Origin of the sequence: Pseudomonas piscis, assembly GCF_009380155.1 — a bacterium.
Classification (GTDB): domain Bacteria; phylum Pseudomonadota; class Gammaproteobacteria; order Pseudomonadales; family Pseudomonadaceae; genus Aquipseudomonas; species Aquipseudomonas piscis.
Window position 1 is genome coordinate 1572201 of record NZ_WHUV01000001.1, and the last position, 55152, is coordinate 1627352.

57 protein-coding genes and 1 tRNA gene (1 of these 58 cut by a window edge) are annotated in these 55152 nt (G+C 64.0%); 36 read left to right on the forward strand and 22 right to left on the reverse strand.

The features are described from left to right. From GDH07_RS07515 to GDH07_RS07535, 5 genes are all read left to right on the forward strand, one after another. Positions 1-395, forward strand: partial view of a DUF1285 domain-containing protein gene (locus GDH07_RS07515; protein WP_152897056.1) — the 3' portion only. Its footprint begins 169 nt before the window's first position; 395 of the gene's 564 nt are visible here — the last part of the coding sequence; its start codon lies off the left edge, out of view; its stop codon occupies positions 393-395. 150 nt (positions 396-545) lie between these two features. Next, positions 546-1259, forward strand: a complete 714-nt coding sequence (locus GDH07_RS07520) for a GntR family transcriptional regulator (protein ID WP_152897057.1) — start codon at positions 546-548, stop codon at positions 1257-1259. Continuing rightward, on the forward strand, positions 1256-2254 hold the full coding sequence (locus GDH07_RS07525) for an ADP-ribosylglycohydrolase family protein (protein WP_343038192.1): 999 nt from the start codon (positions 1256-1258) through the stop codon (positions 2252-2254). Before GDH07_RS07520 ends, GDH07_RS07525 begins: the two co-directional genes overlap by 4 nt. A gap of 160 nt (positions 2255-2414) precedes the next feature. Next, positions 2415-3881: a purine-cytosine permease family protein gene (locus GDH07_RS07530; RefSeq protein WP_152897058.1), complete on the forward strand. Its 1467-nt coding sequence runs from the start codon at positions 2415-2417 to the stop codon at positions 3879-3881. Next, positions 3874-4794, forward strand: coding sequence for a PfkB family carbohydrate kinase (locus GDH07_RS07535; RefSeq protein WP_152897059.1), 921 nt, complete (start codon positions 3874-3876; stop codon positions 4792-4794). Before GDH07_RS07530 ends, GDH07_RS07535 begins: the two co-directional genes overlap by 8 nt. Positions 4795-4799: 5 nt before the next feature. Here the strand turns inward: GDH07_RS07535 and GDH07_RS07540 are convergent, their stop codons facing one another. The 4 genes from GDH07_RS07540 to GDH07_RS07555 form a co-directional block, all read right to left on the reverse strand. Further along, complete coding sequence (locus GDH07_RS07540) at positions 4800-5180, reverse strand: Rho termination factor N-terminal domain-containing protein (RefSeq protein ID WP_022643187.1); 381 nt, start codon at positions 5178-5180, stop codon at positions 4800-4802. Between the two features lie 61 nt (positions 5181-5241). Then, positions 5242-5568: a hypothetical protein gene (locus GDH07_RS07545; protein ID WP_053135826.1), complete on the reverse strand. Its 327-nt coding sequence runs from the start codon at positions 5566-5568 to the stop codon at positions 5242-5244. A gap of 84 nt (positions 5569-5652) precedes the next feature. After that, positions 5653-6867 (reverse strand): MFS transporter, encoded by a 1215-nt coding sequence (locus GDH07_RS07550; RefSeq protein ID WP_152897060.1) that lies wholly within the window; start codon positions 6865-6867, stop codon positions 5653-5655. Positions 6868-6981: 114 nt separating this feature from the next. Beyond that, complete coding sequence (locus tag GDH07_RS07555; RefSeq protein WP_152897061.1) at positions 6982-7623, reverse strand: HD domain-containing protein; 642 nt, start codon at positions 7621-7623, stop codon at positions 6982-6984. Positions 7624-7802: 179 nt separating this feature from the next. Here GDH07_RS07555 and GDH07_RS07560 point away from each other — a divergent pair, with 179 nt between their 5' ends. Continuing rightward, entirely contained in the window at positions 7803-8282 is a 480-nt protein-coding gene (locus GDH07_RS07560) for a GNAT family N-acetyltransferase (protein WP_022643191.1), read from the forward strand. Positions 8283-8331: 49 nt separating this feature from the next. On the opposite strand, the gene GDH07_RS07565 is transcribed toward GDH07_RS07560, so the two are convergent. Continuing rightward, on the reverse strand, positions 8332-9384 hold the full coding sequence (locus GDH07_RS07565; RefSeq protein WP_085597173.1) for an NAD(P)-dependent alcohol dehydrogenase: 1053 nt from the start codon (positions 9382-9384) through the stop codon (positions 8332-8334). A 182-nt stretch (positions 9385-9566) separates the two neighbouring features. On the opposite strand from GDH07_RS07565, the gene GDH07_RS07570 reads away from it, so the two are divergent. Further along, the gene (locus GDH07_RS07570; protein WP_053135834.1) at positions 9567-10457 is read left to right on the forward strand and encodes an AraC family transcriptional regulator; all 891 of its coding nucleotides are present in this window, start codon (positions 9567-9569) and stop codon (positions 10455-10457) included. 52 nt (positions 10458-10509) lie between these two features. Here GDH07_RS07570 and GDH07_RS07575 read toward each other — a convergent pair whose 3' ends face one another. Then, a complete protein-coding gene (locus tag GDH07_RS07575; protein WP_068577920.1) occupies positions 10510-12174 on the reverse strand; it encodes an electron transfer flavoprotein-ubiquinone oxidoreductase in 1665 nt (554 codons plus the stop codon). Between the two features lie 546 nt (positions 12175-12720). Here GDH07_RS07575 and GDH07_RS07585 point away from each other — a divergent pair. The 11 genes from GDH07_RS07585 (at position 12721) to GDH07_RS07635 (ending at position 20728) form a co-directional block, all read left to right on the forward strand. Then, a complete protein-coding gene (locus tag GDH07_RS07585) occupies positions 12721-13470 on the forward strand; it encodes an electron transfer flavoprotein subunit beta/FixA family protein (RefSeq protein WP_031321267.1) in 750 nt (249 codons plus the stop codon). Positions 13471-13472: 2 nt separating this feature from the next. Beyond that, entirely contained in the window at positions 13473-14402 is a 930-nt protein-coding gene (locus tag GDH07_RS07590) for an electron transfer flavoprotein subunit alpha/FixB family protein (protein WP_022643196.1), read from the forward strand. A gap of 78 nt (positions 14403-14480) precedes the next feature. Continuing rightward, positions 14481-15305 (forward strand): substrate-binding periplasmic protein, encoded by an 825-nt coding sequence (locus GDH07_RS07595; RefSeq protein ID WP_022643197.1) that lies wholly within the window; start codon positions 14481-14483, stop codon positions 15303-15305. 9 nt (positions 15306-15314) lie between these two features. Then, positions 15315-15671, forward strand: a complete 357-nt coding sequence (locus GDH07_RS07600) for a DUF4398 domain-containing protein (protein ID WP_031321268.1) — start codon at positions 15315-15317, stop codon at positions 15669-15671. Continuing rightward, entirely contained in the window at positions 15668-16480 is an 813-nt protein-coding gene (locus GDH07_RS07605) for an OmpA family protein (protein ID WP_022643199.1), read from the forward strand. Before GDH07_RS07600 ends, GDH07_RS07605 begins: the two co-directional genes overlap by 4 nt. 203 nt (positions 16481-16683) lie before the next feature. Next, positions 16684-18123 carry an aminotransferase-like domain-containing protein gene (locus GDH07_RS07610; protein ID WP_022643200.1) on the forward strand — a complete coding sequence of 480 codons (1440 nt, stop codon included), beginning with the start codon at positions 16684-16686 and terminating at the stop codon, positions 18121-18123. A gap of 78 nt (positions 18124-18201) precedes the next feature. Continuing rightward, the gene (locus GDH07_RS07615) at positions 18202-18720 is read left to right on the forward strand and encodes a translation initiation factor 2 (RefSeq protein ID WP_281356282.1); all 519 of its coding nucleotides are present in this window, start codon (positions 18202-18204) and stop codon (positions 18718-18720) included. Between the two features lie 169 nt (positions 18721-18889). Next, positions 18890-19144 carry a YkgJ family cysteine cluster protein gene (locus GDH07_RS07620; protein WP_053135844.1) on the forward strand — a complete coding sequence of 85 codons (255 nt, stop codon included), beginning with the start codon at positions 18890-18892 and terminating at the stop codon, positions 19142-19144. A 43-nt stretch (positions 19145-19187) separates the two neighbouring features. Beyond that, positions 19188-19796, forward strand: coding sequence for an START domain-containing protein (locus GDH07_RS07625; protein WP_152897064.1), 609 nt, complete (start codon positions 19188-19190; stop codon positions 19794-19796). Between the two features lie 142 nt (positions 19797-19938). After that, positions 19939-20175 (forward strand): hypothetical protein, encoded by a 237-nt coding sequence (locus GDH07_RS07630; protein WP_031321271.1) that lies wholly within the window; start codon positions 19939-19941, stop codon positions 20173-20175. Between the two features lie 211 nt (positions 20176-20386). Further along, positions 20387-20728, forward strand: coding sequence for a ribonuclease E inhibitor RraB (locus GDH07_RS07635; protein WP_022643205.1), 342 nt, complete (start codon positions 20387-20389; stop codon positions 20726-20728). A gap of 305 nt (positions 20729-21033) precedes the next feature. Here the strand turns inward: GDH07_RS07635 and GDH07_RS07640 are convergent, their stop codons facing one another. Next, positions 21034-21798 (reverse strand): c-type cytochrome, encoded by a 765-nt coding sequence (locus GDH07_RS07640; protein WP_152897359.1) that lies wholly within the window; start codon positions 21796-21798, stop codon positions 21034-21036. Positions 21799-21833: 35 nt separating this feature from the next. Then, a complete protein-coding gene (locus GDH07_RS07645) occupies positions 21834-22283 on the reverse strand; it encodes a rhodanese-like domain-containing protein (RefSeq protein ID WP_031321273.1) in 450 nt (149 codons plus the stop codon). Between the two features lie 601 nt (positions 22284-22884). Between GDH07_RS07645 and GDH07_RS07650 the strand changes: the two genes are divergently transcribed. The 3 genes from GDH07_RS07650 (at position 22885) to GDH07_RS07660 (ending at position 27087) form a co-directional block, all read left to right on the forward strand. Beyond that, positions 22885-24090, forward strand: a complete 1206-nt coding sequence (locus GDH07_RS07650) for an acetyl-CoA C-acetyltransferase (RefSeq protein WP_053135849.1) — start codon at positions 22885-22887, stop codon at positions 24088-24090. A gap of 24 nt (positions 24091-24114) precedes the next feature. Then, a complete protein-coding gene (locus GDH07_RS07655) occupies positions 24115-26259 on the forward strand; it encodes a 3-hydroxyacyl-CoA dehydrogenase NAD-binding domain-containing protein (protein WP_152897065.1) in 2145 nt (714 codons plus the stop codon). 105 nt (positions 26260-26364) lie between these two features. Further along, positions 26365-27087, forward strand: coding sequence for an amidotransferase (locus tag GDH07_RS07660; RefSeq protein ID WP_152897066.1), 723 nt, complete (start codon positions 26365-26367; stop codon positions 27085-27087). 29 nt (positions 27088-27116) lie between these two features. Here the strand turns inward: GDH07_RS07660 and GDH07_RS07665 are convergent, their stop codons facing one another. From GDH07_RS07665 to GDH07_RS07675, 3 genes are all read right to left on the reverse strand, one after another. Beyond that, positions 27117-28088, reverse strand: coding sequence for a magnesium and cobalt transport protein CorA (locus tag GDH07_RS07665; protein WP_022643211.1), 972 nt, complete (start codon positions 28086-28088; stop codon positions 27117-27119). A 141-nt stretch (positions 28089-28229) separates the two neighbouring features. Next, the gene (locus tag GDH07_RS07670; RefSeq protein WP_031321274.1) at positions 28230-28952 is read right to left on the reverse strand and encodes a lysophospholipid acyltransferase family protein; all 723 of its coding nucleotides are present in this window, start codon (positions 28950-28952) and stop codon (positions 28230-28232) included. 198 nt (positions 28953-29150) lie between these two features. Then, positions 29151-29840 carry a crotonase/enoyl-CoA hydratase family protein gene (locus GDH07_RS07675; protein WP_022643213.1) on the reverse strand — a complete coding sequence of 230 codons (690 nt, stop codon included), beginning with the start codon at positions 29838-29840 and terminating at the stop codon, positions 29151-29153. A 319-nt stretch (positions 29841-30159) separates the two neighbouring features. On the opposite strand from GDH07_RS07675, the gene GDH07_RS07680 reads away from it, so the two are divergent. After that, positions 30160-30249, forward strand: a tRNA-Ser gene (locus tag GDH07_RS07680). 108 nt (positions 30250-30357) lie between these two features. On the opposite strand, the gene GDH07_RS07685 is transcribed toward GDH07_RS07680, so the two are convergent. Beyond that, entirely contained in the window at positions 30358-30771 is a 414-nt protein-coding gene (locus GDH07_RS07685) for a hypothetical protein (protein WP_152897067.1), read from the reverse strand. Next, the gene (locus GDH07_RS07690) at positions 30768-31076 is read right to left on the reverse strand and encodes an Imm32 family immunity protein (protein WP_053135857.1); all 309 of its coding nucleotides are present in this window, start codon (positions 31074-31076) and stop codon (positions 30768-30770) included. Before GDH07_RS07690 ends, GDH07_RS07685 begins: the two co-directional genes overlap by 4 nt. 143 nt (positions 31077-31219) lie before the next feature. Between GDH07_RS07690 and GDH07_RS07695 the strand changes: the two genes are divergently transcribed. Together GDH07_RS07695 and GDH07_RS07700 are read left to right on the forward strand one after the other, a co-directional pair. Then, entirely contained in the window at positions 31220-32035 is an 816-nt protein-coding gene (locus tag GDH07_RS07695; RefSeq protein WP_218584728.1) for a hypothetical protein, read from the forward strand. A gap of 87 nt (positions 32036-32122) precedes the next feature. Then, positions 32123-32560, forward strand: coding sequence for a hypothetical protein (locus GDH07_RS07700; RefSeq protein WP_053135859.1), 438 nt, complete (start codon positions 32123-32125; stop codon positions 32558-32560). Between the two features lie 4 nt (positions 32561-32564). Here GDH07_RS07700 and GDH07_RS07705 read toward each other — a convergent pair whose 3' ends face one another. Further along, entirely contained in the window at positions 32565-33575 is a 1011-nt protein-coding gene (locus GDH07_RS07705) for an alpha/beta hydrolase (protein WP_152897068.1), read from the reverse strand. Positions 33576-33666: 91 nt separating this feature from the next. Here GDH07_RS07705 and GDH07_RS07710 point away from each other — a divergent pair, with 91 nt between their 5' ends. The 5 genes from GDH07_RS07710 (at position 33667) to GDH07_RS07730 (ending at position 36946) form a co-directional block, all read left to right on the forward strand. Beyond that, a complete protein-coding gene (locus GDH07_RS07710; RefSeq protein ID WP_178124013.1) occupies positions 33667-34305 on the forward strand; it encodes a TetR/AcrR family transcriptional regulator in 639 nt (212 codons plus the stop codon). A gap of 66 nt (positions 34306-34371) precedes the next feature. Then, on the forward strand, positions 34372-34704 hold the full coding sequence (locus GDH07_RS07715; RefSeq protein WP_152897070.1) for a DUF2388 domain-containing protein: 333 nt from the start codon (positions 34372-34374) through the stop codon (positions 34702-34704). A gap of 760 nt (positions 34705-35464) precedes the next feature. Further along, entirely contained in the window at positions 35465-35830 is a 366-nt protein-coding gene (locus GDH07_RS07725; protein WP_031321282.1) for a glycine zipper domain-containing protein, read from the forward strand. Between the two features lie 108 nt (positions 35831-35938). Continuing rightward, complete coding sequence (locus GDH07_RS32255; RefSeq protein WP_178088067.1) at positions 35939-36100, forward strand: hypothetical protein; 162 nt, start codon at positions 35939-35941, stop codon at positions 36098-36100. A gap of 150 nt (positions 36101-36250) precedes the next feature. After that, positions 36251-36946: an HAD-IA family hydrolase gene (locus GDH07_RS07730; RefSeq protein WP_022643225.1), complete on the forward strand. Its 696-nt coding sequence runs from the start codon at positions 36251-36253 to the stop codon at positions 36944-36946. A gap of 78 nt (positions 36947-37024) precedes the next feature. Here the strand turns inward: GDH07_RS07730 and GDH07_RS07735 are convergent, their stop codons facing one another. Then, the gene (locus GDH07_RS07735; RefSeq protein WP_085597158.1) at positions 37025-37771 is read right to left on the reverse strand and encodes a 3-oxoacyl-ACP reductase family protein; all 747 of its coding nucleotides are present in this window, start codon (positions 37769-37771) and stop codon (positions 37025-37027) included. A 122-nt stretch (positions 37772-37893) separates the two neighbouring features. Here GDH07_RS07735 and GDH07_RS07740 point away from each other — a divergent pair, with 122 nt between their 5' ends. Continuing rightward, complete coding sequence (locus GDH07_RS07740; RefSeq protein WP_152897071.1) at positions 37894-38817, forward strand: LysR family transcriptional regulator; 924 nt, start codon at positions 37894-37896, stop codon at positions 38815-38817. 12 nt (positions 38818-38829) lie between these two features. Here the strand turns inward: GDH07_RS07740 and GDH07_RS07745 are convergent, their stop codons facing one another. The 3 genes from GDH07_RS07745 to GDH07_RS07755 form a co-directional block, all read right to left on the reverse strand. Further along, entirely contained in the window at positions 38830-39558 is a 729-nt protein-coding gene (locus GDH07_RS07745) for an aspartate/glutamate racemase family protein (RefSeq protein WP_152897072.1), read from the reverse strand. 59 nt (positions 39559-39617) lie between these two features. Then, positions 39618-41165 carry an NCS1 family nucleobase:cation symporter-1 gene (locus GDH07_RS07750; protein ID WP_152897073.1) on the reverse strand — a complete coding sequence of 516 codons (1548 nt, stop codon included), beginning with the start codon at positions 41163-41165 and terminating at the stop codon, positions 39618-39620. Positions 41166-41613: 448 nt separating this feature from the next. Beyond that, the gene (locus GDH07_RS07755) at positions 41614-42348 is read right to left on the reverse strand and encodes a phosphoadenylyl-sulfate reductase (protein ID WP_022643229.1); all 735 of its coding nucleotides are present in this window, start codon (positions 42346-42348) and stop codon (positions 41614-41616) included. A gap of 441 nt (positions 42349-42789) precedes the next feature. Here GDH07_RS07755 and thrH point away from each other — a divergent pair, with 441 nt between their 5' ends. Continuing rightward, positions 42790-43407: a bifunctional phosphoserine phosphatase/homoserine phosphotransferase ThrH gene (gene thrH / locus GDH07_RS07765; RefSeq protein WP_022643230.1), complete on the forward strand. Its 618-nt coding sequence runs from the start codon at positions 42790-42792 to the stop codon at positions 43405-43407. 194 nt (positions 43408-43601) lie between these two features. Here thrH and pabB read toward each other — a convergent pair whose 3' ends face one another. The 4 genes from pabB to rloA all read right to left on the reverse strand — a co-directional run bounded on the left by pabB (position 43602) and on the right by rloA (position 48161). After that, positions 43602-44945, reverse strand: a complete 1344-nt coding sequence (gene pabB, locus GDH07_RS07770; protein WP_152897075.1) for an aminodeoxychorismate synthase component I — start codon at positions 44943-44945, stop codon at positions 43602-43604. A 155-nt stretch (positions 44946-45100) separates the two neighbouring features. Next, entirely contained in the window at positions 45101-46087 is a 987-nt protein-coding gene (locus tag GDH07_RS07775) for an alpha-L-glutamate ligase-like protein (protein WP_022643231.1), read from the reverse strand. Further along, positions 46087-47619, reverse strand: a complete 1533-nt coding sequence (gene rloB / locus GDH07_RS07780; RefSeq protein ID WP_031321286.1) for an osmotic stress tolerance membrane protein RloB — start codon at positions 47617-47619, stop codon at positions 46087-46089. Before rloB ends, GDH07_RS07775 begins: the two co-directional genes overlap by 1 nt. 5 nt (positions 47620-47624) lie before the next feature. Beyond that, positions 47625-48161 (reverse strand): retropepsin-like aspartic peptidase RloA, encoded by a 537-nt coding sequence (rloA, locus tag GDH07_RS07785; RefSeq protein WP_022643233.1) that lies wholly within the window; start codon positions 48159-48161, stop codon positions 47625-47627. A 267-nt stretch (positions 48162-48428) separates the two neighbouring features. On the opposite strand from rloA, the gene GDH07_RS07790 reads away from it, so the two are divergent. The 5 genes from GDH07_RS07790 to prpF all read left to right on the forward strand — a co-directional run bounded on the left by GDH07_RS07790 (position 48429) and on the right by prpF (position 55139). After that, on the forward strand, positions 48429-49151 hold the full coding sequence (locus tag GDH07_RS07790) for a GntR family transcriptional regulator (RefSeq protein ID WP_022643234.1): 723 nt from the start codon (positions 48429-48431) through the stop codon (positions 49149-49151). Then, positions 49148-50032, forward strand: coding sequence for a methylisocitrate lyase (prpB, locus tag GDH07_RS07795; RefSeq protein WP_152897076.1), 885 nt, complete (start codon positions 49148-49150; stop codon positions 50030-50032). The genes GDH07_RS07790 and prpB overlap by 4 nt, the downstream gene beginning before the upstream one ends. Before the next feature lie 82 nt (positions 50033-50114). Further along, positions 50115-51272: a bifunctional 2-methylcitrate synthase/citrate synthase gene (prpC, locus tag GDH07_RS07800; protein ID WP_022643236.1), complete on the forward strand. Its 1158-nt coding sequence runs from the start codon at positions 50115-50117 to the stop codon at positions 51270-51272. A gap of 2 nt (positions 51273-51274) precedes the next feature. Further along, positions 51275-53887: a Fe/S-dependent 2-methylisocitrate dehydratase AcnD gene (gene acnD / locus GDH07_RS07805; protein ID WP_068577294.1), complete on the forward strand. Its 2613-nt coding sequence runs from the start codon at positions 51275-51277 to the stop codon at positions 53885-53887. Positions 53888-53948: 61 nt separating this feature from the next. Next, positions 53949-55139, forward strand: coding sequence for a 2-methylaconitate cis-trans isomerase PrpF (gene prpF / locus GDH07_RS07810; RefSeq protein WP_152897077.1), 1191 nt, complete (start codon positions 53949-53951; stop codon positions 55137-55139). The last annotated feature ends 13 nt before the right edge of the window (positions 55140-55152 follow it).

The following is a 55152-nucleotide window of genomic DNA, read 5'->3' on the forward strand; positions in this document are numbered from 1 at the left end:
TGGTCAAGTTGTTCTCCACCATCATCCGCCGCGATGGCGACGACTATTTCCTCGTCACTCCGGTGGAGAAGGTGGGGATCAAGGTCGACGATGCGCCCTTCGTCGCCGTGACCCTCGAGGTGCAAGGGCAGGGTGAAGACCAGGTGCTGCGCTTTGCCACCAATGTCGATGATCAGGTGTGGGCCGGCAACCAGCACCCGCTGCGGGTGGCCATCGATCCCCGGACCCAGGAGCCGGCGCCATATATCCTGGTTCGACACAATCTGGAGGCGCTGATCCACCGCAACGTCTTCTATCAGTTGGTGGACCTGGCGCAGACCCGCATCCTCGATGGCCAGAGCTGGCTCGGGGTGTGGAGCGACGGAGTGTTCTTCCCCATCGGCCAGGAGCCCTAGCCCTCCGGGATCCGTTTCAGGTTGCCAGCCGTTGCAGGCTCGCCGGGAAATGAGCGGGCGCAAGCCGCCCGGCCGCCTCGGGGACGTTTCGAACTGTTGTAAGAAGATATTTCTTGCTCTTCCTCGGACGTTTCATGTATCAAGCCGGACATGATCAAACATGTCCGATTCGATAAGAAAAAAAGGGTGGTCGACGAACTGATCCGGCGTATTGAAAGCGGTCTGATGGAAGACGGCTCTCAACTGCCGGGCGAGCATCGCCTGGCCGAGGAATTCGGTGTCAGTCGCGGCACCTTGCGCGAGGCCCTGGCCGAGCTCAAGCGTCGCAACTACATCGCCACGCAAAGCGGGGTCGGTTCCATCGTCACCTTCGACGGTGTCGCCCTGGACCAGAACCACGGTTGGGCCCAGGCGCTGGCCGACAGCGGGGCACTGATCAATACCGAGGTGCTGCGCCTGGAGGCGATCTGCCGCCCGGATCTCAGGCATCGCCTGGGTACCGATCAGTTCATCGCCCTGGATCGGCGCCGGCGCAGCACCGACGGCCGGGTATTGTCCCTGGAGCGCTCGCTGATCCCCGCATCCGGTGGGTTGGAAGGCCTGCCCCGGGTCGGCCTGATCGATGATTCCCTGACCATAACCCTGGCTGCCTACGGCTATATCGGCGAGCGTGGCGACCAGTGGATCGGCGCCGAGCCGCTGAGCGTCGAAGATGCCGAACTGCTGGGGCGCGCCACAGGAGAGGTGTTCCTCAAGGCCCTGCGCACGACTTACGACCGCCAGGGGCGTTTCATGGAGCAGGTCGAGAGCCTGCTGGATCCGCAGCATTTCCGCATGCACCTGCAATTTGGAGAGTCCCAGTGAGCCCGCTGCAGCGGGCACTTGGCGCTTTTTATGGACTGGCCCTGGGCGACGCCCTGGGCATGCCCACCCAATCCCTGAGTCGTGAGCAGATCCTGCAGCGCTTCGGGACCATCCATACTCTGGAGGACGCCGGCCCGGACCAGCCGATAGCCGCCAATATGCCCAGGGGCTCGATCACCGACGACACCGAGCAAGCCATCCTGGTGGGCCAGTTGCTGGTCCGCGGCCACGGGCGGATCGCGCCTCAGGAGCTGGCCCAGAGCCTGATCGACTGGGAAGCGGCGATGCAGGCCAGGGGCTCCCAGGACCTGCTCGGCCCTTCCACCAAGCACGCTATCGAAATGATCCTCGCCGGCCATTCGGTGGAGGAGGCGGGGCGCTACGGCACCACCAATGGCGCGGCCATGCGGATCACCCCGGTGGGCATCGCCAGCGACGTGGCGGCGCCCGAGGCATTCATCCTAGCGGTGGTCCAGGCCTGCCAGGTGACCCACAACACCAGCCTGGGCATCGCCAGTGCCGCCGCTGTCGCGGCAGTGGTCTCCGCTGGTATCAATGGTGCGTCCCTGGGTGACGCTCTGGCCCTGGGGCGGCAGATCGCCAACCAGGCCGAGGTGCAGGGGCACTGGGTGGCCGGCGCGAGCATGGCGGCCCGGCTGCAATGGGCCGCGACCCTGGGTGTGGCTGGCGACAAGGCCGGATTCGCCCAGACCCTGTATGAACTGGTCGGTACGTCGGTGGCTTCCCAGGAGTCGGTGGTGGCCAGCTTCGCCCTGGCCGGGCAAGTGGCGCAGGGCCGGTTGGAGCCGTTCGAGGCCCTGTGCATGGCGGCCAGCCTGGGCGGCGATACCGATACCATCGCGGCGATCCTGGGCGCCATGCTCGGTGCCTGCCAGGGCTTACAGTGCTGGCCTGGCGAGTTGATCGCCCTGTTGCGGCAAGTCAATGGGCTGGACCTGCAGCCTCTGGTAGAACAACTGCTGGCCCTGCGCTGAGTCGCCGGGCTTGTTGCTGCATCGTCGGCAAGCTGCCGATCGTCAGGGAAAGCCCGGTGCCTGCCAGACCACGCAGGCGCCGGATATGGCCGGGAATGCCGGGACGTTCAACGACTTCCGAAATTGCCTGACACCACAATAATGGCAAGGAGCGTCAAACATGAGTTCATCGACAGGCGGGCAGGGTGCCGGGCAACTGGAGACCCGGGGTATCGAGCCGGTTCCCGAGGCGGAGTGCAACGGTCATCCGCTGCAACTGTTCTGGGTCTGGTTTGCGGCCAACATCAGCATCCTGGGCTTGCCCCTCGGGGCGACGCTGGTGGCTTTTCGTGGGTTGTCGATCTGGCAGGTGCTGTTGGTGGCGATCCTCGGGTCGGTGGGGTCGTTCGCGGTGGTCGGCCTGATCTCCGTGGCTGGCCGACGGGGACGGGCGCCAAGCCTGACCCTGTCCCGGGCCATCTTCGGTGTGCGTGGCAACATCGGCCCGACCCTGGTGTCGATGCTGTCCCGGGTGGGCTGGGAAACGGTCAATACCACCACTGCGGCCTTCGTCCTGCTGTCCCTGAGCTCGATCCTCTTCCAGACCCCGGCCTCGGCCAAGGACGCACCGCTGCTGACCTTGCTGTTCATCGCCATCTTCGTCCTGCTGACCCTGAGCGTGTCCGGCCTGGGCCATGCCACCTTGCTGCTGATCCAGAAGTGGGCGACCTACGGCTTCGGTGCGTTGAACGTGCTGGTGGGCGGTTTTCTCTGTGCCACCATCGACTGGACGGCGGTGTTCAACGCCTCGCCGGCGCCCATGAGCGCGATGATCATCGGCATTGGCACCATGGCCGCCGGCACCGGGATCGGCTGGGCCAGCTCCGGCGCGGACATGTCGCGCTACCAGCAGCGCTCGGTCACTGCCGGCCGCCTGGTGGCCTCGGCGGCCTTTGGTGCCGGCATCCCGTTGGTGCTGCTGATCACCCTGGGCGGGCTGCTATCGGTGGGCAATGACCACCTGGCGTCGGCGGTGGATCCGATCATCGCCATCCGTGACATGCTGCCGACCTGGATGGCGGTGCCATACCTGGTCGCCGCCTTTGGCGGGTTGCTGCTATCGAACAACCTGTCGGTGTATTCCGCCGGGCTCACCGCCCTGACCCTGGGCCTCAAGGTCAAGCGCGTCTATGCGGTGCTGGTGGACATCGTGGCGATCTTCATCGGCTCGATCTACTTCATGCTGATCGCCGAGAGCTTCTATGGCCCCTTCATCAGTTTCATTTCCCTGTTGGCGGTACCCATCACCGCCTGGGTGGGGGTCTTCGTGATGGATCTGGTCCACCGTCACCACTACAGCGCCGCCGACTTGCTGGATGTCAGTCCCACCAGTGCCTACTGGTACCAGGGCGGTATCGAGTGGCGGGCGTTTGGCGCCTGGGTGCTGGCCATCGTCCTGGGGTTCTGCTTCACCAGCATCGGCACCACCGCCGAGGGTGTCTGGTTCACCGGGCCGCTGGCTGATTCCTGGCTGGGCCAGAACGGCCTGGGCTGGGTCATCACCTTCCTGGTCGCCGGTGGCGGTTATGGGCTCCTGGGCGGGGCTCGCGATCGACGCGCCGCTTTCATCGAGCAGGCCAATGCCTAGGTTGCTGCACAGCGGCCAGGTCATCGTCGACCTGGTCATGGACGTGCCCGGCCTGCCGTCACCAGGCGGCGATGTGCTGGCCCGGTCGGCGAGCTTCGAGGCCGGTGGCGGTTTCAATGTCATGGCGGCGGCGGCGCGCAGCGGTATGCCGGTGGTCTATCTCGGCCGTCATGGCCAGGGTCGCTTCGGCGACCTGGTACGCGCGGCGATGCAGGCCGAAGGCATTCGCCTGAGCCTGGCTTGCAGCCCCGGTGCCGACACTGGTGTGTGCGTGGCGCTGACCGATGACAGTGCCGAGCGCACCTTCATCTCCCATATCGGCGCCGAGGGCGAGTTGTCGGCCGAGGACCTGGCCCAGGTAACGGTGACAGCCACAGACTACTTGTACGTCAGTGGCTACAGCCTGTTGCAGGCGCACAAGGCCCAGGCCCTGCTCGACTGGTTGCTGGAGCTACCGGCCACGCTGCCGCTGATGTTCGACCCGGGGCCGCTACTGGCTTTGGTGGAACCGGCGCTGCTGGCGGCCTTGCTGCCCCGGGTGGATATCTGGAGCAGCAATCGCGCCGAGGCCCTGCAGTTCACCGCTAGCCAGGACATCGCCGAGGCCATGCTGCGGCTGGCCCCGCAACTGGCCCGCGAGGCATTGATGGTGCTGCGCGACGGTGCCCAGGGCTGCTGGCTCAACCAGCAGGGCGAGGCGGTGCGGGTACCTGGATTCACAGTCGAGGCGGTGGACAGCAACGGTGCCGGGGATGCCCACGCCGGGGTGTTCATCGCCGCGCTGGCCGCTGGCCTCGCACCCCTGGCCGCCGCGCGCCGGGCCAATGCGGCGGCGGCCCTGGCGGTGACGCGCCGGGGGCCGGCCACCGCTCCTCGCAGCGCCGAGGTGGATGTGCTGCTACGGGCCGGTTGAAGGCTTCAGCCGGCTTTGCGCAGGGCCTCGATCAACTCCTGCTTGCGCATCCGCGAGCGTCCCGCAATGTTCTTCACCCGCGCCTCCTGGAGCAGGCTGTCCTTGCTCTGGGTGGCCAGCGACGCCTTGCTGTTACGCGGATGGCCCTCGCGGCTCGCGGCTGCGCGCCGGGCTGAGTCGCTGCGGGCCCGGGCCTTGTCCGCCGGGTGCTTGTCCCTGCCGGAGCCTCCGGCCCGCTCGCCACCGCCGGACTGCTTGTTGACCGTGGCCCAGGCCCTGGCTTCGGCCTCTTCCGGGGGCAGGCCGCGTTCTTCATAGCTGGCCTCGATGGCCGCCGCCTTGCGGCGCTGGGCCAGGGTGTACTTGGCTTTGCTTCCTCGAGTCATGGCATCTTTCCTCTTGGATCCTGGCAAGCAGGACTGGCTGGATGACAGCGCGAATGGCCCGTTACTGGCTGCTGCCTTCGGAGCCCGAGCCGCCGGTGGTGGTCTTGGAGCCGGTACCGCTCTTGCCGTTGTCCGGCGTCCCGGAGTCCAGGGTGCCGGCGCCGCCCTGGCGGCCGTTGTCGTTGCCCTGGATCCGTGGATCGGTGCCGGTGGCTGGTGGCAACGAGCCCTCGTCCATGGTCGGCGGGTTGATGTTGATCTTCGGTGAGCCTTGGGTGGCCGGGGACTTGGGGCCTTCCACGGGGTTGGTGGGGCCGGTGGAGCCGGCCACGGCCGCGCTGGACAACAGCCCGGCCAGGACCAGGGCAGAGAGTTGGACCTTGATCATGATGTCGCCTCCATTCGTTAGAGTCGCTACCTGATATTGGTCCGCCCGGACGGGGCCTTGGTGCCGGGGACGCGACGAACGGTGTCAGGCTTCCCGGGCCAGGAGTCGCTGGCGCTGCCGCCAGCCCAGGCGTCCGAGGCTGATCAGCCAGTTCAGCACGGCGATCGCCAAGACGGTGGACAGCAGGGCCTGGATGCCGGAGCCGACGATGAGCCTGCCGGCCAGCCAGGGGAAGCCGAACACGCCGATGAAATAGGCCAGGCTGAACAGCAGCAATGCCTGGGAGGTACAGCCTGGCGGTGCCTCGTTGGCGGCCTGGGCATTGATCACCGAGTAGGTCAAGCCATAGCCGACCCCGAGCACCATGGCAGCCAGCAAGTAGCTGGTGCTGCTGTCCACAACGAACAGCAACAGCAGGACCGCCACCACCATCAGCCCCGACAGCAGGCAGGCGGCGCGGTACGGATCACGCTTGACCACCAGGCCGGCCAGCAGCATCCGGCTGGCGATGGCCGCGCTCATGAAACCGATGAAGAACAGCGAGTAATCCACGCCCCTGGAGGGGCCGTAGCTGGTCTGGAAACTCGACAAGCCGCCGAAGACGCAACCGCCCAGGCCCACCATCAGGATCGGCAGCGACGCCCCGGACCTGAGGACGCGGGCACTGCCACTCCAGGTGATTCGTGCCGCAGTGGCCTGCAGGTGGTTGGCCTGGTTGCGCAACTGGCCAGCCAGCCTCCAGAAGATCAGCACGCCCAGCAGGCTGGCTGCCGCAGCGATGAAAAAAGCGCTGCTCAACGGATAGCCCAGGGCACTGGCCAGGCGCCCCAGCAGTGGCGCGCTGCCGATGCCGGTCATCATGCTGCCCGAGAGCAGGGCGAAGTAGCGGGCTCGGTGGGCCGGCTCCACTAGCATGGCGACGATGATCGGGCCCAGGGTATAGAACACCCCCCAGCCCAGCCCCAGGAGCAGGCCGAACCCCAGCAGCACCGGGCCAACCCCCGGGCTCAGGGCGAACCCCAGGCAGGCCACGGCCAGCAGGCTGCCGAACCAGGTCACCGAGCGGGCGGCGCCGAGCCAGTCCGAAAGGTGGCCGGATCCGATCACCGCGGCGAAAGTGCTGAGCATCGCCACGGCAAGCACTTGGCCGGCGTCCTGTTCGTTGCCGCCGTGGCTGCCGATCAGCAACGCCAGGAGGAAGGTCGAGCCATAGGACAGCGACAACAGGTAGCTGCCCAGGCAGAGCAAGCCGAACACCGGGCCGGGGACGCGGGTGGCCGGGATAGAACAGGGGGACATGCAGGCGCCTCTTTATGCTTGTGGTTATGCGGGGCTTTCTAGCATGACGGTGGCGGGTGTTGGTTGTATTCCTCGCTGCCTCAGGGTTAGCCGGCAGCGGAGTAAAAGCGGGCGTTATTGGCCGATTTCCTCCAGCAGCTCCTGGCGAAAGCGTACGAGGCGTTCATGCCGGACCTGGGCCAGGCGGCTGCCGGTGGCGGTCTGGAAACCTTCGGCCAAGTGCAGCAGCTTGCTTTGGAAGTGGTCCAGGGTGAATCGCGAGTCATCCAGTTCGCGGTGGCTGGCGCGTGGGTCGGCCGCGTCGTACAGGGCCCGCCCCAGGCGCCCCGAGACATAGAAGGTGCGAGCCACGCCGAGCGCGCCCAGGGAGTCGAGACGATCGGCATCCTGGAGGATTCGCGCTTCCAGGGTGGTCGGCGTCAGCCCTGCGGAAAAACTGTGGGTGGCGATGGCATGGGCCACGGCCTCGATATCGCTGGCGCTCCAGTGCAGGTCGGCCAGGATCTGCCGCGCCCGCTCTGCCGAGAGCCGTGACGCCTGGGAGCGCAGCGGCGAGCTTTTTTCCACGTTCACGCAGTCATGGAGCAGGGTCGCGGCCAGCAACAGGCGCAGGTCGCCACCTTCCTCTGCGGCGATACGCTGGACGTTGTTCCACACCCGATACAGGTGGGACAGGTCGTGGGCGCCGTCGTCGTGGGGCTCGAAGGCATGGGGCAGCAGGCTGGCGGCCAAGGACTCCAGGGGCGCGAAAGTCATGGGCAGGCTCCGGTTGGCGGTTGGGCCGTCACTCTAACCGCTGGCGCCGGTAGTGATAAGTGTCGATGGGGGGCAAGGCCGGTACGGAGCATGGATGGCCGATGGCGGAGAAATGCCCGTGCATGTCTTTCGGCTGTCGTTCTAATATGGCCGACCTGATTCCGCCATGAGACCCGCCGATGACCGTCGAAATTCGTCCTGCGCTGCCCAGCGATGCCCTGCAGATCCTTGCGTTCATCACCGAACTCGCCGACTACGAGCGAGCCCGTCACGAGGTGATCGCCAGCGTCGCCGACATCGAGCGCAGCCTGTTCAGCGAAGGCGCCACGGCCCATGGCTTGATGTGCCTGCGCGACGGCGTACCGATCGGTTTTGCGGTGTTCTTTTTCAGCTATTCCACCTGGCTGGGCAGCAACTGCCTGTACCTGGAGGATCTCTACATCACCCCCGAGCAGCGTGGGGGAGGGGCCGGCAAGCAACTGTTGCGGCACCTGGCGCAGATCGCCTGCGACAACGACTGCGGGCGTTTCGAGTGGAGTGTGCTGGAGTGGAATGAACCGGCGATCCAGTTCTACAAGTCCCTGGGCGCGCAGCCCCAGGAGGAATGGGTCAAGTACCGCATGGATGGCGAGGTGCTGCGCGCCTTCGCCCGGGGTTGAGGCGCGGGCGCCAGCGATCCGGGTCGCTGGCGCCGCACTTCAGGGTGACTCAGCCCTTGAGGGTCGCCATGTCGATCACGAAGCGGTATTTCACGTCGCCCTTGATCATGCGCTCGTAGGCCTGGTTGATCTGGCGGATATCCAGCATCTCGATGTCGCAACGGATGCCGTGCTCGGCGCAGAAATCCAGCACTTCCTGGGTTTCGGCGATGCCGCCGATCAACGAGCCGGCCAGCACCCGGCGGCCCATCACCAGCTTGCCGGCGTGCAGTGCCGGGTCCACCGGTTCGATCAGGCCCACCAGGATGTGCACGCCGTCAAAGCGCAGGGTATCGAGGTAGGGATTGAGATCGTGGGCCACCGGGATGGTGTCCAGGAGGAAGTCGAACTGCCCGGCCGCGGCCTGCATCTGCGCCGGGTCGGTGGACACGACCACGTGATCCGCGCCTTGTTGCCGGGCTTCCTCGGCCTTGCTCGCCGAGCGGGTGAACAAGGTCACTTCGGCCCCCAGGGCCTTGGCGAACTTGATGCCCATGTGGCCCAGGCCGCCCATGCCGAGAATCCCCACCTTGTCCCCGGCCTTGACGCCGTAGTGCTTGAGCGGCGAGTAGGTGGTGATGCCGGCGCAGAGGATCGGCGCGGCACTGGCCGGGTCCAGGGACTCGGGGATGCGCACCACGAAATGCTCGCTGACCACGATGCTGTCGGAGTAGCCACCCATGGTGTTGCTGCCATCGATCCGGTCTGGCGAGGCGTAGGTCAAGGTCGGACCCTGCAGGCAGTATTGTTCCAGGTTGGCGGCGCAGGCCTCGCACTGGCGGCAGGAGTCCACCATGCAGCCGACGCCGACCAGGTCGCCGACCTTATGCAGGTTGACGCTGGAGCCGACGGCGGTGACCCGGCCGATGATTTCATGGCCCGGCATCAGCGGGTACACGGCGATGCCCCATTCGTTGCGGGCCTGGTGGATGTCGGAGTGGCAGACGCCGCAGTAGAGGATCTCGATGGCCACGTCGTCCGGGCGTGGGCTGCGCCGCTGGAAGCTCATGGGGGCGAGGGGAGTGGTGGCCGACTGGGCGGCATAACCGATGGCGGTGTACATGGTGAACCTCGCAAAGCGCTGACAAGTGAGGCGGCGCATTGTCGGCGTGAGGCTTGCGGGCAACCATGGCGATTCCTCGGCATGTCATGCCTATTCCTCCGCCATCGACGGTTTTCACGGGGCATTGGCCAACGGACCTGCGATGATGCTGGCATCCCCTCCCTTGCATGAAGTTTGCCCACATGTTGTTGACCCGCCATCTGGACGCCAATGCCCCCCTGGTCGCGCTGCTCGAGCCCCTGGCCAGCCGCGAGGGCTTCGCCGCTACTGCCTTGCCCGGGATCCAGGTGCTGCGGGCCAGTCGCGATGTGGCCCGGGGGCCGCAGATCTACGAGCCGAGCCTGATGATCATCGTCCAGGGCAGCAAGCTGGCCTACCTGGGCACCCGGACCCTGGAGTACGGCGCCGGGCATTACCTGATCCAGGCGCTGTCGGTGCCCTTCGAGTGCGAAACCTTCGCCTTGCCCAACGCGCCGCTGCTGGGAATCTCCATCGGTATCGACCGCGCCATGCTCAGGGAGCTGGTGCTGGCCATGGGCATCGGCGATGGGCCGGCAGCTGCGGCGCAGACCCTGGAGTCCATGACCTCGGTGGTCCTCGACGACAGCATGCGCGGTTGCGTGGAGCGTTTGTTGCGCTGCCTGCACGATCCTCTGGAGTGCAAGGTCATGGGGCCGGCGCGGGTCCGTGAGCTGCTGTTCGCTGCCTTGCGCGGACCCCAGGCCGAAGCCTTGCGGGCACTGGTGGAGCAGCAGGGGCATTTCGCCCGTGTCGCCGCCTCGCTCAACCATTTGCACCAGCACTACACCGAGCCGTTGAACGTCGAGACCCTGGCTCGCTGCGCCAATATGAGTACTTCGACCTTCCATGAGCATTTCAAGCGCAGCACCTTGTTGTCGCCGGTGCAGTACCTCAAGCGCTTGCGGCTGCTCAAGGCCCAGCAATTGCTGCTGGGCGAGGGGTTGGGCGTGGCCCAGGTGGCCCACAGGGTGGGTTACCAGAGCACCTCGCAGTTCAGCCGCGAGTACAAGCGCTACTTCGAGCGCAGCCCGGGGGATGAGCGCGTGGCTTGAATGCTGGAATGAAAAAGGCCCCCATATGGGGGCCTTTTCGCAGGGCGTCGACTTACATGTTCGGGTAGGTCGGGCCGCCGGAACCTTCCGGGGTGACCCAGGTGATGTTCTGCGCAGGGTCCTTGATGTCACAGGTCTTGCAGTGCACGCAGTTCTGGGCGTTGATCTGGAAGCGCTTCTCGCCGTCTTCCTGGGTGACCACTTCGTACACGCCGGCCGGGCAGTAGCGCTGGGCTGGCTCGTCGTACAGCGGCAGGTTGCGGCCCAGGGGGATGCTCGGGTCGGTGAGCTTCAGGTGGCAAGGCTGTTCTTCTTCATGGTTGGTGCCGGAGATGAACACCGAGCTCAATTTGTCGAAGCTCAGCTTGCCGTCGGGTTTCGGGTAGTCGATCTTCACGCAGTCCTTGGCCAGCTTGAGGCAGGCGTAGTCCGGCTTGGTGTCGTGCAGGGTGAACGGCAGCTTGCCGCCGAACAGGTTCTGATCGACCCAGTTGAAGCCGCCACCGACGATGGCGCCGAACTTGTGGATCGCCGGGCCGAAGTTGCGGCTGGCGAACAGCTCGTCATGCAGCCAGCTGGACTTGAATGCGCTGACGTAGCTGTTGAGCTCGTCGGCGCCTTCGGAACCGGCCAGCAGCGCATCGGCCACGGCATCGGCTGCCAGCATGCCGGACTTCATGGCGGTGTGGCTGCCCTTGATCTTGGCGAAGTTCAGGGTGCCCAGGTCGCAGCCGATCAGCGCGCCGCCCTTGAACACCATCTTCGGCAGCGAGTTCAGGCCGCCCTTGCAGATGGCGCGGGCGCCGTAGCTGATGCGCTTGCCGCCTTCCAGGTACTGCTTGAGTACCGGGTGGTGCTTGAGGCGCTGGAATTCATCGAACGGCGACAGGTAGGTGTTGGAGTAGGACAGGTCGACGATCAGGCCGACCACCACCTGGTTGTTCTCCAGGTGATAGAGGAAGGAGCCGCCGGTGTTCTCGGTGCCCATGATGTCCAGCGGCCAGCCGGCGGTGTGTACCACCAGGCCCGGTTGGTGCTTGGCCGGGTCGATTTCCCAGATTTCCTTGAGGCCGATGCCGTAGTGCTGGGCATCGGCGTCGCTGTCCAGGTTGAAGCGCTTGATCAGCTGCTTGCCGATATGGCCACGGCAGCCTTCGGCGAACAGGGTGTACTTGCCGCGCAGTTCCATGCCCGGGGTGTACATGCCGTCCTTGGGATGGCCTTCGCGATCCACGCCCATGTCGCCGGTGAGGATGCCGCGGACCACGCCGTTTTCGTCGATCAGGGCTTCCTGGGCGGCGAAGCCTGGGTAGATTTCCACGCCCAGGTTCTCGGCCTGCTGGGCCAGCCAGCGGCACAGGTTGCCCAGGGAAATGATGTAGTTGCCTTCGTTGTGCATGGTCTTGGGCACAAAGAAGTCGGGAACCTTGGTGGCGGCTTCGCCGTTGCGCAGGACATAGATGTCGTCGCGGGTGACCGGGGTGTTGAGCGGGGCGCCCAGTTCCTTCCAGTCAGGGAAGAGTTCGTTCAGGGCCCGTGGTTCGAACACGGCGCCGGAAAGGATGTGGGCACCGACTTCGGAGCCTTTTTCAACGACGCAGACGCTGATTTCCTTGCCTGCTTCTGCAGCCTTCTGCTTCAGGCGGCAAGCGGCGGACAAGCCTGCGGGGCCGGCACCGACGATGACTACGTCGAATTCCATGTATTCGCGTTCCACTAGGCTATCTCCTACTCAAGGCTCAACGGTTTTTTCTAATTGGAGGTTTGGCATTGCGTCCCGCTTTCTCCCATCGCCGATGGGGGGAGAGGGGAGGGACGGCCGACCTTTCTCTCTGGGCGGCGCATTATATCTACACCACTCCTAGCGTCCAATACAAACGTTTGTTTGAAATTGCCGCAGGCCAGGTAAATCAAAGAAGCGCGGCGTATGAACGGCCATTTTGCCGTATTGACCGGAAAAGGTGTTCCGGTCAAGATACGGTCGGTTTTGCGCTCGCCGTAGGCTGACTGTTGGTCTCAAGAGCACCTCTAAAGACAGGGCAAAGGCAGTGAAGGTGATGCGCCGCGCAGCTTGAAGGTGCGCAGTTTACACGCCGCGATAATGAATGACTCGTCGGTCGCCACTGACGAACGGTCATCGCCCCGTGAGCAAGGTCAACCTTAGTGTGCCGGCGTTTTTGGAGGTGCCCTTGTGCCGATGAGCATCAACCGCCAGGTTCTCGCCTAGGCGACTTTCTTTTCACCGGAGAGTAACGAGGAATCCATGAAGGTTCTTGTAGCTGTCAAACGAGTGGTCGACTATAACGTCAAGGTTCGCGTCAAGGCGGACAACTCCGGCGTCGACCTCGCCAACGTCAAGATGTCGATGAACCCTTTCTGCGAAATCGCAGTGGAAGAAGCCGTACGCCTGAAAGAGAAAGGCGTGGCGACTGAAATCGTCGTCGTCTCCATCGGTCCTGCTACTGCCCAAGAGCAGCTGCGTACCGCCCTGGCACTGGGTGCCGATCGCGCGATCCTCGTCGAGTCCGCTGAAGAGTTGACCTCCCTGGCCGTGGCCAAGCTGCTCAAGGCCGTGGTCGACAAGGAACAGCCACAGCTGGTGATCCTGGGCAAACAGGCCATCGACAGCGACAACAACCAGACCGGCCAGATGCTGGCTGCCCTGAGCGGCTACGCCCAAGGCACCTTCGCCTCCAAGGTCGAAGTGGCTGGGGACAAGGTCAACGTCACCCGTGAAATCGACGGCGGCCTGCAGACCGTTGCGCTGAACCTGCCAGCGATCGTCACCACCGACCTGCGCCTGAACGAGCCACGCTACGCGTCGCTGCCGAACATCATGAAAGCCAAGAAGAAGCCGCTCGAGACGCTGACTCCTGATGCTTTGGGCGTTTCCACCGCCTCCACCAACAAGACCCTGAAAGTCGAAGCGCCGGCTGCACGCAGCGCAGGCATCAAGGTCAAGTCGGTGGCTGAACTGGTCGAGAAACTGAAAAACGAAGCGAAGGTAATCTGATCATGACTATCTTGGTAATCGCTGAACACGATAACAAAGCGCTGGCCCAGGCCACCCTGAACACCGTGGCCGCTGCTGCCAAAATCGGTGGCGACATTCACGTGCTGGTGGCCGGTCAAGGCGTTGGCGCCGTGGCCGAGGCTGCTGCCAAAGTCGCTGGCGTGGCCAAGGTGCTGGTAGCCGACAACGCTGCCTATGCGCACCAACTGCCGGAAAACGTCGCGCCGCTGGTTGCCGAGCTGGGCGCTGGCTACAGCCACATCCTGGCTGCCGCCACTTCCAACGGCAAGAACATCCTGCCGCGGGTTGCTGCCCAGCTGGACGTCGACCAGATCTCCGAGATCATCTCGGTAGAAAGCGCCGACACCTTCAAGCGTCCGATCTATGCCGGTAACGCCATTGCCACCGTGCAGTCCACTGCTGCGGTCAAGGTCATCACCGTGCGCGCCACCGGCTTCGACGCCGTTGCCGCCGAGGGTGGTTCGGCGGCGGTGGAAACTGTCGGTGCGGCCCACGATGCTGGCAAGTCGAGCTTCGTCGGCGAAGAGCTGGCCAAGTCCGATCGCCCTGAGCTGACCGCTGCCAAGATCGTCGTTTCCGGCGGCCGCGGCATGCAGAACGGCGACAACTTCAAGCACCTGTACGCCCTGGCCGACAAGCTGGGCGCTGCGGTCGGCGCTTCCCGCGCGGCCGTGGACGCAGGCTTCGTGCCTAACGATATGCAGGTCGGCCAGACCGGCAAGATCGTCGCGCCACAGCTGTACATCGCCGTCGGTATCTCCGGCGCGATCCAGCACCTGGCGGGCATGAAGGACTCCAAGGTGATCGTCGCGATCAACAAGGACGAAGAGGCGCCAATCTTCCAGGTGGCTGACTACGGCCTGGTGGCTGACCTGTTCGAAGCCGTACCTGAGCTGGAGAAGCTGGTCTAATCCAGCCGCTTCACTTATAAAGAGCCCGGCCTCATGGCCGGGTTTTTTTTGTCTGTCGTTTATCCAGGGAGTGATGTCATGGAACTGCGCCGCATGAGTGGTTGGCCCGTGTTGCTGGGGCTGGCGCTGTTGCCCTCGCTGGCGATGGCGGTGGGCAAGTGCGAGCGGCTGGTGGTGACCGGCAGTCCCGATGCGCCACCCTACCTGTGGCGTGATCCACAGGATCCCAGGCACCTGATCGGTGCCAGCGCCGACTTGCTGCAGCAGGTGGCCGGGGAGCTGGGGCTCAAGGTCGAGCTGCTGTACGCCGGCAAGCGTTCCGAGGCGCTCGAGGAGGTGCGTACCGGGCGCATGGACATGCTCGCCGATGCCCCGTTGACCCTCGACGAGCTGGAGTCCCTGGACTATATCCACCCGGCCCTGGTGCAGAACGACTATCTGGTCTGGACGCGCAAGGAAACGACCCTGGATTACCGCCAGTTGTCCGATTTGCAGGGCCACTCCGGCGCCGTTTCGGAAAAGGCCCGCCTGACCCAGCCATTCCAGGCCTTGGCCAAGGAGCAATTGCAGCTCAAGCGCCTGCCGAACCTGACCCAGGTTTTCCAGAAACTGCTGCTGGGCGAGTTCGACTATGTGCTGGCGCCACGCTACGCCGGCATGGTCATGGCCCAGTCCCTGGGAATGGCCGCCGACCTGGCGGCATTTCCCCTGCCCATCGATAAGCCCGGGTTGTTCCTGGCGCTGTCCCACAACTCTGCCTGCAATGACCCATGGTTGCGCGGACAGCTGGCGAAAAAGATGACAGAATTGCCCGCGTCCGGTCTGACGGAGGCCCTGTTGCAGCGCAATCTCGAGCGTTGGAAGGCCCAGTTGCAGCAACCCGTCAGCAGCCCCAAACCGTAGGAATCTCGTGTGACTATTCGACCTCTTTTTGCTGCCTTGGCCCTGCTGGCCATGGCGGGTTGTGCCTCAGACCCAGCCCCCAACGAGCAGATGCGCCTCACTGCCCAGGCCCTGGAGCAGGCCAAGGCCGTGGGAGCCTCGGCCGAGGACGTGCCGGAGTTGAAGCTGGCCGAAGACAAGTTTTCCCGGGCCCAGGGCAATATGCAGGATGAGTCCTACAAGAAGGCGCGGGTCCGTGCCGAGCAGGCGGAGCTGGATGCGCGCCTGGCCGAGGCCAAGGTCCTGACCCAGAAGAGCCGGGAGCAGGTGAATATGCTCGAGACCCGCATCACTCGCCTGCGCAAGCAACTGGGGGATGCCCAATGAAGATTTCCAAGCAGCTCTTGGGTGCCGCGGTGTTGCTGGCTGGTGCCAGCCTCCTGGGATGTGCCGGCCAGCAGAGCGAGGAAGCGCTGCAACAAGCCGGCAACGACTTCCAGAAGGTCAAGGAAGACTCCAATGTCCTGCGGGTCGCCCCCAAGGATGTGATCCGCGCCGGTGAGTCCCTGGCCCGTGCCGATCGTCTGTCCAGTTACTGGGGCAGCGGCAGCGACGTGGAGCATTACGCCTACCTGAGCCGCCGCTACAGCGAGATTGCCCGCGAGCATACCGAGCAGACGCTGAACCAGGAGCGGGCGGCCAAGCTCGAGCTGGAGCGCCAGCGCCTGCAACTGGCCCTGCGTGAAGCCAAGCTGATCAGCGTGCAGCAGCAGGGCAAGTGGCTGGAGGAGCAGATCCTCAACATGGCCACCACCCAGACCGATCGAGGCCTGGTAATGACCCTGGGGGATGTGCAATTCGATACCGGCGAGGCGGAGCTCAATAACTCCGCCAACCGCATCGTGCTCAAGGTGGCCCAGTTCCTCCAGCTCAATCCCAAGCGCGTGGTGCGGATCGAGGGGTACACCGACAATACCGGTGAACATCAGGGCAACCTGCAGCTGTCCCGCGACCGGGCCCAGGCAGTGGCGGATGTGCTGGTGGACCTGGGCGTCGACGAAAAGCGCATCCAGGTCGAGGGTTATGGCGACGACTATCCGGTGGAGGCCAACGCTTCCGAGCGCGGCCGGGCGCAGAACCGTCGGGTAGAGATCGTTTTCTCCGACGAGAAGGGCCAGCTCGGCGCCGCACGCTGAGGTTCTGCCAGCTTTCATGAAAAACCCGATGCCTGGCCGCATCGGGTTTTTTTATGCCTGTCCAACGGCTGGAAAAAACTTGCCGTGGTGCTTTTCACTGCCTGGTGTCCTCGACTATTGTGGAAACTGTCCCAGTACACTTCTAAACTGTGCCGGTATTGTTTCACACAAGAATAAAACACCGTGAAATCGGGTGCTGCGCCATGACCAATCTCTTGCTCTATCAACGTATCGCTCAGCAGTTGGCTGAGGATATTCGCCGTGGTGTCTATCAGCCGGGGGAGCGCGTACCGTCGGTGCGCAAGATGAGCTCGCAGCTCAATGTCAGCCACGCCACGGTGCTGCAGGCCTACGCCAACCTGGAAGACCAGGGGCTGATCCGCGCGCGACCGCAATCGGGCTACTACGTGCACCAGACGCCAGCTCTTACCGCGCCGACGCCGGATATCGCCCGGGTCGAGCGTCCGGGGCTGGTCACCCGCAGCAGCATCATCCAGCAAGTGCTGGTGGAGTCGCGCCGGGAAGGGGTGTTTCCCCTGGGGGCCGCGGTGCCCAGCGTCGACTACCTGCCCGTGCGCGCACTGCACCAGCAATTGGCCAAGGTCACGCGTTTCCATAGCCCTCGCGCCTTCAGCTACATGTTCAGCCCGGGATTCGAGCCGCTGCGGCGCCAAGTGGCGATTCGCATGCGCGATGCCGGCGTGGTGGTCGACCCGTCCGAAGTGGTGATCACCCACGGTTGCGTCGACGCGCTGCAGATGTCGCTGCGGGTCCTGACCCGACCCGGTGACCTGATCGCCGCCGAGTCACCGACCTATTACGGGTTGCTGCAACTGGCCGACTTGCTGGGGCTCAAGGTCATCGAGATCCCCAGCGATCCATCCACCGGCATGAGCCTGGAGGCCTTGCAGCTGGCGGCCAACCAGTGGTCGATCAAGGCCCTGGTGTTGACCACGCGCCTGAGCAATCCCCTGGGCGGCACCATGCCCGAGGAGCGGCAGAAGCAGTTGCTGCGCCTGGCGTCGGACTTCGATATCCAGGTGGTCGAGGACGATATCTACGGCGAGCTGATGTTCGAGGTCGGCCGCACCAAGTCCCTGAAGGCCTATGACCGCCTGGACCGGGTGATCTACTGTTCCAGTTTCTCCAAGACCTTGTCGCCCGGCGTACGCATCGGTTGGATGATCGCCGGCAAGTACCAGCAGGAAATCCAGCGCCTGCAGACCTTCAGCACCCATTCGGCCTGCAGCGTGACCCAGATGGCCGTCGCGGCTTACCTTGAGAACGGCGGCTACGATCGGCACCTGCGCTACATCCGCCAGGAGTATCGCAAGAACCTCAGCGCCTTCCAGCTGGCGGTCCAGCAGTACTTCCCGGAGGGCACGCAGATCACCCGGCCCACTGGCGGCTTTATCCTCTGGGTCAGCTTGCCGGGGCGGGTCAACACCCAGGAATTGCATGTCCGGGCCCTGCAACAGGGCATCAGCATCGCCCCCGGGTTGATCTTCAGCAATACCGAGCAGTTCAACCACTGCGTACGCCTCAACTGCGGCACCCCATGGAATCGCGAGGCCGAGCGGGCGCTGATGACCTTGGGGATGCTCGCCAGCCAGTTGTGCCAGGAGGCGGCAGGCGGATTTTAGACAATGCAGCCCCGTGCTTGTCATGGGGCGTGCAACAAGCGAGCATAGAGGCACCTTGTTCTCGATCTGCCTGTTTTTATGAAAGCCTTTCTTCCTGCCATCTGGTTATGTGCCTGCCTGTTGGGAGCGGTTGCCGCCATGCCCGTCGAGGCCGCAGCACCTGTGGAAAAAACCGCTGCCGGCACTACTCGGGCGGACCATTCGACAGCCTCTGGCAAAGCACCGGCAAAGAAAGTCCCGGTAAAGAAAGCTCCGGCCAGTAAAACCAAGGCCAGCAAGACCCAACCGGCAAACAAGAAGCCTGCTCCCGCCAAACAGTCCAAGTGGGCCTACCAGGACATCAAGACGCCGCTGGTCAGCCCCAAGCTGGACTTGAACCTGCCAACCGAGATGGTCAAGCACCTGCAACCCCTGGGCGCCACGCCATTACCCAAGCGCGCGCCGTTGCTGCCGCCGATGTTTGGCGAGAAACCCAAGGAAAGTACCCCGTTCCAGCTCAACGGCCGCCTGCTCACCAACGAGATGCAGCTGCAATTGCGTCGGGAAGAGCGTCGGGACATCGAGGGCGCCGCCCTGGATTTCGAGTTCAAGCAGTAAATTCTTTGCCGTCCTTGTGACCGTCGTGGCCGACACTTTGTCGGAGACTGATCAGTCACGCACGGTTGTGCGTCAAATCCGTTCTTCGAGTAATTTTAAACGGCTGTTTTAGCGGTTACTCTTGTGCGGCGTCATCCAACTCTTTGCTTGTCGCGAGGAAATCTTCGTCATGAACTGCCGTGAAGGTTGTGGCGCTTGCTGCATCGCCCCTTCCATCAGCACCCCGATTCCCGGAATGCCCCAGGGCAAGCCGGCTGGAGAACGTTGCCTGCATCTTTCGGTCGAACACCTGTGTGGGCTGTTCGGCCTGCCTGAGCGGCCGGCGGTGTGTGGGGCCTTCCAGGCAGAGGCCGAGGTCTGTGGCCAGAGTCGTGAAGAAGCCATCCGCCTGATTGGCTGGTGGGAGCAAGTGACGGCGGCTTAGGGTGTTCTCAATGAACGGAACTTCAACAATAAGGAATAAGACAATGGGTTCGCTGCATCGAATCGCTGTGCTCTGTGGTTTAACCGTGCTGTTGTCGGCAACGGCCCAGGCCGAAGACTGGCAGACGGCCAAGGACGAAGACGGCATCAAGGTCTCCTTGAGCGAAGTGGCCGGCTCCAAGTACAAGGCCTACCGTGGTGTCACCACCATGAAGACCTCCATCGCCAAGCTCCGCGCGCTGCAAGAAGACGTTGCCGGGGCCTGCTCCTGGATCCACGAATGCAAGACCCAGAAGCTGCTCAAGCATGAGGGCGACCAGAGCTGGACCTACACCCAGTTCAACACCCCATGGCCGGTCACTGCCCGCGACTCGGTCCTGCACATCACCACCAGCCAAGGCGCCGACGGCAGCCTGACCCGCAAGCTGGAGGGTGTGCCGACCTATATCCCCGAGGAGAAAGGCTTCGTGCGCGTGGCCCAGGTCGAGGGCTACTGGAAGTTCGTGCCCAAGGGCGCCGACCAGGTGGAAGTGACCTACCAGGTCCATACCGAGCCAGGTGGCAGTGTCCCTTCCTGGCTGGCCAACAAATTTGTGGTCGATGCTCCGTTCAACACCCTGAAGGCACTCAAGGCCCGTGCCGAGAAGCCTTGATCGCAGCGTTGCATCCGCCATGCAAAAGGCCGCCTTCGGGCGGCTTTTTTAATGGCTTCGGGCCATGGCGCAGCGGAACGTTTGCCTGGGCCACAAGGTCCAGATTATGTGGGCCCATACAGGGGCCATCGAGGAGGCATTGATGCAAAAGTGGCAAGTCACTTTCGTTGATGATCATGGTGTCCAGTCCGTCGAGCATTTCGACTGCGAACAGCCACCGACCCTGGAGCGTGCCGCGCAGCTGGTGCGGGCCAGATTACTGCCGGTGAGTGCCGAACTGGATCTCAACGACCTGGAGGGGCGCACCGACACGCCCACCCTCAAGAGCCTGAAAGAGCAGAACAGCATTCAGATTCTGAGCATCACGCCGATCCAGTAAGTAGCAGAGACGGCACCGGCCATGATTTCTGGCAGCGTCCAGAGGCAGGCGCTAATCTGCAAGCAAGGTCAGCGAATTCTTCACCAAGGCCTGATCTTGCCAGCTCCATGCTTGTTTCCTGTCGACCTCCCCCGGGTCGTGATACGGGCCTTTTGGGCCTGTCATTCGGGAAGCACGGAAAGTCTATCCATCGGTTTGAGGAGGACGTTTCATGAGCACAGCCTTTCAAGACGACATCAGCAGCAGCGTGCTGCGCCGCATGAAAGAGGGCGGCTTCGATTTTTCACGCTTTCATCCCATCGAGTTCTACGCCATTTTTCCGGATGAGGAGCGGGCGCGCAGGGCCGCAGGGCAGTTTCGCGGCGAATCCTTGAATGCCCAGGTCAGTCCCCGTGACGACGGTGCCTGGTACCTGGAACTGAGCAAGGTGATGTATGCCACCCATGGTGGCATCGGTGATTTCGAGCAGGACTTCGAAGCAGTGGTCGAGCCCTTGGGCGGCATCATCGAGGGCTGGGGAGTCAAGCACGAGATTCGTGGGCGGCTGATATAGCCGGATAAGCGCACCGAGACCGACGATTGGCCAACCCACGGGTTGGCCAATTGCATTTCAGGGCCCGCAAAGGCAAAAAAAAGCCACCCGGGAGGGTGGCTAAAAGGGAAGACCGGTCTTGAGCGGGAGCCGGTCAGGAGAGTCCGGATCCTTTGATCGTCGGCGTCATCAGGTTTGCAGCAGTGGCTTCATCAGGCAGGTGAAGTGTTGCTCGATGGGGGCGATTATCCGCCGGCATGCGCAGTGGGTGAAATCGACTCTGGCTATGCCAGCGATAGCCAGGGTCTCTAGTCGAACCGAGGGGGTCAGGGCTGCTTGCGCCCGGCCATGTGGCGCAGGTAGCCCAGCAGCAGCTCCAGTTCGGTATCGGGCAGGACGCTGTTGCTGAAGCCCGGCATCTTCGCCTGTGGCCAGCGTCTCAGGCTCTGTGGATCGCGGATGTAGCGCTTGAGGAAGTCACCGCCGAAGTACTCGGTGGGGTTATAGGGGACGTTCAGGTCGGGGCCGAACTGCGAGTCCCCGGCGCCGTTGAGCCGGTGGCAGGCCAGGCAGTTCTTCTGGAACAGGGCGAAGCCCTGGTTCACCGGGTCATCGGCGGCTAGCGCAGGGTCCGGCCGCAGGGCCGGGAAACGCTCGGCCACCGGCGCCAGGTGCTGGATCCGCGCCACCTGGAACGGCCATTGCTCGGGGCTGATATGCCCGGCCGCGGGGTTGGTCCACACCAGGTAGAAGGGGCCGGCGCTGGGCTTGTCGGCTGCCAGGGCTGGCCAGGGCTTGTGTGGATCCTCGATGGCCAGCCAGGCCCGGGCTCCCTGGCGTTCGAGCAGTGGCGCGGCGCTCAATTCGGCGGCGAAGCCGTCCAGGGCCACGGCCTGCAAGTGGTCCTGGGGCTTGAGGCCGGGGAGCAGGTCGGCCAGCGGGACCGCGCGGTAGCGCATCTGGCGTTTGTAGGAGACATCGTCCTGGATGCTGATGTCCCGGGCCTCGGGGTGACGCAACAGCTCTTCGGTCTGCCAGGCGCGGCTGCCGGAGCCCAGGTCGATCAGCAGTTGTGCGGCGTGCAGGGGCATGCTCAGCAACAGGGCAGTGCACAGGAACAGGGTTTTCAATTGATGGCCGTCGGATCGTCGTCAGTGGGTTCGTTGCCGGGCAGCACGTCGTCCGGTCGCGACACGTGATCGAACAAGGCGTCCCGGAGTTCTTCGTAGTTGCCGCCGTTCACGATACCGAAATAACCACGCTGGATCAGCGTGTCCTCGGCTTCCAGGGCGTGCTGGTTGGTGTCGCTGTAGATCACCACCGTGGCATTGGGGTCCAGCACCACCTTGCGCAGCTGGTAGGCCAGGCCCTCGGCGCTGATGCCGGTGCCGTCTTCCAGTTCGAGGTTGACCTGCAGCGAGTTGTGCAGGTTGCCGGCGGCGAAGTCGCTGTCGTTGCGCAGATCCAGGATCAGGGCACCGTCGTTGATCTCATCCACGGCGCGGTTGACGTCGATGATCCCGGCATGGGCGTTGAAGGCGCTCAAGAGCGCGGCAAGTGCAATCCAATGGCGCATGAATCTTCCCCGTGATGTTCCCCAGGAAGACTGGCACACAAGTCCGTGCCCCGGTAGGAACCGGGGACAATTTTATGACTCGTTGATCGAGCCGCCATGAATCAGCCGATCACCTTGGTGAGGTTCGGCAAGATCAGCAGCAGCGTGGTTGCGAAGAGGATGAGTCCCGCCTGGCGAACTTTCGAGTGTTTGAACATGGCTGAATGCCTTTTGTTGTTATTCCTGAGCATCAATGCAAGCCGGTCCCTGTTCTTCACTATGGGCCGGCCATGTTTCCATTTTCTTACCTGTCCCGGTGCAAAGACCCTCCGGGACTTCCTACAGTTTCTACCTTAGGGGCCTTGAATCCCCTGGCTTAGATCCAATTCATATGACGTCATCGCGAGCTTCGATAAAAACCTTATAAGTTCTTCCCGATGCCCCCTGGCCGCCCTTTGGCTAGACAGCTCGCGACCCTTGGTCGGGCTATCCATTAGCTGCCTACCGTTCGTCTGAGCGTCACCGTCAAGGCGGCTGAGCGCATCGGTCATTGAATCCGACGCTGCCGCGCCTAAGGTGGGAACTCGACATTTTCTCCCTGCACAAACGGTTCGAGGACGTCATGACCCAAGCTTTGATATTCGATGCGTTACGCACGCCCCGTGGCAAAGGCAAGGCCGATGGCGCCTTGCACAGTGTGAAGCCGGTGAACTTGGTGGCGGGGCTGATGCGGGCCCTGCGCCAGCGTTGCGAGCTGGATACCAGCCAGGTGGACGATGTGGTCCTGGGTTGTGTGACGCCCATCGGCGACCAGGGCGCCGATATCGCCAAGACCGCGGTGCAGGTCGCGGACTGGGATGTCAGCGTGGCCGGGGTACAGATCAACCGCTTCTGCGCCTCGGGCCTCGAGGCGGTGAACCTGGGAGCGATGAAGGTGCGCTCCGGCTTCGAGGAGCTGGTGGTGGTCGGTGGCGTGGAGTCCATGTCGCGGGTACCCATGGGCAGCGACGGTGGCGCCTGGGTGCTGGACCCCGAGACCAACCTGCACAGCCACTTCACGCCCCAGGGCATAGGTGCCGACCTGATCGCCACCCTCGAAGGCTTCTCCCGCCAGGATGTCGATCAGTTCGCCCTGCAATCCCAGCACAAGGCCGCGCGGGCCCGGGCGGCCGGAGCCTTCGCCAAGTCCCTGGTGCCGGTGCAAGACCAGAACGGCATTGTCCTGCTGGACCATGACGAATTCATTCGTGCCGACTCGACCCTCGAGGGCCTGGGCAATCTCAAGCCGAGCTTCGAGATGATGGGGCAGATGGGTTTCGACGCCACGGCCTTGCGGGTCTACAGCCACGTCGAGCGGATCAATCATGTGCACACCCCGGGCAACAGTTCCGGGATCGTCGACGGCGCGGCGCTGATGCTCATCGGCTCCGAGGCCAAGGGGCGTGAGCTGGGTCTCAAGCCCCGGGCGCGGATCGTCGCCACTGCGGTCACCAGCACCGACCCGACCATCATGCTCACCGGCCCGGCACCGGCCACCCGCAAGGCCCTGGCCAAGGCCGGGCTGCGGGTCGAGGACATCGATCTGTTCGAGGTCAACGAAGCCTTCGCCTCGGTGGTGCTCAAGTTCATCAAGGACATGGCCATCGACCCCGCCAAGGTCAACGTCAACGGTGGCTCCATCGCCATGGGCCACCCCCTGGGCGCCACGGGCTGCGCGATCCTCGGTACCCTGCTCGACGAACTGGAGGCCCGCGGCCAGCGCTATGGCCTGGCCACCCTGTGTGTCGGCGGCGGCATGGGCATCGCCACCATCATCGAACGCCTCTGAGCCCCGATATCAAGGAATCCTTTCATGACCGATGCCATCCGTTACGAAAAAGGTCAGGACCAGATCGTGGTCCTGACCATCGACATGCCGGGCCAGAGCGCCAACACCATGAATGCGGCCTACCGCGACGCCATGGCCGCCACCCTGGCCCGGCTGCAGGCCGAGCAAGCCGACATCGCCGGGGTGATCGTCACTTCGGCGAAGAAAACCTTCTTCGCCGGCGGCGATCTCAACGAGCTGATCAAGGTCGGCAAACCACAGGCCCAGGCCTTCTATGACATGGTTCTGGCCCTCAAGGCCCAACTGCGGGCGCTGGAGACCCTGGGCAAGCCGGTGGTGGCGGCAATCAACGGCGCGGCCCTGGGCGGCGGTTGGGAAATCTGCCTGGCTTGCCATTACCGCGTGGCCCTGGACGACAAGTCGCTGCAGGTAGGCCTGCCGGAAGTCACCCTGGGCCTGCTGCCTGGCGGCGGCGGGGTAGTGCGCATGGTGCGCATGCTGGGCCTGGAGAAGGCCTTGCCGTATCTGCTCGAGGGCAAGAAGGTCCGGGCGCGGCAGGCGCTGCAGGCGGGCCTGGTGAATGAGCTGGCTGGCGATCGCGACGAGCTGCTGGCCAAGGCCCGGGCCTGGATCGTCAGCAACCCGACGGCCAAGCAGCCCTGGGATGTGAAGGGCTACCAGATTCCCGGCGGCGCCCCTTCGAACCCGAAAGTGGCGCAGATGCTGGCCATCGCTCCTTCGATCCTGCGCACCAAGACCCAGGGCTGCTTCCCCGCACCGGAGAAGATCCTCTGTGCCGCGGTCGAGGGCGCCCAGGTGGACTTCGATACCGCTCAGTTGATCGAGGCTCGCTACTTCACCGAGCTGACCACCGGCCAGGTGGCGAAGAACATGATCGGCACCTTCTGGTTCCAGCTCAATGAAATCAACGCCGGCGGCTCGCGGCCCCAGGGCGTGGCGCCCCAGGCGACCCGCAAGGTCGGGGTGCTGGGCGCCGGGATGATGGGCGCGGGCATCGCCTATGTCAGTGCCGTGGCGGGCATCGAGGTGGTGCTTAAGGATGTCAGCCGTGAGGCGGCGGAGAAGGGCAAGGCCCATTCCGCGGCCCTGCTGGAGAAGAAGGTCGGCCGTGGGCAACTGAGCGCCGAACAGCGCGACGCGACCCTGGCACGCATCCTCACCACCGCCGAAGATGCCGACCTGGCCGGTTGCGACTTGATCATCGAGGCGGTCTACGAGGATCGCGAGCTCAAGGCCAAGGTCTCCAAGGCGGCTCAGCAGGTGGTCGGTGCGCAGGCGGTGATCGCCTCCAATACCTCGACCCTGCCCATCACCGGGCTGGCCAGCGCGGTGCCCAATCCGGACAAGTTCATCGGCCTGCATTTCTTCAGCCCGGTGGAAAAGATGCCGCTGGTGGAAATCATCAAGGGCGCCAAGACCAGTGACGAGACCCTGGCCCGAGGGTTCGATTTCGTCCAGCAGATCAAGAAGACCCCGATCGTGGTCAACGATAGCCGCGGCTTCTTCACTTCCCGGGTATTCGGCACCTTCACCAACGAAGGCATCGCCATGCTCGGCGAAGGCATCGCCGCGCCGATGATCGAGACCGAGGCTCGCAAGGCCGGGATGCCCGTGGGCCCGCTGGCGATCTCCGACGAAGTGTCCCTGAGCCTGATGAGCCACATTCGCCTGCAGACCACCAAGGACCTGCAAGCCGAAGGCAAGCCTGCCATCGAACACCCGGCATTCGCCGTGATCGACCTGCTGCTCAACGAGTACAAGCGCGCGGGCAAGGCCGCCGGTGGCGGTTTCTACGACTACCCGGCCGGTGGCCAGAAACACCTGTGGCCGCAGTTGCGTACGCGCTTCTACAAGGTCGACGGGCAGATCTCGCCCCAGGACGTGCGCGACCGCTTGTTGTTCATCCAGGCCATCGAGACCGTGCGCTGCGTGGAAGAGGGCGTGTTGCAATCCACGGCCGACGCCAACGTCGGTTCGATCTTCGGCATCGGTTTCGCGGCCTGGAGTGGCGGCGCGCTGCAGTTCATCAACCAGTACGGGGTGCAGGATTTCGTCGCCCGCGCCCAGTACCTGGCACGTCAATACGGCGAGCGCTTCAACCCGCCGGACCTGCTCCTGGAGAAGGCGCGCCAAGGCCAGTTGTTCTGAGCCTGGCGGGCGTCAAATGACGGCCCCCGGGGCTTGCCTTGCCGTGGTATTTCAAGGCAGGCTCTGGGGTGTTCGTTATTGCCATCGCCTTGTCAGGAATATTTTATGTCGCTACGCATCTGCATTCTTGAAACCGATATCCTGCGTTCCGAACTGATCGACCAGTACCAGGGCTACGGGCAGATGTTCCAGCGCCTGTTTTCCCAGCAGCCCATTGCCGCGCAGTTCAGCGTCTACAACGTGGTGCAGGGCCAGTATCCGGCTGACGACCTGAAGTTCGATGCCTACCTGGTGACGGGCAGCAAGGCCGATTCGTTCGGCACCGATCCGTGGATCCAGACCCTCAAGACCTACCTGCTGGAGCGCTACGAGCGTGGCGACAAGCTGCTGGGCATCTGCTTCGGCCATCAGTTGCTGGCGTTGCTGCTGGGGGGCAAGAGCGAGCGGGCGAACCAGGGCTGGGGCGTGGGCATCCACAACTACAAGCTTGCGGCCAAGGCGCCGTGGATGAGCCCGGTGGTGGAGGAGCTGACCCTGCTGATCAGCCACCAGGACCAGGTCACCGCCTTGCCGGAGAACGCCACGGTGATCGCCTCCAGCGATTTCTGCCCGTACGCGGCCTACCACATCAATGACCAGGTGCTGTGCTTCCAGGGGCATCCGGAATTCATCCACGACTATTCCCGCGCCTTGCTCGACCTGCGCCATGAGTTCCTCGGCGAGCAGGTCTACCAGAAGGGCGTGGCCAGTCTCGAGCACGATCATCACGGCACTACCGTGGCCGAATGGATGATGCGCTTCGTCGCCCACAAGCCCGCAGCGGCCTGAGGCCCCGCCTGGCGCGGGGCCACGTCGTTTCACAGCCAGCCTGAACGCTTGAAGCTGGCCCAGAGGGCCACGCAGCCCACGCTGATGAAACCCAGGACGCCAAAGTAGCCGTAGTGCCAGCCCAGCTCCGGCATGTTCTGGAAGTTCATCCCGTAGATCCCCGCGACCGCCGTGGGAAACGCCAGGATCGCCGCCCAGGCGGCGAACTTGCGCTGTACGATGCTTTGCCGCGAGGCCTCCAGCAGCACGCCGATCTCGATGGTCTGGCTGGCGATGTCGCGCAGGGTCGAAAGGTCTTCCATCTGCCGTGTGACGTGGATCTGCACATCGCGAAAATACGGCCGCATGTTCTTGTCGATGAAGGGGAAGCTGAGCTTCTGCAGGTCCTCGCTGATCTCCACCATCGGCGCCACGTGGCGGCGCAGGCGCAGTACATCGCGACGCAGGCTGTGCAGGCTGAGGATGTCGCGCTCGTTCATCGACTGGCACAGCACGTTGCTCTCCAGCTCCTCGATCTCGGCGTGGATGGCTTCGCTGACCGGCTGGTAGTTCTCGGTGACGAAGTCCAGCAGGGCATAGAGCACGAAGTCCTCGCCATGTTCGAGCAGCAACGGGCGGGCCTCGCAGCGCTGGCGCACATGGCCGTAGGAGGCCGAGTGGCCATTGCGGGCGGTGATGATGTAGCCGTTGCCGGCGAAGATATGGGTTTCTATGAACTCCAGCTTGCCGTCGGTGCGCACCGGCGAGTAGGTGACGATGAACAGGGCATCGCCGAAGGTTTCCAGCTTGGGCCGGCTGTGTTTCTCCAGGGCATCCTCGATGGCCAGTTCATGCAGGTTGAACTGGCGTTGCAGGTTGGCCAGTTCGTGGGCGTTGGGTTCTTCCAGGCCGATCCAGACGAAATGCCCGGGCTTGGCCGCCCAGGCCGCCCCCTCGTCGAGGCTGATGTTCGTGACTTTCTTTCCGCCGCTGTAGACGGCGGCAGCAACAACTCTACCCATGGCTCAGGTTCACTTCTTCTTATCAAGGGAGCGGTGGCAAATCAGCAGCTTAGCCTGCATTGCAGCATCAGAGTCCCCTGGGAGATGCGAGTTCGCAGATAAATGAAAGCCCGCGCGAGGCGGGCTTTGGCTCAACAGGGCTCAGTTCGATTGCAACTGGCGATCCATGCTGGCGATGCACTCGAGCATTTGCTCGCGACATTGCGCCATCAGCCGTGGCAAGTCGTCCATGCTCAAGCCGGCAGTGGGGATCGCCGGCAGCGAACGAATCAGGATTTCACCGCTGTTCCAGCGGTTCAGGCGCATGTGCTTGATGTAGTTGCTGGTACAGACCGGAACGATGGGGACCCCGGCGGCGATCGCCATCTGGAAGGCGCCGCGCTTGAATGGCAGCAGCTCTTCGCCGCCGTTGCGCGTGCCTTCCGGGAATACCCAGATCGAGGTGTCCTTGTGTTGCAGGGTGTGGGTGGTGGTGACTATCGAGCGCCGGGCCTTGTGTGGGTTGCCGCGGTCGATCAAGACGTTGCCCGACAGCCAGAACAACTGGCCGAACAGCGGAACCCATTTCAGGCTCTTCTTGCCAATGCATACGGTGCGTGGCGGCACCACGTTGCCGAACACGAACAGGTCGTAGTTGGACTGATGGTTGGCGATGATCACGCAACTTTGTGGCTTGTCCATCAATGGCCCGGCCTCGGCCCTGACCTTCAGGCCCAGGATGCGCATGGCCGGCCAGGCATACAGGCGGGCACACAGGCGGCTGTTGTCAGGGTTGAAGGGACGACACAGTCCAAGCAGCAAGCCCAGGCTGCCAGCAGCTATAAAGTGCAAGCCCATCAAAGACATACGAAACAGATACAGCATCTAAACGGCCACCGCGCAGGGGACAAAAGGTGGCGCAGTGTACGAATGTGCACTGTTTTCGGCAATTGCTCCGCCAGGCAGGATGAGCAGTGATGATTGAGCGGATGTGTCCGATGGCGGGGCGTGCAGGGGGGGAGGCTTCGCGAGGCAATAAAAAGCCCGGCACAAGGGCCGGGCCATGCTCGTTCATGCCGGGGTTTAGCCCAGATGTCCCTGGTCTTCGATGATGGCGTTGTCCAGTCTTTCCAGCAGGGCCTTGCGTACCTTCAGCTTGGTGTTCTTGTGGGCCAGCATGTTGATCTTCTTCAACTGGCGCGCTGCGGCCAGGGCGGCGCCCTGGAGTTCTTCGGCGCTGACCACCTTGTCGAGGAAGCCGGCATCCACCGCGCTGTGCGGGTCGAACATCTCGCCGTTGATCACCGAGCGGTGCAAGGCCGAACGCCGCAGGCGGTCACGGGCCAACTCGATGCCGGCGTGGTGCATGGTCATGCCGATCTGCACTTCGTTGAGGCCGATGCTGAAGGGGCCCTCGACACCGATACGGTAATCGGCCGACAGCAGCAGGAAGGCGCCCTTGGCCACTGCGTGCCCGGGGCATGCGACGATCACCGGGAACGGATGGGACAGCAGGCGCCGAGCCAGGGTCGAGCCCAGGGTCACCAGGGCCACGGCCTCCTTGGGACCTGCGGTCATGACCTTGAGGTCGTAGCCGCCGGAGAGGATCCCTGGCTGGCCAGTGATGATCACCACCGCGCGATCGGCGGTGGCCTGGTCCAGCGCGGCATTAAAAGCGGCAATCACGTCCGGGGAGATGGCATTGACCTTGCCATTGCTCAAGGTCAGGGTCGCGATACCGTCTTCGAGATGGTAGGAAATCAACTCACTCATGACGCAATTCCTTGTATTAGAAGTGCAGCAGAAGTTACCCAGCATGACCGGCCTGGTAAAGCGCCATGACTGACTGATGAGTCAGGCTTTGTCCCGGGTGGCAGGTCGCACGACCCGCTGGGCTGCATCCCTGTAGCTGTACGGCAGCCAGGAGCGCGCCGAAGATTGGCCGGTTTGCCGTGTGCCGCAGGGGCGTGCAGGCCCTGGAAACCAGAAAAGTGCTTAAGCGCATGAAAATTCTGAAAAAAACCTTTGCCATCTGAAAAGCTTTCGACTACATTAGCGCGCCTCGACAGACTGAATCGGTTTGAAGAGAAACGGTGAGGTGTCCGAGTGGCTTAAGGAGCACGCCTGGAAAGTGTGTATACAGGAAACTGTATCGAGGGTTCGAATCCCTCCTTCACCGCCATATTCGATACAAGAAACCCCTGAAGGCCCATGGCTTCCAGGGGTTTTTTGTTGCCTGCGAAAATAGCCTCCCGCCCAGGGCTCGGTCGTTCTCGGCGCGTGGGTGCGCTCACCGGGGGTTGCTGTTGTTCTGGTCCTCGGGCAACTGCACGTTTGCCCTTTCCAGCATTGCCTCCACCTGCGCCAGGAAGTACCGGGGCAGGGGCGAGCCCTGGCCGTACATATCCGCCAGGCCGACTTCCACGACATTGCAGGCCAGCGCCTGCAGCTGTTCGGTCTGTTGCGTATCGAGCATTGCACAGAGCGAGGCCGGCATGTCGTCGCCCCGGCCGTTCAGGGCCAGGTCGGCGCCGGCCTGTTCCCACAAGGCCAGGTTCGAGTAGCTGGCCATGGATCGCAGATGTTCCAGCAGTTCGTCGATGCACGGGTGGGCGATGCCTTGCGCCTGACAGTAGGCATCCAGGCAATGGGCGGCGTACTCCTGTAAGGCCGATAGGGATGCACGCGAGGGACTGGCGTTCATCGGTAGTTTCCGTGGGGAGTATCGGCGCTGTCGACGGTCGTGGTTTGCGGCTCGTGTGCGGCGGCCTGCTGGCTATTCACCAGCACCAGGTCCACGTGCAGCCCGGGATCGAAGTCGGCCCAGGCATCCTGCAGGTGCAGATGTTCCATGCCGTCTTCCTGCATGCGTTGTGCGGCCTGCAGCAGGAAATCCCCCAGCGCCCTGAGGGCCGCGGGCGAGGCGAGCAGGGTTATTTCGTCCAGCGGCATTTGCGTAGGCGAACCGGTGCGGGTGCCGTATGCCTTGAAGGCGTCGATCGTTATCATTGCGCGATTTTCCCGGAGTAGGGCGCTTGGCGTGCTACTGGCCCTGTGCAGGCCGCCATTGAAACAAAGAACGACCACAGCGGCTACGCCTGGGGTAGCGCCTTCAGATGGCACCGGACTAAGCATCGAATGGAGATGAGCTTGTGAAACATCAGCAGTTGCTGGAGAAACTGGCCGCCAGGCACCTGGTCCAGGCTTTGGACGAGGACCTTGCGCGGCTGACCTGGAAGGCGATGGTTGCACAGCAGCATGGTCACCAGGGCCCGCGGATCGATGTGGTGTTGCCGGGCCTGCTGGCTCGCTGGAATTGCGTGCTGCTGGCGGATGAGTCCCAGGTCGCGCCGCTCTATCGGCACAAGGCCTGGCTCGCGCTGGCCACGCTGCTACATAAATATGGCCTGGCCGAGCCGGGCATTACCGCCCGGGCCGTGGAAGCGATCGAGGAACTGAATCGAGCGGTGGCCCTGGGGGACAAGTTTCACCAGCGCTCGCAGGAGTTCGGCGCTGGCCTGCAAGCGCCTCCCGTGGCCCTGGCGCGCAAGCCGGCACTCCCGGACTCCGTGACGTTCTACCGTGCTGGCGACGTATTGGCCATTCAGCTGGAAGGCCGGTTCTACGCCGCTTATGTGCACCGCTTGGGCAGCATTAACGAGAGCCCGATCATCGAGTTCTACGCCCAGGTATTCGACCAGGTGCCGACGCTGGAACAGTTGCAGCAAGCACCGGCCCAGGGCGAGCTATACAACGATGGCATCCGGCGCAAGAGCCTGTATTGCGTGAGCGGCATCAAGTTCCAGCCCGATCCTGCCAACCAGCTGACACTGATTGCCGCCTGTGTCGCCAATCCCCCGGATAGCCGCCACCTGGCCCCTTCAGTGGGGCTGTATGCGCTCTCGGACATCTTGCGCATCCAGGGCACCATTCGCGGTCTGTTCGAGGTGTCCGCCCCGGCGGCCTGAATATCACCAGACCAGCTGGCGCCCGGATGTTCGCCGCCGGGCCCGGCCGCTCATCCCCGGCGGATAACCACTGGCAGTTGGAACACCATGACGATTTCAAGGAAAGGCCGCTACCGGTACGGCAGCGAAGACGCGGATATCCAGCCGGAGATCCACCGCTACAGCCAACCGAGCTACGAGGCAGTGAGGTTCAACGCTGCCCGGTGCGTCTGCGGGAACGACAGGTTCACCCTGGAAACCGACGAGGAAGTCGGCGCCGGCAGATGCACTTGCACCCGGTGCGCAACCGTCAAGCTGCTGGGCGACAGTGCCGACTATGCGGCACAGGCGGCTTTCGAGAACCATGTCTGCGTCTGTGACCACGAACACTTTGCGATCACCTCGGCAGTCGCGCTCTATGCCGACAGCAACGATGTGCGCTGGTACTACATTGGCTGCCGGTGCGATGCCTGCAACCTGGTCGGGGTGTTCGCCGACTGGAAATGCGAAGGAGGCGACGCCGACAGCTTCCTGGCCCGGACTTGAGGGCTCAGCTGCGCCGGTCCAGGGGCTCGGGCAACTGCTGCCGGGCGGGGGGCGCGGTCGTCGGATCGCCGGTGCTGGCCAGGACCGTCTCGATGAACTGCAAGATGGCCTGGTTCATCTGGGTCAACCCCGGTTCTTCCAGTGGATAGTGCCCGGCATTCTCCAGCATGCGGATCTGTACCTCGACCCGGGCCAAGCGCTCGAGGAACGGCTGGCTCAGTTCCAGTGGCGTCCAGCGGTCTGCAGCCGGCTGGGTCAGCAGTACCGGGCAGGCCTGGAAGTCTTGCGGGGCGACCACCGGCACGTAGTGCAAATAGGAGCTCAGGAAACGCAGGCTGGCCCAGTTGCCCGCCGAGGTGCGGTCCCTGAGGCAGGTTTTCAGCGCGGCGCGGTCGTTGACCAGGGTGTGCATCTTGCTTGCCAGCCACATCGGCATCTTCATTCCTGCCAATGGAGTACCGGCCAGGGCGTGCATCAGCGGCCCGCCCAGGCGGCCCAGCAAGGGGGTGAGGGCGGTCTGCTCCCTGACCAGGGCCAGTCGCTGGTCGAGGAAGGTCATGCCGATGATGCCCGCCACTTTCTGGTTCATGGCCGCCGCATGGTAGGTGAGCATGCCGCCGGCGCTGAGACCGTAGAGAAAGATCGGCCGAGGGTCGCGGCGCCGTTCATGCTCGATGAACTCATGGGCCAGTTCCACCCAGGTGTCATAGCGCACCTGGGCGCCTGGGGCGACCCGGGTCTCGCCGTATCCAGGCATGTCGATCGCTACCGTTTCCAGCCCTTGCCGCGACAGGGGCAGGCCGACGATGGTCGACATCTGCCGACCGTTGGTCCCGACCCCATGGAACAGGATGACCTTGGCCGGTGCTGTCGGATTGACGAACCGGTCCAGGTGCACCTGATGCCCACGCCATGGCCAATACTCCTCTTGCGGGGCATTTTCAGCGTCGATGCGATAGGCCGCGGGGAGGAAGGCCTGGATGTCTTGCCATTGGGTCTGGTCTTGGTAGCTCATTGCAGGTCTCGCTCTGGACGGGGAAGATGGAGCGCTTGGTGAACATGACATTTGTCATGTTGAAACATAACTTATGTTGGATTTATGCGATATGCAAGACAGCTCGTCGGTTCCCAAAGGCAAGAAGATCGCAAGGCTGCCCCAGCAGGAGCGCTCGCAATCGCGCATGGAAAAGGTGCTGGCGGCTGCCGAACAGCTGCTCCAGGAGGTCGGCCCGGACGCCACATCGATCCCCGAGATCGCCAAGTTGTCGGGAGTCCCGAGGGCGAGCATCTATCAGTTCTTTCCGGACAAATACGCGTTGCTCGCCCATCTGGCGAGCCAGCAGATGGAGCGTATCGCCGCGCTGATCGATAGCTCCCGACCCGGCCCCGAGGGCGACTGGAAACAGGCCATCGGTCGGGTCATTCGCGGCGTTGCCGGTTACTACAACGCTCACCCGGCCGCCAGCCTGCTGCTCCTGCGCGGCAACTTCACCCCGCTGGACAGCCAGGCCCACGAGCGCAAGGACGCCATGATCGGCAGCTTGCTGCGCGACTACCTGCTGGCCCGGGGCGGCTTCGACAGCCTGCCTCGGCAGCCGGACGTGACCACCCTGGCGGTGGAAATCGCATTCGCCTGCATGAAGTACGGCTACCTGGCCGAAGGCCGCATCAGTGAAACCATTTGCGTCGAGGCGGAGCAGGCGGCGATCGCCTACCTGTCCCGTTGGCAATCACCAGCGGCTTGAGGCTGCGTTCGGACACGCCGGATGCTAAGTTGCGCGCCTGCCTTGGCCCAGGATGGCGATCCACCGATGAAGAGTTGTAACCAGGCGTTATTGATCTGTGCGTTGTGTGTCGCCCCGCTCTCGGTGGTGGCGGGAGAGGAGAGGAACCCCGTGGACCGGGCCTCGATGATGGTCACCGGCGTGACCGGCCTGACCACGTTCGGCACCTTGGGCACCACATCCAATCCTGGCGAGATCTTTCATTCGGCCAAGGGCGATGCCCTGGCCTTCGTCGGTTCCGGGGGCCAGATTCGCGGCGCCCAGCTGGAGCAGGCGCTGCGTTGCTACCGGACACTGCATCCTGCCAGTGATGCCGACGACATGCGCCTGGCTCGGGCCCTGGCGGCGTACGACAGCTGAACGCCGAGGGAAAATTTGCCCTGGATCAGTTTTTCTTCCACTGGCTGGCCGCTCGTCGGCGTCTGCGGTGCTTTGGCCGGCAGGTCGGTGAATGACTGTCTAGTCTCAAGTGCCGTGACGATCAGTACTTTCCAGGCAATCAGGAGCTTGCCGGTGCTGGTCGGTTGTTGGAGGGAGCTGGGAGATGAGGAGTCTTGCTTATATCGAAGACAACGGGGATGAGTTCCCAATCAACAACTTGGTGCGTTGCGGGCAGGCGGCATTCGAGGCGAAGGCTGAGCCTTCTGCGAATGTCGTCAGGAAAAAATCCGCGGTGACATCGGTCGCCAGCAATACGATGTTTTTTCCTCGGGCCCTGCCCAAGAACAAGCGATCTTGAGTAACGACTGCCCCGCACTTGCGGGGCTTTTTGCATGTGGGCGAAGAGGCGCGGGTGACGGGCGGCAGAAAATTTTTTCACTCGCGCCGCCACGCCCGCAGGCCGGGGGCGACAGAGGTCGCGTTGGAGGGACGTCGGGCCCGGCGGTGAAATTTTTCACGCTTTCTTCACATCTGTCTGCGTAGGCTCAAACCATCCGTTAAACGCAACACCCTAGCCCGTTCCCCAGCGGGCTTTTTTTTGCGTGGTGATAAAACTCTTCTGGAATTGGTTGTCCAATCCGGCGCCAAATCCCGGGTGGTTTCGCGGTGACCTGCGTCGAGTCATGCGGCGCCGGGTTCTTACATGTCAGTTCGACAGTCTTTTTTCGAGGTTCAAGTCATGCGTTTAACTCTCCCTGCCCTGGTTGTGGGACTTTTGCTGGCCCAAGGCGCGATGGCCGGCGACGGTACGGCAGCCATTGGCGGTGGCCTCGGCGGCGCGCTGGGCAATGTGGTGGGGCAGAAGCTTGGCGGCAGCACCGGAGCGGCCATCGGCGCGGGTGTCGCCGGGGCAGCCGGCAGTGCGGCTGGTGCGCGCAAGGGCAGCCGGGCCAAGGCGGCGATCGGTGGCGGCCTGGGTTCGGCTGGTGGCTCGTTGATCGGCAATCGCCTGGGCGGCAGCACCGGCGCCACTGTCGGTGCTGGCATCGGTGGTGCGGCGGGCGGTGCCCTGGGCAGCAGCATGGGGCACAAGAAGCGTCACTGATCCAGGCGCAAGCAACCCGAGAACCCGGCCATGCGCCGGGTTTTTTGTGCGCCTCGCCCAGGTTTCGCCATACTTGCCAGGATGGTCCTGGCGATCGAGGAGGCGATCATGGCCCGTGAAGCTCCAGGCAACACCCAACCCATCTCCGGGGAGCCCGAGGTGATCAACGACCCGGGCAACGAGGACCCAGGTTCCTTGCTGGACGATGCCCGCGTCCCCCTGCAAGAAGCCCCCGATCCGGACGCCAGCGGGCCCGACCCGCGCGATTGAAGCCTGCGTGCCCCGTCGCACCTGTGCCGGGTTGCCCCTGGCACAGGCCCGCCGCTATGCTGCTGAACCCTTTCATCGAAAGGCTGGCTAACGAACGGGCCGTACCTGAGCCGCTCCCTGGAATGTACTTTTGCTAACGGATCAGATGCGATGAATGCACAGTTGAATGATTTTGGGCCGATCAAGGCGGTCATTTTCGACATGGACGGTCTGCTGCTGGATACCGAGGGCATCTACACCGAGATCACCCAGTTGATCGCCGAGCGTTATGGCCGTACCTACGACTGGACCATCAAGCAGAACATCATCGGCCGTGGCGCCGCCGACCTCGCGCGTTATGTGGTGCAGGCCCTGGACCTGCCGATCACTGCCGAGGAATTCCTGGTGATGCGCGAGCCGCTGATGCGCGAGCGCTTTCCCCGGGCCGAGGCGATGCCCGGGGCACAGCAGCTGGTGCGCCATCTCAAGGAGCACCGGATTCCGATCGCCGTGGGTACCAGCTCTTCGCAGATGTCCTTCGTCGAGAAAACCACCCGCCATGGCGACTGGTTTGCCCTGTTCGACACCATCGTCACCGCCGACGACCCGGAAGTGACCGCCGCCAAGCCGGCGCCGGACATCTTCCTGACCGCGGCCCGGCGCCTGGGAGTCGATCCGGCCGAATGCCTGGTGTTCGAGGACTCGCCGTTCGGCGTGACTGCCGCCAAGGCCGCCGGCATGACCGCGATCGCGGTGCCCGACCCGGCCATGGCCGATCATAAGTTCGCCCATGCCGATGGGATCCTGCGGTCGCTGCAAGGCTTCCAGCCCGCGGCCTGTGGTTTGCCGCACCTGGCGTGGAGCTGACGCCGCACAGCCAGGCCATCGTATCAACCAAGACGCCGGGCCCCCGCAAGGGTAGCCCGGCGTTTTTTTGCCCGGGCTTCAGGCGCCGAAACCACCGTCGATGCTCAAGCTGGCACCGGTGATATAGGCCGCTTCGGGGCTGGCCAGGTAGGCCACGAAGCCAGCCACTTCTTCGGCGCGCCCATAGCGGCCCACCGCCATGAGATCCATCAGGCTGGCGGCAAAATCGCTGTCGGCCGGGTTCATGTCGGTGTCCACCGGGCCGGGTTGCACGTTGTTGATGGTGATACCGCGCGGGCCCAGGTCCCGGGCCAGGCCCTTGGTCAGGCCCACCAGCGCGGCCTTGCTCATGGCATAAGGGCCGCCACCGGCGAAAGGCATGCGGTCGGCGTTGGTACTGCCGATGTTGATGATGCGGCCGCCTTCGCCCATGTGCCGGGCGGCTTCCTGGGTGGCGATGAAGACGCTGCGGACGTTGATCGCCAGGGTCCGGTCGAAGTCTTCCAGCTGGAACTCATCCAGCGGTGCCACCGCCAGCACCCCGGCATTGTTGACCAGTATATCCAGGCGACCGAACGCCTCCACCGTGCTGCCCACGGCCTGGCGAATGGCTGCGGCATCGGCGCTGTCGGCCTGGATGGCCAAGGCCTGGCCGCCCTGGGCGATGATGTGTTCTTGCAGGGCCCGGGCTTTATCCGCCGAGCTGACATAGGTGAAGGCCACGGCAGCGCCTTCGGCCGCCAGGCGCTCGACGATGGCGGCGCCAATGCCGCGGGAACCGCCCTGGATCAAGGCCACTTTGCCGCTGAGGTCGAACTTGCTCATGTAGGTCTCCTGGATTGAAAGGCGAATGCCTTGGGTGGAGCCCAGTATCGAGCGCTGATTGAGTCCTGGGTAGCGGGTAATCCCTATACTCTGTGTAAACCAAAAGTTTGGAATCCTGGTGTATGGAAGGCTTCAGCAGCATTGAGTGTTTCGTGCGCAGCGCCGAAGTCGGCAGTTTTGCCGAAGCGGCACGGCGCCTGGGGCTGACCCCGGCGGCGGTGGGCAAGAGCGTGGCCAAGCTGGAGGCGCGGGTGGGGGTCAGGCTGTTCCAGCGCAGTACCCGGCGCCTGACCCTGACCGAGGCCGGCCGCCTGTTCCTGGCGGAAGTCAGCGACAGCCTGCACACCATCCAGCATGCCGTGAGCAGCCTGGCCAACGCCCAGGGGCGGCCTGCCGGTACCCTCAAGGTCAGCGTGGGCACAGTGTTCGGTTGCCTGTACATCGTGCCGCTGCTGGGAGCGTTCCTGGCCCGTTATCCGGATATCCAGCCGGACTGGCATTTCGATAACCGCCAGGTAGACCTGATCGGCCAGGGCTTCGATGCCGCCATCGGCGGTGGCTTCGAGCTGCCGCCCGGCGTGGTGGCCCGGCGCCTGACCCCGGCCCATCGGGTGCTGGTGGCCAGCGCAGCCTACCTGCATGGGCGTGGGCCGATCAGCGGGCCTGCGGACCTGCGCGATTGCCGCGGCATCCTGATCCGCTCCCCGCAGACCGGGCGTATCCGCACCTGGCAGCTAACGGGGCGAGCAGGGGGGCAGCAACCCCTGGAGCTCAAGGCGGCCATGACCATGAGCGATTCCGAGGCGGCCTGTATCGCCGCCGCCCAGGGGCTGGGCGTGGCCCTGGTGAGCATGCCGTTCGCGGTCAATCACTTGCGCTCCGGCGCCCTGCAGCGAGTGCTGCCGGATTGGTACGTGGATGATGGCTTCACCTCGATCTACTACGCCGAGCACAAGATGTTGCCGGGCAAGACCCGGGCCTTCGTCGACTTCGTGATCCAGCAGTTCGCCGAACAGGGCCTGGCCCAGGCCTTCAGCGCGGTCTAGCGACCGGTCGGCTCAGCGGCCCTGGCGCATCGGCCAGCCGACGACCCGCTTGGGGCGTGGCGTGGCATAGGTGCGCACCTTGGAAGTCGACAGGCCCTGGCGTACCAGGGCCTCGGCGATGGTCACCGCTGCCGTCACCCCGTCCACCACCGGCACGCCGGTACGCTGGCGGATCTGCTCATCCAGCCCGGCCATGCCGCCGCAGCCCAGGCAGATGACCTCGGCCTTGTCCTGGGTCACCGCAAGTTCCGCCTGGCGCACAATGGCCTCCACCGCCCGTGCCGGATCTTCCTCCAGCTCCAGCACTGCCAGGCCACTGGCACGTACCGAGGCGCAGCGTTGGTCCAGGCCCGACAGCCTGAGGCGGTCCTCGATCAACGGCACGGTACGGTCCAGGGTGGTCACCACCGAATAGGCGTGGCCGAGGAACATCGCGGTGCTGGCGGCGGCGTCGGTGATGTCCACCACCGGCACATTCAACAGCTCCTGCAGGCCCTCGCGGCCGTGCTCGCCGTAGCCGGCCTGGATCACCGCGTCATAGGGCTGATCGTAGGCCAGTACCCGATCCATCACGGCGATGGCCGCCAGGTAGCTTTCGAAGTTGCCTTCCACCGATTCGGCGCCGAAGTAGGGCGTCAGGCCGATGATCTCGGTGCCTGGGGCGGCAACGCTCCGGGCCTGTTGGGCGATGGCCTGGGTGATGCTGTCGGTGGTGTTGACGTTGACCACGAGAATTCGCATGGGGGTTCCTTGCAGGTTGGATAGGTTCAGGCCCGGCGGAGCGGGCCGTGCATGGGGGCTCAATGACCGGCATCGTCCACGGCGATCGATTCGCCGCTGACGTCCGCATAGTGCGACTGGCGCTTGGCGATGATCAGGTACAGCAGGCTGGCGATAGCGGCGCCCACCAGCCAGGAGAACGGCGAGATGCTGGCGAACCCCGGGACCAGGGCCAGGACGATGGCGATCAGCGCCGCGGGAACGAATGCCGCCACTGCTCGCAGGTTGACGCCGTGGCTGTAGAAGTACGGCCCTTGAGGATCTTCGCTGTACAGCTGCGGCACGTCGACCCGGCCTTTGCGCAGGATCCAGTAGTCCACCATGATCACCCCATACAGCGGGCCCAGCAGCGCGCCGAGGCCGGCCAGGAAGTACTGGATCACCAGCGGGCTGTTGTAGAGATTCCACGGCAGGATCAGCACCGCGATGGTGGCGCTGATCAGCCCGGCCCGGCGGAAGGTCAGGTGCCGGGGCGCCAGGTTGCTGAGGACGAAGGCCGGGGCGACGAAGTTGGCCATGATGTTCACCGCCACGGTGACGATCAGGAATGCCAGGCAGCCCAGGACCAGGAACGGGGTGCTGGGGATCGAGGCGATGATGTCGGTGGGGCTTTCGATGATCTTGCCGTTGATCTGCAGTTGTGCGCCGCACAGCAGCACCGTGATGCTGGCGAACACCAGGATGTTCACCGGCAGGCCCCAGAAGTTGCCCACGGTGATGGTCTTGCGGCATGGCGCGGAGCGGGCGAAGTCGCAGAAGTTGAGCACCATCGTGCCGTAGATCGCCAGCCACAGCGTGCCGCCGGCGAAGATCTGCCGCCACATTTCACCACCGCTCAGGGGCTCGCGGATCGACCAGGCAATGTGCCCGTCGGCCTGGGTGTACATCCATCCGGCGAGGCAGGCCACAGTCAGCAGGATGATCGGGCCGGCGAAGGCTTCGTAGCGCCGGATGGTCTCCATGCCGTAGGCCAGGATCGCCAGCTGCACCAGCCAGATCGTCACGAAACAGACCCAGCCCAGGCTCGACAGGCCGAGGATCGCATCATGGTCGTAGGCCGCGAAGCCTGGATGGATGGCGGTGAGCAACACGCGAAACACCACCGAGGCCAGGTAGGTCTGGATGCCGAACCAGGCGATGGCGATCACGGCGCGGATCAATGCCGGGATCTGCGCGCCATGGATGCCGAAGGCGATGCGGCTGATCACCGGGAACGGTACGCCGGTCTTCTGTCCCATGTAGCCGGAGAGGTTCATGAAGCCATAGACCAGCAGTGCGCCGATACCCAGGCTCAACAAGATCTGCCAGCCACCCAGGCCCAGGGCATACAGGCCGATGGCGAAGGAGTAGTTGGCGATGTTGTGCACATCGTTGGTCCACAGGGCGAAGATGCTGTAGCGGCCCCAGCGCCGGCCCGCGATCCTGGTGGGTGCCAGGTCATGGTTGTGCAGGCGTGGGCTGAGGGCGACGGACCTTTGATCGCTGTCGGTCATGGGCTGTGACGAGGTGTACGGGTGCAGCGGAGAGGAGGTGTCCAGTGCGATGTCGTGGGAAGGGCGGGTCTGCATTCCGGCGTACTCCGATTCCGCCCCTGGATGACTGTGCCTGAGCCTGGGCTCGACAATCTTCCGCGTAGGGTGGAATCACCTGGCTTCGGGGCATCTGCAGCCTGGGGCGTGCGGATGGTGAGTGTATGTATGTTTTGATTGTTTTTGTATACAAAACATGTTTCGACTCAAGCCACTTTTATGCCAGGTTTGCTTCTATGGGTTTTCCTGCTGATTTCGTTTGGTTATTGGTTTGCGCTAACCGACTGAAATAGCGCAGTTAAAAATTGACCGTTCGAACAGGTATTTATTTTCAGGCAACAGGAGGCAGCAACTGGCGGGGAGAGGATGTGTAACTTTCTGGGGCGAGCGAAGAATCTAGTGCACACAAAAATGGCACCTTGAGTGACATTTTTGTGTACAGGTTTTGTGCTCGTGGAGTGGGCACCCCAACGGATGCCCGGGAGGATCAGGCCTTGCCGATGAGGTTGCCGGCGTGCAGGCCGCATTCCTTCTGGGTGGCTTCTTCCCACCACCAGCGACCTTCGCGTTCGTGCTGGTTGGGCAGGACCGGACGGGTGCAGGGCTCGCAGCCGATGCTGATGAAGCCGCGCTCATGCAGGCTGTTGTATGGCAGTTCGAGCATGCGGATGTAGCCCCAGATTTCCTCGCTGCTCATCTGCGCCAGCGGGTTGAACTTGTACAGCGTGCGCTCCGGGGTGGAGAAAGCGCTGTCGATCTCCATTACCGCCACTTGGCTGCGGGTTCCCGGGCTCTGGTCGCGGCGCTGGCCGGTGGCCCAGGCGCTGACGGTGGACAGCTTGCGTCGCAGGGGCTCGATCTTGCGGATGCCGCAGCATTCGCCATGGCCATCCTTGTAGAAACTGAACAGGCCCTTTTCCTTGACGAAGGGTTCGAGCTTGCTGTGGTCCGGCGAGATCAGCTCGATATCGATCTTGTAGTGCTCGCGCACCTGGTCGATGAAGCGGTAGGTCTCCGGATGCAGGCGCCCGGTGTCGAGGCTGAAGACCTTGACGTTCTTGTTCAGCTTCCAGGCCATGTCCACCAGCACCACATCCTCGGCGCCGCTGAAGGAGATCCACAGGTCATCGCCGAACTGGGAAAAGGCCAGCTTGAGGATGTCCTGGGCGGATTTGTTGGCATAGGTCGCGGCGAGTTCGGCGACGTCGAACGATGGGGTCATCAGGGCGGTTTCCTACAGGTCGGTGGCGCTATGCGCTCTATAGGGGGGCGATCTTAGCAAAATCCCCCAGGGCCTGGCGCGCTCCTCTGCGTTGCGCCCTCGGGGACGAATCGCTAGGGTCTGTTGCCATTTCGCCGCGACCGCGCCGGAGCCAGTTTTAGCGCGGAGCTAGGCACGAGACGCGAGGTTTGGCATTCCAAATGAGCCGTCGAGTAACGACGCGCCGCGCTAAAACCGGCCCGTCCCTTCGGGTTGCGCGTCAAATGGCGCCATGCGTCGTTGCAGGACTTGGCAAGGGAGCGACCATTGCCTGCGTCCTACGCCTAGCCTGGCGCCATTTGACGCGGCAACGCGGTTTGCGCCGAAACGGCAACAGACCCTATAGTTCGGCCGTCCTTTTGCTCGCTCAATTTCAATAATCAGAACCAATGGGAGTATCTCGTGGAAATCGCCTGTCTCGATCTGGAAGGTGTGCTGGTCCCGGAAATCTGGATCGCCTTCGCCGAAAAAACCGGGATTGAATCCCTCAAGGCCACCACCCGGGATATTCCCGACTACGACGTGCTGATGAAGCAGCGCCTGCGCATTCTCGATGAGCACGGCCTGAAGCTTTCGGACATCCAGGAAGTGATCGCTACCCTGAAGCCGCTGGACGGCGCGGTGGAGTTCGTCAACTGGCTGCGCGAGCGCTTCCAGGTGGTGATTCTCTCCGACACCTTCTATGAGTTCTCCCAGCCGCTGATGCGCCAGCTGGGTTTCCCGACCCTGTTGTGCCACCGCCTGGTCACCGATGACAGCGGCCGCGTCACCGGCTACCAGCTACGCCAGAAGGACCCCAAGCGCCAGTCGGTGCTGGCCTTCAAGAGCCTGTACTACCGGGTGATCGCCGCCGGCGACTCCTACAACGACACCACCATGCTCGGCGAGGCGGATGCCGGCATCCTGTTCCACGCGCCGGACAACGTGATCCGCGAGTTCCCGCAGTTCCCGGCGGTGCACAGCTTCGCCGAGCTCAAGCAGGAGTTCCTCAAGGCTTCCAACCGTAGCCTGAGCCTGTAACGACGGCGGCAATCGCGCTGGCTGGAGCGGCTACGGGATCAGGCTTCGTGTAGCCGCTGCCGCAGGCTGCGCACGGGCGCGCAGCGGCCGCAAGATCGGGCAGCCTCCGCCATCGTTGGAAGGCCCCGCGGGCCTTGGCGCAGCTTCGCCGGCTCAGCAGCGGCTACAGATGCAACGTGTAGCCGCGACTTTCGTCAGAGCTGCTGCAGGGTGTCCAGCAGCACTCGCACCTTGGTGATCGACTCCTGGTATTCGGCCTGCCAGTCCGAGTCGGCCACGATTCCGCCGCCGCCCCAGCAGCTGATCTGCCCGTCCTTGGCCAGCAGGCTGCGGATGGCGATGGAGCTGTCCATCTCCCCGCGCACGTCCAGGTACAGCAGCGAGCCGCAATACAGCGCCCGGCGTGTGGGTTCGAGCTCGTCGATGATCTGCATCGAGCGGATCTTCGGCGCGCCGGTGATCGAGCCGCCAGGGAAGCTGCCGGCGATCAGGTCCAGGGCGTCCTTGTCTGCCGCCAGCTCGCCGGTGACGCTGCTCACCAGGTGGTGGACGTTGGGGTAGCTCTCCAGGCTGAACAGCTCCGGTACCCGCACCGAGCCGATGCGGCAGCTGCGGCCCAGGTCATTGCGCAGCAGGTCGACGATCATCAGGTTTTCCGCCCGGTCTTTGGCGCTGGCCAGCAGTTCGGCGGCGCTGGCCGCATCCTCGGCGGCATCCCGGCCGCGGGGGCGGGTGCCCTTGATCGGCCGGGTTTCCACCCGGCCCTGGCTGACATGAACGAAGCGTTCCGGTGACAGGCTCAGCACCGCGTCACCGTCGGCCAGGCGCTGGAAACCGGAGAATGGCGTGGGGCAGGCGGCGCGCAGGGCCCGGTAGGCCACCCATGGGTCGCCCTGGTACTGGCCGCGAAAGCGCTGGGCGAAGTTCACCTGGTAGCAGTCGCCGGCCTGGATGTATTGCTGGATGCGCTGGAATGCCTGGCGATAGTCGTCGGTGCCGAGGTCTGCCTGCATCGGCCCGTCCAGCTTGAACCAGCCGCTTGGCGCCGGCAGTGGCTGTTCGAACAGTTGCACCAGGCGCTGGCGTTCGTCTTGCTCCAGGGCCGGATGGAACACCAACTGGCTGGTACCGGCCTGGTGATCGTTGACCAGCGCCCAGGCATACAGGCCCAGGCGTGCATCGGGCAGGTGCAGGTCGTCCCGGGCCTGGCTGGGCATGCGCTCCAGGTGCCGGCCGAAGTCATAGCTCAGGTAGCCGATCAGGCCGCCGGCGAACGGCAGTTCGTAGGGTGCCGGAATCTGTGCCGGGCCCAGTTGCGCGAGGTTGTCCCGCAGGCGTTGCAGGAATGCGCCGCCGCTTTCCTCGGCGGCCACGGTCAGTTGCGCCAGGGGCCAGGCGCTGAGCAGGTCGTAACGGCCGCGCTCGGCGCTGGGGCGGCCGCTATCGAGCAGCACGGCGCCGGGGGCGTGTTCGATTGCCGCGAAGTAGTCGGCGGGATTGTCGCGATAGGGGAGCGGGTGTACGGAACAGGTCAACATGCGGGGCAGATCAGCCATCGGGGCGCGGCTGGCGATTGTAGTCCCCCCGGGGATTTGCTCCTAGGGGGGAGGTCGGCAATGGAGTGGTTTGCGACGTACCGCTTGCATTGGCCATGGCCACCGGCTGCGCCAGGACCTTCAGGCAGCCGTCGCGATCAGCCTTCCACGGCGGGGATATGGCCGAACAGCTGCTGGGCGAAACGCACCCGCTCCTCGACGCTTTCCTCGATGCCCTGGGCCTTGAGCTGTTCCAGGTGGGCCTCGATGGCGTGGGTGCGCTGGGTCAGGCCGCAGTCGTTGGCGATCTGGATGTTCAGGCCCGGGCGGGCGTTGAGCTCGAGAATCAACGGCCCCTTGTCCTGGTCCAGCACCATGTCCACGCCGATGTAGCCCAGGCCGCACAGCTCGTAGCAACCGGCCGCCAGCTTCATGAAACCGTCCCAGTAGGGCAGCTGCACGCCGTCCACCGCGTTGGTGGTGTCCGGGTGCTTGGTGATGATGTTGTTCAGCCAGGTGCCGCGCAGGGTCAGGCCGGTGGCCAGGTCGACCCCGACGCCGATGGCGCCCTGGTGGAGGTTGGCCTTGCCGCCGGACTGGCGGGTCGGCAGGCGCAGCATGGCCATCACTGGGTAGCCCATGAGCACGATGATGCGGATGTCCGGCACGCCTTCGTAGCTGATGCTCTTGAAGATCTGGTCCGGGGTTACCCGGTACTCGATCAGCGCGCGGTCGCGGTGGCCGCCCAGGGAGTACAGGCCGGTGAGGATGCTGGAGATCTGATGCTCGATTTCCTCATGGCTGATGATCTTCCCGGACACCGTGCGATAGCGACCCTCGAAGCGGTCGGCGATCACCAGGATGCCATCGCCGCCGGCGCCCTGGGCTGGCTTGATGACGAAGTCGTTGCGCCCACCGATGATCTCGTCGAGCTTGTCGATTTCCTTCTCGGTGGAGATCACCCCGTACAGCTCCGGCACGTGGATGCCGGCCTTGAGCGCCCGCTCCTTGGTGATGATCTTGTCATCGACGATGGGGTACAGGCTGCGCTTGTTGTACTTGAGCACGTAGTCGGCGTTACGCCGGTTGATGCCCATGATCCCGCGCGCTTCCAGGGCCTTCCAGGTCTTCCACAGGCCGAACATCAGGAGTCAGCCTTGACGAAGGCTTTGAACCGCACCAGCTCCGTCAGCCGGTAGCCGCGGTAGCGACCCATGGCCAGCATGAAGCCCACCAGGATCAGCAGCATCGCCGGGAAGGTGAAGACGAAGTACGTCAGCTCCGGCACGCTCATGATCAGGTGCGCCAGGGAGGCGGCGAACAGGGTGCCGATCGCGACTTTCATCGCATGGCCGCCGCCACGTTCTTCCCAGGTGATGGACAGCCGCTCGATGGTCATGGTCAGGATCACCATCGGGAACAGCGCCACCGACAAGCCGCGCTCCAGGCCCAGCTTGTGGCTGAACAGGCTGATGGCGGCGATCAGCACCACGACGAAGGTCAGCACCACCGACAAGCGCGGCAGCATCTGCAGCTTCAGGTGCTCGAGGTAGGAGCGCAGCGACAGGCCCAGGGCGGTGATCACGGTGAACAGCGCGATGCCGAAGCCCAGCTGGGTCTCGCGAAAGGCCAGGGCGATCAGCACCGGGGTGAAGGTGCCCAGGGTCTGCAGGCCGATCAGGTTGCGCAGCACCAGGATCACCAGCACGCCGATCGGGATCATCACCATGATCATGAAGGTCTGCTGGGTCTGCAGCGGCAGGCCGTAGAGCGAGTATTCGAGGAAGTTGGCGTCGGTGTTCTCGTCGGTCAGCTTGGCCAGGCGGATGGCATTCATCTCGCTGTTGTTCATGCTGAAGGTGACGTTGGCTTTCTTGCCGCCATCGACGGTGATCAGGTTGTCGTCGCCGGTCCACCACAGCAGGCGATCGCTGGGCAGGCCCTGCTCGCCGGTCTCGGGGTTGAAGTACAGCCAGTCGGTGCCGTTGAAGCTGCGCAGCCACAGCTCCGGGGTCTGCGGCTGGTCGGCCACCAGGCGGATGGTGTGGACCTTCTCGGCCGGCACGTGGGCGATGGACAGCAGCAGTTCGACGATCTTGGCCTTGTTGGCGCTGGATGGGTCGCCGGCCAGCAGCAGCTTGGCGTTGTCGTCGTTGGCGTTGTTGACCCGCTTGATGGCTTCGCTGATGAAGGTCTCGACGTCTGCCGAGTGCTGGCGGATCGGTGCCAGCAAGGCGTCGGCGGCGATCTTCTCCGGCCCTTCGATGGCCATGCTGTCGCGGAAGGTCGGACCCTTGACCTTGGCTTTCTCGGCGCTGTAGCGCTTGGTCAGGACCAGGCGGTAGTACAGGGTCTGGTTGCCCTTGGCCCGGCGTGCCGACCAGGTGACCTTGCGGTTGCCGTCGACGCGGTTCACCGCCACCCCATAGTTGTTGGAGATGAAGCTCTCGTTGAGGCTCACATAGTCACGGCTCAGGGGCGGCACGAACATCTGGATCTTGATCGGGTCCTTGCCGTTGGCGACGAACTCGACCTTGGCGTCGATGTTCCACAAGTCGTCGGTAGCGTCTTCGGTCACCGGAATGCCGAGCACGAAGATCTGGTAGGCCGTGATCGAAATGCCCAGCACCACCAGCACGGCGATCAGGACTTTCAGATGAAGGGTAAGAGAGCGCATTGGAATTACTCTGCGGTAAGAGCGGCGGTGGCGCAGGCAGGTTTGCCAGCAGCGTATTTAAGACTGGGGTCGACCAGCGCATCGAAACGCTTGAGGGCTTCGGAGCCGATCAAAAGCGGGTATTGGAATGCACTACGGTCGGTCAAGTTCACTTCGATGCTGCGCAAGGCGCTGCCCATGCAGACTTCCAGGGCGATCACCGGGCGCGCAGTGTAGTTCTTGTCCTCATCGGGGTCGTAGTCGCCAGCGCGGCGCTTGATCTTGCTGACCCGGGCCAGGGGGCGTTCGATGGGGTGGGAGTGGGCGGTGTCGATGGCCAGGTAAAAGCGTACCCAGGACTCGCCATTGCGCTTGAAGCGCTTGATGTCGCGGGCGCTCAGCGAAGCGGTCTTGGCCCCGGTGTCGAGTTTGGCGGCGACCTCCAGGTCGATGCCCGCCAGTTGGGCGTATTCATTCAGGCCGTAGACGGTCTTGCCGGCGGCGATGCCGGTACCAGGAAGGATGAATAGGCAGAGCAGTGGGAGAAGGGCCTTGAGAGTCATAGATCCTGATGGTCATGGGTTCTTCAGTTCAAGGCGACCGGCATTGCTGCGCAAGCTCCCTCGTGTGCGTGGCATAAAAAGATGACAGGCCAATGCGGGCGGCATTCTAGCATGCTGGTTTGTTGGCGCCAGCGTCCGGGGCGGGCCATTTGTCTCGTTTAGAATTCATGTGGCCTTAGACGATTGTCGACAATCTATATTTTTCCTTTGACTGTAATGGGGCTATTGGCTAATTTTTGCCTCATTGATTTTCAAGGTGTCGACAATATGCTGGATCAACTGGAACACTCGACGCCGGCCCAGGACGACTCCGAGACTCTCTCCGAAAACGTCTTCCGGCGCATCCAGGCGGCCATCGTCAAGGGTGAGATCGCCCCGGGCAGCAAGATCTCCGAGCCCGAGCTGGCCCGCACCTACGGCATCAGTCGTGGCCCGTTGCGCGAGGCCATCCATCGCCTGGAGGGCCAGCGGCTGCTGGTGCGCGTGCCCCATGTCGGCGCCCGGGTGGTTTCCCTGAGCCATGCCGAGCTGATCGAGCTCTACGAAATCCGCGAATCCCTGGAAGGCATGGCCTGCCGCCTGGCGGCCGAGCGCATGAGCGTGGCCGAGATCGACGAACTGCGCCGGGTGCTGGAGACCCACGAGCGCGATGCGGCGTTCCAGGCCGGGGTTGGCTACTACCAGCAGGAAGGGGATTTCGACTTCCACTACCGGATCATCCAGGGCGCGGGCAACCAGACCCTGACCAAGATGCTTTGCGGCGAGCTCTACCAACTGGTGCGCATGTATCGCCTGCAGTTCTCCAGCGTGCCGAACCGGCCGCGCCAGGCTTTCGCCGAACACCACCGGATTCTCGATGCCATCGCCGACCGAGACGGCGAACTGGCCGAGTTGCTGATGCGCCGTCATATCGGTGCCTCCAAGCGCAATATCGAGCGCCATTACCAGGAAGCGCTCGTCAACCCGTCCAAGACACGAGGTGAGTCATGAGTCAGAAAACTGCCGGCCAGCGCTTCCGCGACGCCATTGCCGAAGAACATCCGCTGCAGGTCATCGGCGCCATCAACGCCAACCATGCACTGCTGGCCAAACGCGCCGGCTTCAAGGCCATCTACCTCTCCGGTGGCGGTGTCGCCGCCGGCTCCCTGGGCCTGCCGGACCTGGGCATCAACACCCTGGATGACGTGCTCACCGACGTGCGTCGCATCACCGATGTCTGCGACCTGCCGCTGCTGGTGGACATCGACACCGGTTTCGGCCCCAGCGCCTTCAACATCGAGCGTACTATCAAGAACCTGATCAAGGCCGGCGCCGCCGCCGCGCATATCGAGGACCAGGTGGGCGCCAAGCGGTGCGGCCACCGTCCGGGCAAGGAAATCGTCTCCACCGAGGAAATGGCCGACCGCGTGCGTGCCGCCGCCGATGCCAAGACCGACCCGAGCTTCTTCCTGATCGCCCGGACCGACGCCATCCAGGCCGAGGGCGTGGACGCCGCGATCGAGCGCTGCCAGCGCTATGTGGAGGCGGGCGCCGACGGCATCTTCGCCGAGGCCGCCTACGACCTGCCGACCTACAAGCGCTTCGTCGACGCTCTCGACGTGCCCGTACTGGCCAACATCACCGAGTTCGGCGCCACCCCGCTGTTCTCCCGTGATGAGCTGGCTTCGGTGGGCGTTGCCATCCAGCTCTGCCCGCTGTCGGCCTTCCGTGCCGCCAACAAGGCGGCCGAGGCGGTCTACACCGCTATTCGCCGCGACGGCCATCAAAAAGAGGTCATCGACCTGATGCAGACCCGTGCCGAACTGTACGACCGCATCGGCTACCACACCTTCGAGCAGAAGCTCGACGCCCTGTTCGCTGCCAAGAAATGACCGGACCCGGGCCGTTCCCCGGGAACGGCCTGCGGATATAACAAGACGCAAGCAACCGGATAAAAATGAGGAGATTCACGCGATGAGCCCCAGCGAAACCACCACCGCCTTCAAGCCGAAGAAGTCCGTGGCCCTGAGCGGCACTGCCGCCGGCAACACGGCCCTGTGCACCGTCGGCCGTACCGGCAACGACCTGCACTACCGCGGTTATGACATCCTCGACTTCGCCACCTCCTGCGAATTCGAGGAAATCGCCCACCTGCTGGTCCATGGCAAGCTGCCGAATGTCGCCGAGCTGACGGGCTACAAGGCCAAGCTCAAGGCCCTGCGCGGCCTGCCGGCCGGGGTCAAGCTGGCGCTGGAGCAACTGCCGCCGTCCGCCCACCCGATGGACGTGATGCGCACCGCCGTTTCCGTGCTGGGTTGCCTGTCGCCGGAGAAGGACGACCACAACCATCCGGGCGCCCGGGACATCGCCGACAAGCTGATGGCATGCCTCGGCTCCGCGTTGCTCTACTGGTACCACTTCAGCCACAACGGCAAGCGCATCGACGTGGAGACCGACGACGATTCCATCGGCGGCCACTTCCTGCACCTGCTGCACGGCGAGAAGCCGCGTGAGTCGTGGGTACGCGCCATGCATACCTCGCTGATCCTCTATGCCGAGCACGAATTCAACGCTTCTACCTTCACCTCGCGGGTGATCGCCGGTACCGGTTCCGACATGTTCTCCTGCATCGCCGGGGCCATCGGCGCACTGCGCGGTCCCAAGCATGGTGGCGCCAACGAAGTGGCCTTCGAGATCCAGAAGCGCTACGACAACCCGGACGAAGCAGAAGCCGACATCCGCGCCCGCGTCGAGAAGAAGGAAGTGGTGATCGGTTTCGGCCATCCGGTCTACACCGTGTCCGACCCGCGCAACAAGGTAATCAAGGAAGTGGCCCGCGAGCTGTCCGTCGAGCAGAGCAACAGCAAGATGTTCGACATCGCCGAGCGCCTGGAATCGACCATGTGGGAAATCAAGAAAATGTTCCCCAACCTCGATTGGTTCAGCGCCGTCAGCTACCACATGATGGGCGTGCCCACCGCCATGTTCACCCCGCTGTTCGTGATCGCCCGTACTTCCGGCTGGTCTTCCCACGTCATCGAGCAACGCATCGACGGCAAGATCATCCGCCCGAGCGCCAACTATGTCGGCCCCGAAGACCTGAAGTTCGTGCCCCTGAAGGACCGCAAGTAATCATGAACAGCCAATACCGCAAGAACCTGCCTGGTACGGCGCTGGACTACTTCGACACCCGCGAAGCGGTGGATGCCATCGCCCCGGGTGCCTACGCCGGCCTGCCGTACACTTCCCGGGTGCTGGCCGAGCAGCTGGTGCGCCGTTGCGACCCGGCACAGCTCACCGATTCGCTGAAGCAACTGATCGAACGCAAGCGCGACCTCGACTTCCCCTGGTACCCGGCCCGCGTGGTCTGCCACGACATCCTCGGCCAGACCGCACTGGTGGACCTGGCCGGCCTGCGCGATGCGATCGCCGACCAGGGTGGTGACCCGGCCCTGGTCAACCCGGTGGTGCCGACCCAGCTGATCGTCGACCACTCCCTGGCCGTGGAATTCGGCGGTTTCGACCCGGACGCCTTCGAGAAGAACCGCGCCGTCGAGGAGCGCCGCAACGAGGACCGCTTCCACTTCATCGAGTGGACCAAGACCGCGTTCAAGAACGTCGATGTGATCCCCGCCGGCAACGGCATCATGCACCAGATCAACCTGGAGAAAATGAGCCCGGTGATCCAGGCGCGCGGCGGCGTGGCCTTCCCCGACACCTGCGTCGGCACCGACAGCCATACCCCCCACGTCGATGCGCTGGGCGTGATCGCCATCGGCGTCGGTGGCCTGGAGGCGGAGACCGTGATGCTCGGTCGCGCGTCGATGATGCGCCTGCCCGACATCGTCGGCGTCAAGCTCACCGGCAAGCGCCAGCCCGGGATCACCGCCACCGACATCGTCCTGGCCCTGACCGAGTTCCTGCGCAAGGAAAAGGTAGTGGGTGCCTACGTCGAGTTCTTCGGCGAAGGGGCCGACAGCCTGTCCGTTGGCGACCGCGCGACCATCTCCAACATGTGCCCGGAGTACGGTGCCACCGCGTCGATGTTCTACATCGACCAGCAGACCATCGACTACCTCAAGCTCACCGGCCGCGAGCCGGAGCAGGTGGCCCTGGTGGAGAACTACGCCAAGACCACCGGCCTGTGGGCCGATGCCCTGGTCACCGCCGAGTACGAGCGGGTGCTGACATTCGACCTGTCCACCGTGGTGCGCAACATGGCCGGTCCGTCCAACCCGCACCGGCGCTTGCCGACCTCGGCCCTGGCCGAGCGGGGTATCGCCGATGAAACCAAGCTGGCCGCCGGCAAGGTCGAACAAGCCGAGGGCCTGATGCCCGATGGCGCGGTGATCATCGCGGCGATCACCAGCTGCACCAACACCTCCAACCCGCGCAACGTGGTGGCTGCCGGCCTGGTGGCGAAGAAGGCCAACGCCCTGGGCCTGGTGCGCCAGCCCTGGGTCAAGACGTCCTTCGCGCCGGGCTCGAAGGTCGCCAAGCTGTACCTGGAAGAGGCCGGCCTGCTGCCGGAGCTGGAGAAGCTCGGCTTCGGCATCGTCGCCTACGCCTGCACCACCTGCAACGGCATGTCCGGTGCGCTGGACCCGGTCATCCAGCAGGAAATCATCGACCGCGACCTGTATGCCACCGCAGTGCTGTCGGGCAACCGCAACTTCGACGGCCGTATCCACCCCTACGCCAAGCAGGCGTTCCTCGCCTCGCCGCCGCTGGTGGTGGCCTATGCGATCGCCGGCACCGTGCGCTTCGACATCGAGCAGGACGTGCTGGGCCATGACCAGGCCGGCAACCCGGTGACCCTGAAGGACCTGTGGCCGAGCGACGAGGAAATCGACGCCATCGTCGCCGCCTCGGTGAAGCCCGAGCAGTTCCGCCAGATCTACATCCCGATGTTCGACCTGGGCACCGTCAAGGAAGCCGAGAGCCCGCTGTACGACTGGCGTCCGATGAGCACCTACATCCGTCGTCCGCCGTACTGGGAAGGCGCGCTGGCCGGGGAGCGCACGCTCAAGGGCATGCGTCCGTTGGCGGTGCTGCCGGACAACATCACCACCGACCACCTGTCGCCGTCCAACGCCATCCTGGCGGACTCCGCGGCCGGTGAGTACCTGGCGAAGATGGGCCTGCCGGAGGAGGACTTCAACTCCTACGCCACCCACCGTGGCGACCACCTGACCGCCCAGCGCGCGACCTTCGCCAACCCGCAGTTGGTGAACGAGATGGCGGTGGTCGATGGCGAGGTGAAGAAGGGTTCCCTGGCCCGTGTCGAGCCCGAAGGCAAGGTCACGCGGATGTGGGAAGCCATCGAGACCTACATGGAGCGCAAGCAGCCGCTGATCATCATCGCCGGTGCCGACTACGGCCAGGGTTCGTCCCGCGACTGGGCGGCCAAGGGTGTGCGCCTGGCGGGTGTCGAGGCGATCGTCGCCGAGGGCTTCGAGCGTATCCACCGCACCAACCTGGTGGGCATGGGCGTGCTGCCGCTGCAGTTCCTGCCGGGCACCGACCGCAAGACCCTGGGCATCGACGGCACCGAGACCTACGACGTGCTCGGCCAGCGCACTCCCCGGGCGCAGTTGACCCTGGTGATCCACCGCCACAATGGCGAGCGGCTCGAGGTGCCGGTGACCTGCCGCCTCGACACTGCCGAGGAGGTGTCGATCTACGAGGCCGGCGGTGTGCTGCAGCGCTTTGCCCAGGACTTCCTGGAATCGGCCACAGCCAGTTAAGCGACGTACCGGGGGCGGGCCGCAAGGCGCCGCCCCCGGTCTTTATCAGGACCTGAAATCCATGGCATTTGTAGCGCAAATCAAGATTCCGGCCACCTACATGCGTGGCGGCACCAGCAAGGGTGTGTTCTTCAACCTGCAAGACCTGCCCGAGGCTGCGCAGCTGCCCGGCGCGGCCCGCGATGCCTTGCTGTTGCGGGTGATCGGCAGCCCCGATCCCTATGACAAGCAGATCGACGGCATGGGTGGCGCCACCTCCAGCACCAGCAAGACGGTGATCCTGTCCAGGAGCATCAAGCCCGACCATGACGTCGACTACCTGTTCGGCCAGGTCGCCATCGACAAGCCTTTCGTCGACTGGAGCGGCAACTGCGGCAACCTGTCGGCGGCGGTGGGTTCCTTCGCCATCAGCAGCGGCCTGGTGGACCCGGCGCGCATTCCCCACAACGGTGTGGCGGTGGTGCGCATCTGGCAGGCCAACATCGGCAAGACCATCATCGCCCATGTGCCGATCACCGATGGCGCGGTCCAGGAGACCGGCGACTTCGAGCTGGACGGCGTGACCTTCCCGGCGGCGGAGGTGCAGTTGGAGTTCCTAGACCCGGCGGCCGAGGAGGAGGGCGGTGGCGGTTCGATGTTCCCCACCGGCAACCTGGTGGACGACCTGGAAGTACCCGGTGTCGGCACCCTCAAGGCGACCCTGATCAATGCCGGGATCCCCACTATCTTCGTCAATGCGGCGGACATCGGTTATCGCGGTACCGAGTTGCAGGGCGTGATCAATGGCGACCCCAAGGCCCTGGCGATGTTCGAGACCATCCGTGCCCATGGCGCCTTGCGCATGGGCCTGATCAAGCACCTGGACGAGGCCGCGCAGCGCCAGCACACGCCAAAGGTGGCCTTCGTCGCCGCGCCGGCGGACTACCAGGCCTCCAGCGGCAAGGCGGTCAGGGCGGCGGATGTCGACCTGCTGGTGCGCGCCATGTCCATGGGCAAGCTGCACCACGCGATGATGGGCACCGCGGCGGTGGCCATCGGCACGGCGGCGGCGATCCCCGGGACCCTGGTCAACCTCGCGGCCGGTGGCGGCGAGCGTAGCGCCGTGCGTTTCGGCCATCCTTCGGGCACTTTGCGCGTAGGCGCCGAGGCCAGCCTCGAGGCCGGCGAGTGGAGCGTGGTCAAGGCGATCATGAGCCGCAGTGCGCGGGTGCTGATGGAAGGCTGGGTGAGAGTGCCCGGCGACACCTTCTAAGGACCGGTGGTGG

Coding starts and splice junctions, on each gene's coding strand:
- GDH07_RS07560 (WP_022643191.1), top strand. CDS start 7,803: ATGACCGTCGAAATTCGTCCTGCGCTGCCCAGCGATGCCCTGCAGATC.
- GDH07_RS07650 (WP_053135849.1), top strand. CDS start 22,885: ATGACCCAAGCTTTGATATTCGATGCGTTACGCACGCCCCGTGGCAAA.
- GDH07_RS07660 (WP_152897066.1), top strand. CDS start 26,365: ATGTCGCTACGCATCTGCATTCTTGAAACCGATATCCTGCGTTCCGAA.
- GDH07_RS07735 (WP_085597158.1), bottom strand. CDS start 37,771: ATGAGCAAGTTCGACCTCAGCGGCAAAGTGGCCTTGATCCAGGGCGGT.
- GDH07_RS07535 (WP_152897059.1), top strand. CDS start 3,874: ATGCCTAGGTTGCTGCACAGCGGCCAGGTCATCGTCGACCTGGTCATG.
- GDH07_RS07530 (WP_152897058.1), top strand. CDS start 2,415: ATGAGTTCATCGACAGGCGGGCAGGGTGCCGGGCAACTGGAGACCCGG.
- GDH07_RS07620 (WP_053135844.1), top strand. CDS start 18,890: ATGAACTGCCGTGAAGGTTGTGGCGCTTGCTGCATCGCCCCTTCCATC.
- GDH07_RS07590 (WP_022643196.1), top strand. CDS start 13,473: ATGACTATCTTGGTAATCGCTGAACACGATAACAAAGCGCTGGCCCAG.
- prpC (WP_022643236.1), top strand. CDS start 50,115: ATGAGCCCCAGCGAAACCACCACCGCCTTCAAGCCGAAGAAGTCCGTG.
- GDH07_RS07710 (WP_178124013.1), top strand. CDS start 33,667: ATGCAAGACAGCTCGTCGGTTCCCAAAGGCAAGAAGATCGCAAGGCTG.
- GDH07_RS07745 (WP_152897072.1), bottom strand. CDS start 39,558: ATGCGAATTCTCGTGGTCAACGTCAACACCACCGACAGCATCACCCAG.
- GDH07_RS07565 (WP_085597173.1), bottom strand. CDS start 9,384: ATGTACACCGCCATCGGTTATGCCGCCCAGTCGGCCACCACTCCCCTC.
- GDH07_RS07520 (WP_152897057.1), top strand. CDS start 546: ATGATCAAACATGTCCGATTCGATAAGAAAAAAAGGGTGGTCGACGAA.
- GDH07_RS07555 (WP_152897061.1), bottom strand. CDS start 7,623: ATGACTTTCGCGCCCCTGGAGTCCTTGGCCGCCAGCCTGCTGCCCCAT.
- GDH07_RS07775 (WP_022643231.1), bottom strand. CDS start 46,087: ATGTTCGGCCTGTGGAAGACCTGGAAGGCCCTGGAAGCGCGCGGGATC.
- GDH07_RS07705 (WP_152897068.1), bottom strand. CDS start 33,575: ATGAGCTACCAAGACCAGACCCAATGGCAAGACATCCAGGCCTTCCTC.
- GDH07_RS07730 (WP_022643225.1), top strand. CDS start 36,251: ATGAATGCACAGTTGAATGATTTTGGGCCGATCAAGGCGGTCATTTTC.
- GDH07_RS07635 (WP_022643205.1), top strand. CDS start 20,387: ATGAGCACAGCCTTTCAAGACGACATCAGCAGCAGCGTGCTGCGCCGC.
- rloA (WP_022643233.1), bottom strand. CDS start 48,161: ATGACTCTCAAGGCCCTTCTCCCACTGCTCTGCCTATTCATCCTTCCT.
- GDH07_RS07540 (WP_022643187.1), bottom strand. CDS start 5,180: ATGACTCGAGGAAGCAAAGCCAAGTACACCCTGGCCCAGCGCCGCAAG.
- GDH07_RS07570 (WP_053135834.1), top strand. CDS start 9,567: ATGTTGTTGACCCGCCATCTGGACGCCAATGCCCCCCTGGTCGCGCTG.
- acnD (WP_068577294.1), top strand. CDS start 51,275: ATGAACAGCCAATACCGCAAGAACCTGCCTGGTACGGCGCTGGACTAC.
- GDH07_RS07630 (WP_031321271.1), top strand. CDS start 19,939: ATGCAAAAGTGGCAAGTCACTTTCGTTGATGATCATGGTGTCCAGTCC.
- prpB (WP_152897076.1), top strand. CDS start 49,148: ATGAGTCAGAAAACTGCCGGCCAGCGCTTCCGCGACGCCATTGCCGAA.
- GDH07_RS07755 (WP_022643229.1), bottom strand. CDS start 42,348: ATGACCCCATCGTTCGACGTCGCCGAACTCGCCGCGACCTATGCCAAC.
- GDH07_RS07740 (WP_152897071.1), top strand. CDS start 37,894: ATGGAAGGCTTCAGCAGCATTGAGTGTTTCGTGCGCAGCGCCGAAGTC.
- GDH07_RS07550 (WP_152897060.1), bottom strand. CDS start 6,867: ATGTCCCCCTGTTCTATCCCGGCCACCCGCGTCCCCGGCCCGGTGTTC.
- GDH07_RS07645 (WP_031321273.1), bottom strand. CDS start 22,283: ATGCGCCATTGGATTGCACTTGCCGCGCTCTTGAGCGCCTTCAACGCC.
- GDH07_RS07615 (WP_281356282.1), top strand. CDS start 18,202: ATGAAAGCCTTTCTTCCTGCCATCTGGTTATGTGCCTGCCTGTTGGGA.
- GDH07_RS07690 (WP_053135857.1), bottom strand. CDS start 31,076: ATGATAACGATCGACGCCTTCAAGGCATACGGCACCCGCACCGGTTCG.
- GDH07_RS07675 (WP_022643213.1), bottom strand. CDS start 29,840: ATGAGTGAGTTGATTTCCTACCATCTCGAAGACGGTATCGCGACCCTG.
- GDH07_RS07610 (WP_022643200.1), top strand. CDS start 16,684: ATGACCAATCTCTTGCTCTATCAACGTATCGCTCAGCAGTTGGCTGAG.
- prpF (WP_152897077.1), top strand. CDS start 53,949: ATGGCATTTGTAGCGCAAATCAAGATTCCGGCCACCTACATGCGTGGC.
- GDH07_RS07790 (WP_022643234.1), top strand. CDS start 48,429: ATGCTGGATCAACTGGAACACTCGACGCCGGCCCAGGACGACTCCGAG.
- GDH07_RS07725 (WP_031321282.1), top strand. CDS start 35,465: ATGCGTTTAACTCTCCCTGCCCTGGTTGTGGGACTTTTGCTGGCCCAA.
- pabB (WP_152897075.1), bottom strand. CDS start 44,945: ATGTTGACCTGTTCCGTACACCCGCTCCCCTATCGCGACAATCCCGCC.
- GDH07_RS07640 (WP_152897359.1), bottom strand. CDS start 21,798: ATGCCCCTGCACGCCGCACAACTGCTGATCGACCTGGGCTCCGGCAGC.
- GDH07_RS07585 (WP_031321267.1), top strand. CDS start 12,721: ATGAAGGTTCTTGTAGCTGTCAAACGAGTGGTCGACTATAACGTCAAG.
- GDH07_RS07700 (WP_053135859.1), top strand. CDS start 32,123: ATGACGATTTCAAGGAAAGGCCGCTACCGGTACGGCAGCGAAGACGCG.
- rloB (WP_031321286.1), bottom strand. CDS start 47,619: ATGCGCTCTCTTACCCTTCATCTGAAAGTCCTGATCGCCGTGCTGGTG.
- GDH07_RS32255 (WP_178088067.1), top strand. CDS start 35,939: ATGGCCCGTGAAGCTCCAGGCAACACCCAACCCATCTCCGGGGAGCCC.
- GDH07_RS07545 (WP_053135826.1), bottom strand. CDS start 5,568: ATGATCAAGGTCCAACTCTCTGCCCTGGTCCTGGCCGGGCTGTTGTCC.
- GDH07_RS07670 (WP_031321274.1), bottom strand. CDS start 28,952: ATGCTGTATCTGTTTCGTATGTCTTTGATGGGCTTGCACTTTATAGCT.
- GDH07_RS07665 (WP_022643211.1), bottom strand. CDS start 28,088: ATGGGTAGAGTTGTTGCTGCCGCCGTCTACAGCGGCGGAAAGAAAGTC.
- GDH07_RS07750 (WP_152897073.1), bottom strand. CDS start 41,165: ATGCAGACCCGCCCTTCCCACGACATCGCACTGGACACCTCCTCTCCG.
- GDH07_RS07595 (WP_022643197.1), top strand. CDS start 14,481: ATGGAACTGCGCCGCATGAGTGGTTGGCCCGTGTTGCTGGGGCTGGCG.
- GDH07_RS07715 (WP_152897070.1), top strand. CDS start 34,372: ATGAAGAGTTGTAACCAGGCGTTATTGATCTGTGCGTTGTGTGTCGCC.
- GDH07_RS07625 (WP_152897064.1), top strand. CDS start 19,188: ATGGGTTCGCTGCATCGAATCGCTGTGCTCTGTGGTTTAACCGTGCTG.
- GDH07_RS07655 (WP_152897065.1), top strand. CDS start 24,115: ATGACCGATGCCATCCGTTACGAAAAAGGTCAGGACCAGATCGTGGTC.
- GDH07_RS07685 (WP_152897067.1), bottom strand. CDS start 30,771: ATGAACGCCAGTCCCTCGCGTGCATCCCTATCGGCCTTACAGGAGTAC.
- GDH07_RS07605 (WP_022643199.1), top strand. CDS start 15,668: ATGAAGATTTCCAAGCAGCTCTTGGGTGCCGCGGTGTTGCTGGCTGGT.